We start from the raw sequence: 57,671 nt of genomic DNA on the forward strand, positions 1-57,671 counted from the left end.
CTACGGGATGGTGGGGCTACCGGGGGAAACGGCGGCGGATGTGGAGGCGACGATCGCCATGGCCCAGGCCTTGAAAAAGACTGCCCCGCGCCTGCGGTTCACCCTCGGCTGTAGCACCTTTGTCCCCAAAGCCCACACGCCCTTTCAATGGTACGGGGTGAATCCGGACAGCCAAAAACGCTTAAAGGGGTTGCAAAAGGGGTTGCGATCGCAGGGCTTCGATTTTCGGCCCGAAAGTTATAACTGGTCGGTGATTCAAGCCCTCTTAGCGCGGGGCGATCGCCGCCTCACACCCTTATTGGAACTAACCCGCGATTATGGCGATTCTGTGGGAAGCTATAAACGGGCCTTTAAAACCCTACGCGGCACATTGCCCCCCCTGACGGATACGGTGCATGACACCTGGGAGCGCGATCGTATCCTCCCCTGGCACCACCTCCACGGCCCTCTCCCCCTCGACACCCTTAAAAAACACTGCGCTGCCGCCGAATCTCTCTTCTGAAAACCGACCGCATTGGCGAACGAATGGCGACATGCTAGGTTGAAAGCATCTATACTAAAGTCTGAAAAAATTTAGTGATCCAAGATGTGACGGGAATCAAGACAGTCCCTCCCACAATTTGTCATCGCTCATCATCAACTAATTAAGTGGTAATGGAACTTTCTTTTCCGCAAGAAAAATCGTTAATTTCCGTGTTTCGTCAAGTAGGCGGGGGAGTATTTCCGCCTGTGGTAGAGAGCTTTGAGCGCGGGAAAACGATCTTTTTTCCGGGCGATCCGGCTGAACGGGTCTATTTCCTCCTCAAAGGAGCGGTCAAACTCTCGCGGGTGTATGAAGCGGGCGAAGAAATTACCGTCGCGCTCCTGCGAGAAAATAGCGTCTTTGGTGTGTTGTCGCTCATCACTGGGCAACATTCGGATCGGTTCTACCATTCCGTCGCGTTTACTCCCGTCGAATTACTTTCCGCACCCATTGATCAGGTGCAAAAATCCCTCAAGGAAAACCCTGAACTCTCGATGCTGATGTTGCAGGGCCTCTCGTCGCGCATTCTCCAAACGGAGATGATGATTGAAACCCTCGCCCATCGGGATATGGGGTCGCGGCTCGTTAGCTTTTTGCTGATTCTCTGCCGGGATTTTGGTGTACCCACCCCCGAAGGGATTCGGATTGATCTCAAGCTCTCCCATCAAGCGATCGCAGAAGCCATTGGCTCAACGCGGGTGACAGTGACGCGGCTGTTGGGGGATTTACGCCAAGAGGATATGATTTCGATCCACAAAAAGAAAATTACGGTGCATAATCCAGTGGCTCTCAGTCAACAATTCACCTAATCCGGCGATCGCAATCCCTGAAAATCCGCTAAAACGATGATTGTTTGGTAGGGTATCAGTGCATCCTATCCCTGTTGTGAATCGCATTCAGAATGACCAGTGCTTACGTCCTTATTGTCGCCATTTTGCTGTTGGGAGGGGTTCTGGCAGTATTGGGCGATCGTATCGGTACGAAAGTTGGTAAAGCTCGCCTGCGTCTGTTTAAGCTCCGCCCTCGCAATACAGCCACGGTCATCACCGTGATCACCGGGGTTTCCATTTCAGCCCTGAGCCTGATTATCCTGTTTGTCCTCAGCGAATCGTTGCGGGATGGCGTGTTTCGCCTCGACGCAATCCGGCGGCAACTGCGGATTGCCCAAAGTAACCTCAATGGCCTTAGTGCGGAACGGGCTAGTATTACCGATGAACTGGAAAATGCAAAGCGAGAACGGAATCGCACCGAACGCAGTTTCCGTGAGGTGCAGCGTCGCTATGCGAGTATGAGGGCCCAGGCGAAACGCCTGAGTACGGAAGTGGAGATTCTGCGGACCCAACGAGAACGCCTCCTCGGTCAGATTCCCCGCCTCCAGCAACAGGTGCGCGATCGCGACGATCGCATCGCCAGCCAAGACCAAGTCCTGCGCCAACGGGCGATTCAGTTTCGCGCCCTCCAAGCTCAACAGAGCCGCCTCCAGTCCGAAATTAGCCGCCGCGACGGGATGATTCAGGATCTTGATAGTGAAATTGCCCAACGGGATCAGGTGGTGAGCGATCGCGAAGCCACCCTCGACGACCTGACCCGACAACTCAACTTTCTCCGCGAAGAAGTCGCCACCCTAGAACAGTTCTACCAAGACTACCAAGCCCTGCGCCAGGGCAATGTTGCCCTCGTGCGGGGTGAAGTCCTCAGCTATGCGGTGCTGCGCATTGTAGACCCCAATAGTGCCTATCTCGCCATCGATCAACTCCTCAGCCAAGCGAATCGGCGGGCGATCGAAGCGACCCGCCCGTTTAATAGCGACACGGTGAGCGATCGCGTCGTCCAGATCAGCCAAGCCCAAGTCAACCAACTCGCTGCCCAAATCCAAGACGGACAAGACTATGTGGTGCGCATCCTCTCAGCGGGCAATTTTGTCGAACAAGAAGAAGCCGTCCTCGTCTTTGCCGATGCCGTCCCCAATCAACAAATTTTTGTCGCTAAACAGGTGATCGCCACCGTCTCCGTCGATTCGGATGAGATGACCACCCCCCAAGTCCGCGCCCGACTCGATACCCTCCTCGCTGCTGCCCAATTCCGGGCGAGGCGTTCGGGGGTGATTGGCGATATTCAAATTGGTGACGGCTCTGTGCGCACCTTTGCCAGCTTCGTCGAATGGCTCGAAAATACGCGCCAACCCTTTGAACAGATTCAAGCTGTGGTCAGCACAGACACCTACACCGCCGGGCCGTTGAGCATTGATCTCTTGGTCTTCCGGAATGGGGAATTGGTGTTTCGGACTGCCCCATCTTAGACGATATCCACTTGGAAAATCAGGTCGTTAAAGTCGCGATCGCCGCCCCCAACCAGATCCTCAAACCCAAAGGTATTATTCCCCAGCAAGATTACATGATCCGCCCCATCCGCATTCGCTGACGCATAACTAAAGTAGGCTTGACCCCCACTTCCGGACAGGAAGGCATCCACACTCGAATCCACAATAATAAACGGCGCATACAATGCCCCACCGGTTAAATTGCCGCTTGCGATCGCCGTCGCCCCATTGCCCACCGCCAAATTAATCCCCGACACCCGATTCTCAATCGCCGCCCGCGCATAGCCCGCCGCCCCCGGCAACAAACCATTCACCGCCCCCGACGCATCATCAATCCGATACAGCCCCACCGTATTATTAAACGTCGCCTCCCGGAACAAATTAAACGTCGCCGTGCGATTGCCCCCAACACTTAAGAGATCAATCACCTCTAACCCATTCGCCTGTGTAGTTCCTACCCCACGCGGAATCAATTCATTAACCTGTTCAATCTGAAGCTGCAAGTCAAAATCGTTAAAAACACCGTCACTGTTGCTATCAAAGGTTAGGTTAAAGACACTGTTACTCCTAGAAACCTGAGTCGCATAACTTGCACCATTCACTTCAATCATGAATTGCTCACCGCCGACAAAGCTCGCATTATTCACATTGTCTAAGATAAATGTCTGCAAGCCTGCACTAAAGCCATTGGGTAATTCACCTTGCGTCAGCACCGAAAACAGTTGACTATCCACATTTCCGGCAGCATCTAAATAGGTGATTTTAAGATCATTAATTAAGCTGCCTGCTGGTGCCTTCGCAACCGTCAGTTTAACGTTATTTCCATCCCCAGCACCGGTTGTAAAGACCTTGTTTGTCGAATCAAAACTCAAGAATGACTCAACCACAGGGCCTTCAACCACTTGCGTAATCAAGGTGAAATTAAAAATCCCATCCGATGTTCCTGATTCCAGGCCATTTACGTTTGCTGGATCATTGACTGTAAACGTAATATCGGTAGAGTAGGATTTCCCCACATCAGCCGCTGTAGCACTTCCACTCAGTAAAACACTGTAGTCTTCAAATCCTCCATTCGCTACCGTGTTAGTGCCGGGGAGCGGGTCTAAAAACGCGGGAGTGTCAAGGGTAAATATGAAGTCAGTGTTGTTAGACGAGGTGGGAAGTGTTGTCAGGTCAAGGTCATTTTGTCCACCATTACGAATCCGAAACGCGAAGGGAAGTAGCGTTGCACCGGCTTCTACCGTAATCGTAATCGTGTCACCATCATTAATCCGTGTTGAGCTACTGTTATCGGTGCGATTGACTAACACCGTAGGATTAACCGGATTTTCGGGAATGCCAGGAATGTTAGAACCAGAAGTTGCCGTCGCTGTTGCGGGAATATCATTTCCCACCAAATTGGCTCCGGAGGGAATTGCCGGTGCAACTCCAATCCCACTCGCATGAAATGAGGATTGAATATCTTGACCATTACCGGCGTTATCTTTGATCGTCGAGTTAACAATTTTAGTAATGGTGATGGGAACGTTAGTATCCCCAAAGGCAATCCCTGCCCCAAAATTGGCGCTATTATTGCCTGTAATTGACACCTGCTCCAGGGAGAGTGATCCCCCATCAGCGACCTGAATTCCGCCGCCACTGCCTGTCGTTGCGGTGTTACCAGTAACCGTTACGTTCGTTAATGTTAATGAAGCGGCCTGGCCTCCACTACTGGCGCTGGAATCGCTGGCAATCCCTGCTCCCCCGTCATCAAGGCCATCATTCCCTGACCCTGATCCTGTGACGGTGTTATTCGTGACTTCACTATCTTCAATAGTAAGAATTGCGCCGTTTTGATTAGTGCTGGCGTTGAGGATGCCACCCCCATCATCATCGGCGGTATTGCCTTGAATAGAGGAGTTTTTGATGAGAACATTCCCACCAACATTGAGAATGCCAGCCCCATCATCACTCAAACCAAAATTGGCATCATATACGGCACGTCCCCCCGAAACAATCACATTTTCAAGGGTTAAGGTCGGAGTGGAACTGGATCGCACGACAGCATCGTCATAAACGGTAAAAATCCGAAAATTGGTGCTGCCGGTACGTTGAATCTTGCTGCGGCTACTGCCGGTGCCAGTGCCTCTAATGATTAACCCACCACCAGCATCTGTGATCAGAGGTAAGCCGGTGGGGCCAAAACCAAAGCCATTGAAATCGGTGAAGGCAGCGCTGGTGAGGTCAAAGGTGCTACCGGCGGTCAACTCGATGGTGTCGAGGATGCCTAGGGTGCTGTTTGCGGTGTTGATCGCGGCGATCAGTTGGGCGGCGTTGGAGGCGGTGTAGGTGGCGAGCAGGGCGGGATAGGTGGTTTGGGTGGCGGGGGCGATCGCGATCGCAGATTGAATGGGGGCGGTTTGGGTGGAGAGGTTCCAAGTCCCGCCGAGATGAGATGAACCGGTGTAGGTGGGGTTGGCGGCTGCGATCGCACCTGTCACCATCCCTAACGCATCCACAAACTTTTGCCCAATCGCGCCGTACCCCACTTGGCAGCCGTAGAGGAGCAATTCAAAGCGATCCGAAAATGCCCCGCGCCAAGTGGCCAGCGCATCGCGATAGGTAGGGAGACTGTCACGATCGAGGCGGGTTGAGCCGAGGTAGAGGCGGCCCGGTGCGCCGTGGCTGATCAGGTGGAGACTGCGGAACCCGGAATGGGTGTGGAGATAGTCTGTGATTTGGGCGATGCCGTCGCGATCGCGATCGAGGGTGAGGAGGGTTGCACCGGGCAGCAGCCCGGCTTCGAGGTGCGAGCGATGGGGAACAGCCGCATCTAAGATCACGAGCATCCCTTGACCCGTGCGGTTGCTCAAACTCCGGTTAATTAAGGTTGCGGTGTTCATGCATTCTCTCCGTCACGCTTCGCTTGGGTTAGCCAAAATACAACACTACTATAATCAGTCTGCCCAGCGTTCGGGAGGTACATAACAATATTTGTTTTTTTGAAGGGGATTTTCAGCATATTGGCGGACAGAGTCAACGGACAGGGATTAGATGAGTTGGATCGGGGCGGTGAGTTCAGCGCGGGGCACGACTTGCGCGATCGCACCCGCATCATCATACCCAGCATGACGTAGGGCCGCGAGACAGTCCGAAGCGCGATCGCGAGGGATCGCCACCAACAAGCCCCCCGCCGTTTGGGGATCAAAGAGGAGGGGATAAATCGGAGCCGTCGGTGATCCGGCAATCTGAGCAGCCACCGCGAGGTTTTGACCCTGGAGCGAACTGGTCAGACCTTGGTTGATCGTCTGTTGTGCCCCCTCTAGGCAGGGAATTGCCGCCCCATTCAGCATCACGCCGAGGTCACTGTGCTCTAGCATTTCTAGTAGATGCCCCACCAAGCCGAAGCCGCTGATATCCGTGCAGGCTGTCGCTCCCCATTGGCGCACAATCGGCACAGCGGCCTGATTGGATTGGGTCATCGCGTCCACCATGGCAGCGATCCAGCGGCCGGGTGTTCGGCCCCGTTCACACCCCGCAAACAGGGTTCCCGTGCCGATCGCTTTCGTCAGAATCAACACATCTCCATCTTGCAGTCCCTGTTTGCGGAGAGCGGTATTGGGGGCGATGTAGCCTTGGCTGGTGAGACTGAGGGTGAGGCGATCGCCCTCCGTCGTATGTCCCCCCACCAAGGTCGCCCCGGTGGGTTTGAGGGCCGCTACGACTCCGGCTAGAACTTGATAGAGGGTTTCCGTCGTCACCACAGCCACTCCGTACGGGATCGTCACCCCGGCCAGCACTGTTTGCGGCGTGGCTCCCATCGCCCACAGATCACTGAGGCAATGGTTCACCATAATTTTGCCGAATTGGTAGGGGTCAGCGATCGGGCTGGTGAAGTGGTCGAGGGTTTGGACGAGGTGGGCTTTGGGGGGGAGGCGGCTAATGGCGGCATCATCGGGGCTGTGGAGGCCCACGAGTACCGCTGGATGGGGCGGGATCTTGAGGCGTTGCAGTGCGGTTTGTAGCACCGTTGCGCCCACTTTGGAGCCGCAGCCGGAGCAGTACATGGTGGGGTGTTGTGGGGGGAGCGGTAGGGCGGTTTTCGGGGGGGACAGCATCGGGGGCAGGTCGCGGAATTGAGCCATGAAGGCGCGATCGATGCGGTCTTTCCAACGCCAGAGCCAGGGCGATCGCCCACTGAGCGGCCCCCAAGACGCGATCGCCTGCCGATCTCCCGTGCCAATCAGGGCGAGATAGGTTTTTTGGGGGTTGTAGGGCTTGAGGGGTTCCCCTTGGAGGGCGCGGCGTAAATTTTGCACCAAGGGCAACCCCTGACGGACGGCGAACACCCCGGCTTTGGGGCGGGGATGGCGGGCGATCGCAGCAATGTCTCCGGCGGCGAACACCTGGGGATGGGAGAGGCTTTGCAAGGTGTCGTAAACGAGGATAAAGCCGCGCTCATCGGTGTGCAGTCCCGACGCGCTGATCCAATCCGGGGGGGCGGCTTGGGTGACCCAGATGGTGCGATCGCAGTCCACCGTTAACCCCGATGCACAGCGCACCCGCTGCCGCTCCACCTCCACCACCGTTTCACCACAATGCACCTGAATCCGTCGCTCTTTTAGCACCTGGGTCACCTGTTGCGCGACGCGGGAATGATGGCCGGTCATGATGCGATCGCCCCGATGGATCACCGTAATCTGAAACTGGGTGGTGGGGAGAATGTGCCGCAACCGCGCATCCACATTAATCGCCAATTCCACCCCACCCGCACCGCCCCCCACGATCACCAGTTGCCACTGTTTTTCCGGTTGGCGGCGGATTGCGTCAAGGAGGGCGTGCCAGGCAGTGAGGAATCGGGGGACAGGTTTGGCGGGGATGGCGTGGTCGGCTGCACCGGGAACGGTAGCGGTTTGGGGGGTGCTGCCAATGTCAATGGAGAGCAGATCAAACCGGACAGGGGGACGGTCTGCACAGAGGATCTGGTGATGCGCTAGATCCAGCCCGATCGCTCGCCCGTGATAAAACCGCGCTCCGGCCCGCTGGGCGAGGCTGTAGAGGTCAATATGGGCGGTGTCATGGTCGTAGAAGCCAGCAACATGACCCGGCAGCATCCCGGAATAGGGGGTATCGATGCAGTCGGAAATCAGGGTGATTTGCAGGCCCGCGATCGCATTCATCGCCAGGTATTTGAGGGCGATCGCGTGACTATGGCCCCCACCGAGGAACACCAAATCTTTCACGATCGGATACTGAGCAATTTGCAGCATGGGGGAACGTTCCAGGGACAAGGGCAATCATCACAGCCAGGGAGAGTCTCCCCAACCCGACGCTTTCCAATTCTAAAATGGCCCCATGCACTTATTTTGTTTGCGACTGAGCATGAAATCAATTCTCCTCACTCTTGGTACGGCAGCCTGTTTGTTAATCGGTTCTGAGGCGATCGCGAAACGGTCACCCCAACCCAGCCCCACGGTGAACGCCGCCGCCACTCTCCCCACTGCCCCAATCCAGATCGCCCACTACGACCCGATGATGCTCGAAGCCCTCAACGAGGCGATTCGCAGCAGCCCGAACAATGCCCGCGCTTACCAGAGTCGCGGCATGATCTGGATTCACATGGAAGACTACGCCCAAGCGATCGCCGATTTCGCGGCAGTGCTGCGAATTGAACCGGAAAATGCCACGGCCTATCTGTATCGGGGCACGTCGCATTTTTGGTTACGGCAGTATGAACCGGCGTTAGCGGATTTTGATCGCGCCTTGAGCCTTGCTCCCGATGTGGCAGTGGCGTATTTTAATCGGGGCTATGTACGACGGGCGACGGGAGATTTCAGCGGCGCGATCGCTGATTTTGAACGGGGGTTACAGCTAGCCCTGGCGGATCAGGATTTTGAGGCGGTGCAGTCGGCGCGACAAATTTTAACGGATTTGGAGCAGTTGCCGAATTTAACCCAAGCTGACCTGTTGCAACGGGGCACGACGAAGCAGGCCGCGGGGGATTTTTTGGGGGCGATCGCGGACTTTAACGAAGTCCTGCGCCAAGATCCCCAACAACTCCGCGCCTACCATCAGCGGGGTATGGCCTGGATTGCTCTGGGGAATGTGGAGGTGGCGATGGAGAGTTTTAACGAGGCGTTGCAGCGTGATCCCGATAATGCGATCGCCTATCAAGAACGGGGCAAAGCCTACCTCGAACAAGCCCAATTCACCAAAGCCGTCACCGACTTAAACCGAGCGATCCAACTTGATCCCACCCTCACCGATGCCTACTATCACCGGGGCTTAACCTACACCGAACTAGAACGCTACCGGGATGCCCTCACGGATTTTTCCGTTGCCATTACCCAAGATGACCAATTTGCCCGTGCCTACGGGGGGCGGGGCTTGGCCTATTACCATCTCGGCGAACAACAAAAGGCGATCGCTGATCTCCAAACCGCGATCGACCTCTTCACCGCCACGGGTGATCTGGTCAGCCTTCAACAAACCCTTGGCCTGTTGGAAGTGGTGCGATCGGATTAATCTTCAGGGCGAGATCCGAACGTTGCGATCGCCCAGTGTTGCCAGATCACCCAGTCCGCCCAGGGCCGAGGCGAGTGGCGGCACGGGCGAGCTTGACGCGGTAGAGGAAATAATGTTCATCCCAAATTAAACCGTGGTGAAATTCGGAGAGGGGCGCGATCGCTAACTGCGGACGGGTGGCCGCTAGGGGGGCATTGAGAACGAGGAGTAATTCGGGTTTACCAGCCTTGAGCAGTTGGGTAACGTGATCCAAAATGAGATCAGGGGTTGCCTCGGTACGTTGAGAATTAAAAAGGGTAAAACTGCCCAATTCGCCGCGTTCGGGATAGTACATTTTCCGGTTTAAATAGCCGCAAATGGGGGCCATATTCGCGTCACGACTGCCCACCATAAACAGCGTATTAAGATTTTCCTGTTGGATGTAGGTTGTGGTGGCTTTGCTGGCGGAGAAGGGGGTGATGTAGTCGCGGGTGTAGGCGATCAGTCCTGCCACCAATTGGGCGGTGAGGATGACGGTGAAAACGGGTTTTTGAAGGGATTTAACCCGTTCATAAAGGGTTGTGAGGGGAACGTTAAACGGCAGTTTTGCTAAGGGTCTGGGGGTGCAGTCAGCAGCAATCCAAAGAGCGGCGATTAACACTAAATATAAACTGCCGTAATGGCGGAGGGAACCGAGGAATTTCACATAGGTGAACGTGACGATTTCCAAGGAGGCGAAGAGGTAGAAAAAGAGGGCAACGGGACGTTTGAGGAGGGCGATCGCAAAAAAGCCCAATAGCCCTAGGGAAATAATTCCAAACAAAACCCCGTCCAACACCTTAGGATCGTCCGGAATCAGCACCACAATATAGGCACTCCAAATCCGGGAGAGCGATCGCCCCAAGTGATGCCAATCCCATTGAAAAAACCAGCGGCTCAATCCCCCTTGGAGGGCACTGTCCGCTGGCGGAATCAGCACATAGGCGGCACTGGCGAGACCGAGGATTGCGATCGCCCCACTGCCCACGAGATTCCCGATGCGGCTCTGGGCGCGAATCTTAGGATCACTCAGCCATTCCACCGCCAAGGTCACCAACAGGGCAAAACCGATAAAAAACGCATAGGCGTTGCCATTGGCCATCAACGCAATAAACAGCCCCACCCAGGCATAGGTGCGGCGGCGCGTCGGCCAGGCCACACAAAAACTGAACAGAAAGAGCATCCCGATCGCATAGTTGCGACTGATCAGCAAATATTCATAAAACGGATAATAACCAAACATCAGCAGCAGCTTTTGCCAGGGCGCAAAGGGAGCCGCCCGCCACAGCAACACCATCGACCCAATCCCCAAAGCGAGATGATAAAGCTGCATCACCACGGGGTTATCCGTGAATTGGTTCAACACCGCCAAACTCAAATACCAGAGCAGCGGATGTCCCTCATATTTCACGTTGGCTAAAAAATCCGCCAGTGACCCACTATCCCGCACAATCAACCACACATTCAGTTCATCGCGCCACATTGCATGGTTCAAAATGCCCACCAGTCCCAGGGCCACGAACAGCATCAGGGCGATAAACTGCGATCGCTTCGGGTCGCTCACAACGGATTTCCACAGCGTTAGCATTACGAATTAGGTCACGTCACGACAGGCAGGCAATGATTCTAGCAGGGAACCTTCCCGTTTGGCGCTGGCCATAGTCAACGGGGATGCAGTGTTACACTACATCCCCGTCGCGTAATGGTTGATTGGGAGTGGGTCGCGCTCAGGTTCTAGGCGAGTCTCTCCCACAAACAGGGGGCGCTTACCACAAGCCAGGAATGGGAGCCGCAGCCGGAGCCGGAGCGGGGCTGGTGGGGGGCAACGGTGTCACGGTGGTAGAGGAGCGATCGTTTAAGGATTCTTCCAACTGGGCCCACAACGCAGCGGTACGCTCTTCGAGGGGGGGTAGCATTTCGGGGGCATCGGTGTAGAACACCCCATAGTGGCGCGGATTGCCACAGGTGGGGTCAACATTGTTCATACATTGCATGCTGGTGAGGTCGTCCTTCATGTAGTCCGGCATCGGAATCATGTGATCTTCAGGGACTTCATACATTTCGCCGCCGCAATCCATGCTGGGGTTGTTGTTGCAGATAAACCCGCTGCGGGTCAACCCATCCTCTTCCAGGTCATAGAGTAAATTGAGCGCGGACAAGGGATCATAGTAGCTGGGATCGGTGCTGATGCCGTCCCCGTGATTGTCGGCCAACTCATACACTGCACCGGTCATGGTGTCGGTGCTCACCTGAGCAGCGGCAGAGGGTGCGATCGCTGCCATCCCAGCACTAGCAAGACCCAAGGTTAAAAAGAGAGACTGTAAACGCATTGCCATATACTCCTCAAAATGTTCATCAGTAGGCAAGTCGTACTCATTCTAACCGTAACCACCAAATATCTCGCTCTCCTCCATGAATCGTTAAGAATTTTGGCGGATACTCTGTGGGCCGAATCACCCACACCAGACCCGCTCGGCTGAAGATGTTCCCCACACCCCGCCTCATTTCCCCCTCCATCAAAGCAACCATTAAAATAGTCTAGAACCAACAACGCCGCTCTGGGATCAAGCATCTCACCACAGTTTCAGTCTGTTACTTCGTTTTGGTCACTGTATATTATTTCGATATTGTTTCGTTCTTGCTCCCCAATTCGCCCTATGAGTAGCCTCAAACGCCGTCAGTTTCTTCAATATAGCTCCCTGGTGATCGCCTCCGGTATGATGACATCCTGTGGCCAATCCCCCGACCCCGCGGCTTCCGATGCCCCGGCCACCAAAACCCTCGATCAAGTCACCTACGGTACGAATTGGTACGCCCAAGCCGAACATGGGGGATTTTATCAAGCCGTGGCCACGGGCATTTACGAAGAACACGGCCTTGATGTCACGATCCAGATGGGTGGCCCCCAAACCAACGGTACGCAGTTGCTGATGTCCGGAACCCTGGACTTTTTCATGGGCTATGCCACGGATGTGATCAAAGGCGTAGAAGAAGGGATTCCGAAAATCACCGTCGCCGCCATGTTCCAAAAAGACCCCCAAGTCCTGATCGCCCATCCCGATCAGGGGATTGAGTCCCTGGCCGATTTGCAGGGGCGACCGATCTATGTGTCGGCGGCGGCGAATAATACCTATTGGCCCTTTTTGAAGTCTAAATATGGGTTTACCGATGACCAAAAACGCCCCTATAACTTCACCGTTGGCCCCTTTTTAGCGGATAAAAATGTGGCACAGCAGGGCTATTTATCCTCAGAACCCCTCAAAATTGAGCAAGAAGGAGGTTTTGAGCCGGTGGTGTTGCTCTTGGCGGATTCGGGCTATAACCCCTATGCCACCACGATTGAAACCCGGCGCGAGATTGTCGAGAGTAATCCGGATCTGGTGCAGCGGTTTGTGGATGCCTCGATTAAAGGCTGGTATAGCTATCTGGAGAATCCAGAACCGGGAAATGCACTGATTCAGGAAGCGAATCCGGAGATGTCGAGTGAACAGATTGCCTACGGGATTGCCAAGCTGAAAGAGCATGGTATTTTGCTGTCGGGGGATGCTCTTGAACAAGGTATTGGCGTGATGACCGCCGAACGCTGGCAGAACTTTTTTGAGTTCATGGTCGAGGCGGGGGTGTTTAAAGCCGATACGGACTATACCCAGGCGTTTACCTTGGATTTCATTGGTAAACCGTTGGGTTAGATGAAGCGATCGCCCTCAATCATTGGAGGCGTTTGGGGTTGGATTTCTGTGTTTTTTGAACGAGATAATTTTGAACTCAATAATGTAGTGATGTGATGATTTCAACAACGTCCAACAGGGTGCTGGCATTGCAGCAGGTCGGGAAGGTGTACCGCAATGGCACGATCGCCCTTCAAGATGCGAATTTAGCGATCGCCCCTGGTGAATTTGTCAGCCTTGTGGGCGCGTCGGGCTGCGGCAAGAGTACGATTTTGCGATTGATTGCCGGATTGGGCCAACCCTCGACGGGTAACATTCACTGGGATCGGCCCGAACAAGCCCAGGATTTAGCCTTTGTCTTTCAGGATGCGGCGCTGATGCCTTGGGCGACGGTGCTCGACAATGTGCGCCTGCCCTTGACCCTGAACAAAACCAAACCGAACCAAGCCCGCGCCACCGCCCAGGATGTGATTAATCTCGTGGGGTTGGCGGGGTTTGAGTCGGCCTATCCACGGGAATTATCGGGGGGGATGCGGATGCGGGTGTCAATTGCGCGATCGCTCGTCACAACGCCCCAAGTCCTGCTCATGGATGAACCCTTCGGGGCCCTTGATGAGATGACCCGCAGCAAGCTCAACAGCGATCTGCTTCATCTTTGGCAACAAAAACGCTGGACAGTGGTGTTTGTCACCCACAATATTTACGAAGCGGTGTATCTCTCGCAGCGGGTGGTGGTGATGGCTCCCCGTCCCGGTCGCATCCATGCCGAAATCCCCATCGATGCCCCCTACCCCCGCGATGAAGACTTTCGCACCTCCCCGGAATACATCAACCATTGCCGCGCCGTAGCGGCCCAACTACACACCGCGATGCAGGATGCCGAGATTCTCTAACCATGCCCACTTCTCAAAAAACAGCCCCCCGCCCCACGCCCACCCCGGCCCCCCGATTGATGCAGACTTCAGACCCGACCGCATGGCAACGGCTGCGATCGCCCGAAGTCCTCGCGCCAATCGTCGTCGGGATCTGCATTCTCGTCGCCTGGGAACTCTTCGTCCGCATCACCGGCCTGCCCCCCTACCTCCTGCCCGGCCCCCTCTTGGTACTGCAAACCCTAGGGGAAGAATGGAGCACACTCCTGCCCTCCCTGCTGATTACCTTACAAATTACGATCTGTGCATTCCTAGCGGCGGTCGTGTCGGGTTTGTTCATCGCGGTGGTGTTTTCCCAAAGTAAATGGATTGAACGCAGCTTTTTCCCCTACGCCGTCATTTTACAAACGACCCCGATCGCTGCGATCGCCCCCCTAATCATCATGTGGATGCGCAATAACACCTTCGGCGCATTAGTCGTCTGCGCCTGGATTGTCGCCTTCTTCCCCATCGTCTCCAACACCACCCTCGGCCTCAACAGCGTCGATCACAACCTCGCCAACCTCTTCAAACTCTACAACGCCTCCCGCTGGCAAACCCTCTGGTATCTCCGCCTCCCCAGCGCCCTCCCCTACTTCCTCGGCGGCCTCAAAATCAGCGGCGGCCTCTCCCTGATCGGTGCAGTGGTGGCCGAATTTGTCGCCGGAACCGGCGGCGCAAAAGCGGGCCTCGCCTATCAAATCCTCATGTCCAGCTACAACCTCCAAATCCCCCGCATGTTCGCCGCCCTCTTATTAATCACCCTCGCCGGTGTCGGCATCTTCGTCCTCTTAACAATCCTCTCCAACGCCCTCCTCAAACACTGGCACGAAAGCGCAATTAAGATCGAAAACTAACCCTGCAACAACCATTTCATCTTCTTATACTGGCGATAGCAATCCCATTGGATTCATAAACAGGCAAGGGCATCACCCGGCGTAGGGCATGGGGATACCGATGGGAGCGATCGCGCCCCCACCGGCCAACGTTACGCCAAACTCTCCGGATCAACCCCCAATGCTCTTGACTTACTCCCCCGTTTAGAAAACGGGGGATTCTGGGATCAAACAGCAATAGCAGGCAACGCCTGTCTGACATCACCTAACCCAATGGCTGAAGCCCCAGCCACTTTAATATTCATCGCCGCATTCTCATCCCGGTCATTCTCTGCCGAGCAACTGGGACACCGCCAATGGCGAGTCTCTAAATCCAGATGCTCCAAAATATGACCACAACTTGAAACAGTCTTGCTCGAAGGGAACCAGCGGTCAACATAGATCACCCGCTTCCCCTTCTTCGTCGCCACCCACTCCAGGATTTGCAGAAACTCCCGAAACGCCAAATCACTCACCTTACGCCCCCAAAGCCCCTGCATCGCCTTGAGGTTCAAGGTTTCAAAACACAGCACATCAAACTGATTCGTCAGTTGATGGGCTAACTTCCAAAACCAGTCCCGCCGTCGATGGGCAATATCTTCATGCTTGCGGGCTAAGTTTAATCGGGCACGTTCTCGATGGGCTGAACCCTTTTGCTTACGGGACAACTCTCGACTCGCTTTGCGAACCGAGTTAAGTGACTGCTTGAAGAACAAGGGGGCATCAATCTTGAATCCCTCAGAACAGGTCAGAAACGTCTTAAGTCCAAAATCAAAACCAGCAATGTTACCTGTCTCGGTTTTGACTTGGGGTTCTGACAGGGTATCTACCGTGACAATCATGAACAGTTCTCCCAAGGGAGTTCGTTTAATCGTCACGGTCTTGACCTTGCCCTCAATGGGGCGAGAGTTCCAATATTGATAGACTTTGTTCCCAATCCTGACCCGGTTGCCACCGAGGAATTTGTACCCAGCTTGCTTGAGGGTGAAGGATTTGTATTTTCGGGTTTTCTTGAAGTTGGGCGGTCGAACGCTTCTATCTTTGTGTTTGAAGAACAGTTGATAGGCTTTCTCAATTCGTTGGCAGATATCCTGTACGGCTTGAGAACCCACCTGCAACCACCAGGGGTTCCGTTTCCGAAGCTTGGCGATGTGTTTTTGCAGTCGGGCGCAGTTCAAGTGCTTGCCCCACATTCGGTAGTACCGTTTGTGGAGGGCAACACAATGGTTGTAGATACGCCCTGCGGCATTGATTGTCCGCTTGAGGTATCTATTCCGCTTATGCTGGTAGAGCTTGAACTTGAGCGTTTTCATGGTTGCTATGATACCTCGGTATCACGGCTGAATAAATTCAGCCCTTCGCTTATATCCCCCGTTTGGAAAACGGGGGCTTTACGCTTTACATTCGTAACTTCGCCATCAGTTGCTCATTCTTTTGGCGCTCTTGTTCAGCCTTAGCCTCTGCCTGTTCAGCCTTAGCCTCTGCTTGTTTCGCCTTAGCCTCTGCTTGTTTCGCCTGTTCCTCACCATGGAGCAGCAGGTTACCCGTGGCATCCCACCAGCGCAACCAGGGCAAATCCATATTTTGGTAAATGCCCGGCCAAATGCCCAATTCCACCTCCAATTCTTCAATGGGAAAACGTCCGCTTGGATTGGCTGGCATCAGGCGGTAGCGATTAGATACCAATTGATACACCTCGACCTGAGCCTTTTTGACTTCATAGATCGCGTAATAGGCCGGGCGAATTGCGGTTTCATAGACCCAAAATTTCCCCGTCCAAGGTGTCTTGTCCCGCTCCTCTGCTCCCGTCCCGGACACAAACTCAATCACAATCACCGGCGGCATAATCTCTTGCCACAGCACATAGGAACGACGGGCTTGGCCGTCTAAGGTTGGCGGGACATTCGCCACATAAAACCAGTCGGGGGCTTCGGCTCCCCGCTGGGGTGGGTCTGTGATTCGCCAATAAATGCCGCTGTCTTGACCGATGCAATAGTGACCATCGGGATGGACGCGATCGAGGACAGGACGAATCGATTCCGTTAACAAGATACTTTGGGGATGTTCCTGAAAATTCTTCACGAATGTACCGTCCTCACAGGGCAGTTGCGTGTGATCGGGCAAAGGGGTAAAGGATTCGCTAAAAACCATGATCTAACCTGGATTGCGTGGTTCTATCGTAGCGCGGTATTTCTGGCCAAATTGGGATCGCCATGATCTTGGTCGTGATTGTTAGGACAGTTGGACAAGGCTGAACATTTGTGCTGAATTTATAGCAGAGGTCAACGTGCTTAGGGCCTCCAAACTCTCTCGAAACAAGGGGCTTAAGCTCCTTGCCTGTGCTCACGAATCTGGCTAGGGCTATCATTGCAAACAGTGAAGGCGGCCGGGGGTGAACTCGGCCGCCTTGATGTTTGAAAGGGGATTGCGGGTTAGGTGTGGTGCATCATTTCGCGGTAACACCAGCGGACGAGGCTGAACCCGGCGATGAATTTGATCACTTCTAAACCCCAGTAGCTGAGTTGCATGGTGAGCATCGAGCCGGAGAAGGGGTTGGCGGTGGGGGCGAGCCAATCGAGGTGGATGCCGACGCTGCTAAGGAGGGGGGTGAGACCGTAGGTGTAGAGGAGGGCGATCGCAAACAACACCCCTGCCGTCACCACAAATAACCGTTCTTGATGCTGGGTGAGGCTATGGCTTGACCAGAGAGCTAGGCAAGCAGTGAAGACACAGGCTGCGCAAATCAGTTCCAGATGATTGAAGGCTTCAAAGAGAACATACCCCGCACTGGCGAAATCGCTTTGCATCATCATGCCAGAGACATAAAGACTAGGAATGACAACACCATCGAGGAGTAAGCTGCCGCTCAACCAAAAGCCGAGGGTAAATAAAATGAGGGCGGGCCAATTCAGGCGAGAAAGAGAAGGAATAAGACCTGAGCGCATGATTAAGACCTTGAATGCATATAGGTTCAGCCTAGCTAATTTTAGGGGTCTTAAATGTCAATAATAGTTAAGGGTTGGGGGGATTTTAGGCGGGTTCAGAGTTTGCAGGGGGGCGGTGATCATGGAGTAAATAGGTATTCATTTGGCCTTTTCCTTTGATCGGAATCACACCCCGTGGGCTGAGAATATATTGATTTTTGAGCCGATGATAGATGGTTTCGGTGACTTGAATGTGACCCGGTAAGCCTTGGGATTCCATGCGGCTGGCGATATTGACGGTATCGCCCCACAGATCATAACTAAATTTTGTTGTCCCGATCACTCCCGCCACTACAGACCCGGTATTCATGCCAATGCGGAGGTCAAAATGTTTCGGGGTGGTCTGGTTAATGCGTTTAATAATTGTTTGCATTTCGAGGGCGACGGTGGCGATCACTTCCACATGATCGCCACGGGGGGTGGGGAGTCCGGCCACCATCATGTAGGCATCGCCAATGGTTTTGATTTTTTCGACACCGTATTTGGCACTCAAGGCATCAAATTCTGAAAAAATGACGTTGAGTTGTTCGACGAGTTCAATGGGGGGGAGGTTGGCGGCGAGTTGGGTAAAGCCGACGAGATCGGCAAAGAGGACGGTGACTTCTTCAAAGCTGTCGGCGATGGTGGTGATCTGGGCTTTGAGGCGTTCGGCGATCGCTTGAGGCAAAATGCTCAAGAGTAAATGTTCCGTTTTTTCCTGTTGTTGGTGCAGGGCGATTTCGGCTTCCTTGCGTTTAATGAATTGTCCGAGTTGGTTACCCGTAGCTCCCATCATTTGCAGCAAGTTGTGATCCGGGGGGAGATGTTCCCGCCGAAAAAAGGTCATCACCCCCAACATTTCACTGCCACTCTGTAGCGGAAAGGCTAAGGCGGTATTCAAGCCGGACTGCACGATGAGGGATTGCGCCCCAAAGTCTGGATCGGTTTGCAGGGTTGTGATCCATTGAGGGCGACCGGCGGACCAGACGCGCCCGACAAACCCAATGCCTTCGGCATTGTCCACCAACACCCTGCCCTGTAAAAAGGATTGAAACGAGGTGTTCGGGCTGGACTCTGCCCAAAAATCAACTCGCTGTAGCCGGGGGACGGGGGCAGGGCAGGGGTTCCCATCTTGATCCCAGGTGGTGTGTTCAAGGTCTTGGGCGATGGGTTTGCGTTCGTCTGTGGTGTAGGGAATCCAAAATTCCCCCACATCCCAGTTGAGGTTTTCGCCGATCGCTTGGAGAATGCGGTGGGTGGCGACTTCGAGGGAGATGGATTCGGAGAGGATACGGGCGATCGCATACTGGGCGGCGAGGCGCTGCTGGGTGCGATGGCGTTCGGTAATGTCGCGGCCAATGTAGACAATATCTTGGGTGAGGCGGTGATCCGATTCCCCTTGGGCTTCGGTTTGAATCAAGGAACAGGAAAACGCTACGTTGAGTTTAGCGCCCTGTTTGGTTTGGCATTCCACTTCGATATTGCGCGACAGGACTCCCTCGGTTTGAATAGCGGCGGCAAGTTCGGCAAAGAGGGGATCGGCATTCAAAATTAATCGTGACAGGGGCTGATCAATCAGTTCGGCTTGGGTGTAGCCAAAGAGAATTTCGGTGGCGTGGTTAATGGTTTTAATCGTCTGATCAGGTGTGGTGACAATCAGAGCATCCGCGATCGCCGTCACGATCCGATCAATGTAGTTTTTTGAAGCCGTTAAAGCATTGAGGAGCAAGTTCGACTCATTGGTACTCTGCACTAACACCTGTTCAAGGTGCATTTTTTCCGAGACATTCTCAATAAAAAGAATCAAATAGGGGTCAGCGGCGGCGGTGCTGGGGGTTGCCTGAACATGGAGATCTAAATAGAGATTTTGACCGTCAGCAGTGGTGCGCGTGATCCCGTTGAGGGCGAAATGGGGCATCTCGTTGACAGCGATCGCCATAAACACATCTTCGCACCCATACAGTTCCGGAAAATGATCCCGAATATCCGTGTGCAGCAGCGGCACAGAGATATCCCGCCAATGATCTAAACTCGCCGTCGGAGAATGATTAACAATCTGCCCAGCCCCATCAAACACGACATAGCAAATATGGGGCGGCACAATCAATGTCTGATCAAAAACATTCATAGATGGGTTAGCAGATGGATGACCAAAGCACTGCACAGTTTCGACCATGGGACTTGGCAGCATAGAGGGCTTGGTCAGCGTGCAAAATTAACGCTTGGGAGTCGCTGTAGGGTTTAGGCTGCTCCGTTGCCCCCCCCAGACTGAGGGTAACATGGTCTGTAATGGGAGAACGCACATGGGGAATTTGAAGATTAGAAATGGCCTGTCGAATGTTTTCCATCAGATGCATTAATCCTTCTTTCTGGGTATTCGGCAACAACACAATAAATTCTTCGCCGCCGTAACGCGCCACCACATCCGCCGGTCGTTGAACGGACTTGCGTAGCATGTGGGCAATTTTGACCAGACAGCGATCGCCCTCTGGATGACCGTAATAATCGTTATACGCCTTGAAATAGTCCACATCGGCAAAAATAATCGAGAGCGACGTAGATTCCCGGATCGCCAATTGCCATTCTCGGCGTAAATGCGCCTCAAACGCCCGCCGATTCGCCAACTGCGTCAACGCATCCGAATCCGCCTGAGCTTGCAAGGCCTCATTGGCCTGCTGCAACTGTCGATACAATTCCGCTTGATCAATGGCAATCGACACCTGATCCGCCAATTGCCGCAACAGATACAGTTCCTCTGATGTCCAGGGACTGGACGATCGCTGGATCACCAAACTGCCCCAAAATTGAGATTGGTTAAAGAGGGTAAAAATGAGATCTTGCTCTTCCCAGGGAATTGGAGGCGCGAGGTCATCACAATGCAGGGCTTGAAGGGTGAGATGGGAGTTGTGCCAATGGAGACGATAGCGATGGCCGATGTAATTATCCTGGCAATCGAGGCAGGCCATGTGCAACACTTTGCCCTGAATATGATTCTCCGCTTTCAGGATAAAGACGCGATCGCAATGGAGCAACTGCTGCACCATCTGCACCGTCGTCTGCAACACCTGATCCAACTCCAGCGATTGGCGAATATTGCGCGTGATCTCCCCCAAGAGGCGATCGTGCTGGCTCTGACGCACCATCCGCGCCTCCGTCCGTTTCCGCAATGTCACATCCCGCCCAACGCAGACATATTCCGGTGCCACCGAATGACCCATCCTTAACTGTGTACAGGAAAACGCCACCATTAAACGCTCCCCCCGCCGCGTCACACAGATCACCTCCACATCCCGCCCCAACAACCACGCCGGAAATTCACTGCGGGCCTTCTGACCCGTAATCACCCTCGGAAAATCCGCAAAAAGGATGGTCAACGGTTGATGAAGTAATTCAGCCGCCGTCCAGCCAAACAATTCTTCGGTGGCCTTGTTCACATACTTCATCCGTCCGGCCGTATTCGTCACAATCAGCACATCACTGATCACCTGCATCACTTGATCAATATAGCTTTTGGCCCTCGACAACCGATAGAGAGCAAGCTCAGCCTCTTTCGCCACCTGACCAAGTTCCTGCTTCAGAATCATTTTTTCGGTGGTATCACACACCATCACCAGTAACTGGGGAATTGTGGCCTGGGGATAGGGCATCAGGGACAGGTCAAAATATCGAGAGGCTCGTTGGATACCTTCGATTTCAAAATGGGAGCATTCTCCCTGAATAATCGTGATCATCAATTCTTCTAATCCAATTAATTCGGGTAAAACATTCCGAATATCACCATTGAGACGGGGTTGAATCTCTTCACTGAGTAGATCGTGTAGATCGAGAGAAAGCTCTTGAATTTTCCAGTCAGCATCACAAATCAAGTAGTCCATAAATGGAGATAGGATTGGCTAGAGAAAGAGCATCATGGATCAGCTAAGATTGCAGTGGCTAATTGTTTAAAAATCACATTCACAGCTTGACCGGTTTTCGCAGAGGTGGCGTAGGTGTCAATCACACGCGGATTATGCCGTTGCAGTGCATACTTATCCAGAAGAGTTGCCAGGAGAGTGGGAGTCACCAAATCGGCTTTGTTGAGGGCAATGATGATGGTTCCTTTTGGGTTGATCTTGACGAAAAGATCGACATGGTTTTGGAGATGAACGAGGGTGTCATCGCGCTTGACATCGGCAACGATAATCGCGCCTTTGGCCCCTTGGAGATAGCTTGGGGCGATCGCTTTAAATTGGGTTTGCCCTTCAATGTCCCAAATCAAGAGTTCCACTTGACGGGCAGCATTGTCGGCAGTGGCATCTACTTCGACTAGCTTCCGCGAGAGCTTTACCCCCACGGTGGACAGATATTCATCACTAAATTGATCATCGACAAACCGTCGAATTAGACTCGTTTTTCCAACACTAAAATCTCCGACCAAACAAATTTTTTTTGAAATCGCCATCAAGTTTTCTGATATTTTATGGGTTTTATGACTGGGTATGAGCTAGTTGACTGAAAAAATTAGCCAGATCCCGGAAAGCCCTCACCCTAGCCCTCTCCCTAGGGGAGAGGGAACTGGAAAAATGGATGGGCTCCCCTCGCCCTCTAGGAGAGGGGTTGGGGGTGGGGGCTATCAACTTTTTTCGGTCAATCAGGGGTATGAGACTGATGGTAATGGAAAATACGAGCCATTGCTCACGATTCTGCTTCAGGGGTGATCAGTTCAAAGCGGGCGCAACGACTTAACCAGGCGGCTTCGGTTTTGGTGACTCCGGGGGGGGCTTCGAGGGTTGTGGCTTCTTCGAGTCGATCCGAATCAATGCCTTGGGCTGCGATCGCATCTTTGACCACCGCTGCCCGCTGAAACGATAACTCCCGGTTTTGATTGCGTTCGCCACTTTCATCCACATGCCCCGTAATCCGCACCCGGAGGTCTGGATTATTGCGCAAAAATTCGCTAATCGGGACGATTTTATCCGCAATTTCTGTGGCATTGAGGTCGGCGGAGTCCCGATCAAAATAAATCCGACCCGCTAGGGCTTGGGGTAACAGATCATCGGCATCCACTTTGGGAATACCCGGCAGGGCATTGAAGGCTTCGAGAATGTCTTGGCGATCGCCGCGATCGCGGTAACTCCCCGTCAGCACCACCCCATCCGGATGATAGGACGCTCGAATATCAACACCCGGATAGCGATTGAGCAAAGCCGTCACCGTTTGGATCATCGTCGCCACATTCACCGGATCGGGCGGTACATCCACGATCTGAATCTGATTCTCAACGGTACGATTTGGCGCGAGGTCTTGAGCGATCGCCCCCGCCCGCTCCTTAAACTGCTCCGACGGCACACGCCCGCTCAGACTCACCGCTTTCCCCTCCACATCCGACACCAGAGGCGTATAGGCCACCCCATCCAACTCCGCCGTCATCGCCGCCGTAATTTGGCTGGATAAGCGGTGATTTAAAAAGCCCCGCACTTGGAAATAAAGCCACGGAATCACAATCAACGCTGCGATCGCCCCCACCAACACCAACAGAGTTGTGGGTGATCCTCCCGTCTGCTTTTGCACCGTCGATTGGCCCAGCTTCGCCAGCTTCGCCGACACATCCTCCGGCACCGTATCCGGATCGCCATCAAACTCCTCAATCAACGTGCCATACTGTTGCAGCAATCCCGCCAACGTCTTCCGAATCTTCTTCACAAATGCAGGCGGCGGACTGCCCTTCACCACCACCGCCAAGTAGCAATACCCCGCCACCTCCAAAATAATCCGCGCATCCCCATACTCAATCTCACTCAATTCTGAAATCGTCCCCGTTTGCGCAATGCAATCATTCACAAAACTACGAATCGCCGTCAGCATCCCCGCCACCATATTCGATTCCAAATGGTGCTCATGCTCCGGTTGCAATTCCGCAATCACCAGCCCCGATGCCTTATGAATTAAAAAAATCGCCTGCACCGTCACCGGGATCGACTCTTTCAAAATTAACTCCGCTTCGCTCACCCCCTGCATCCGCGCCCGGACTTTCCGGGTCAACCCATCCACACTAAACGCCGTTTCCACCTTGGCATTAATCGCATTAATTGCCTCACCCATATAACGCGCCACCGTACTCCCAATCACGGGATAGAGCGCATCAACCATCGAATCGCGTTCCAATTCAATTTGATTTTTCATCGCACGACCAATCGTCGGGCCCAGGGATGTCGCAATGGCATCCCGTTCGAGGCGCACCTGTTCTTGAATCGCTGAGGCCACCTCCGGGCCGATCGCTTTCGCAATTCGTTTAGGATTGTGCTGGATTTGCTGCTCAATGGCCAAGGGCACAAGATCTCCCAACGCCTTCGCCATCGCATCACGATTCTCATGGGCACGCTCCGTGATCATCTCATCCAAAATCGGCGTGGCCATGGCTCGCACCATGTCCTGAGACGTACCCACCTTCATCTTGAGCAACTGCACCATCAACGGCACGAGGGGATTAATCATGTCCGTCGGCTCGTAGACCTGTTTTTCGAGGGCCGCCACTTTGTCTTCAAGCCGGGCAAGAGCACCTTCTTCGATGGCGATCGCTTCATCCAGGGGTGGGTTTAAGGCGGCTAGTGGTGCAGGTTCATCTAGGGGTGGGTTCGATGCCGCCGCCGGAGAATCCTCTAGCGGGGGTTCGATTTCGGTGGGTTGGGGGTCGGGGGTTGCCTCTGACTCGCTAGGCGGCGGGGATTCGGAACCCACTAACCCTAACGAGGCCAGCAGTTCATCCGGATCGGGCCAGACGATGGGGTCAGCATCAGCCTCTTGGCTTTCGGGTTCTGGCTTGGCGGTTTTGGGGGTGGGAAGAGGGTTATTGTCGAGGAGAAACTGCCGAATGTCTTTGAGGGGGTCTTGAATGGTATCGGATGGGGCGCGAAAGAGTTCCGCGAGGGAGGCTTCTGCGGATGGTTGGGATGGGGTTGGGGAGGCTTTGGGGGAGGATTGGGGGCGACGGGGCGGTGGCGGTGGCGGTTTGCGTAAGACGCGCTTGCGGACGGGGGGGGCAGCGGCTGGGGGTGTGGTGGGGGGCGCGGGGTTCATTAACTCGCGTAATTGCTGCTCTAGTTCGGCTTCGAGAGATTGCACGCGGGAAACTGAAGCGCGATCGCGCGGCTGAGACTGGCCATTTTCTAGGGGCGGCGCATCGACTTCATTGGGCAAAATCATCGCCGCAAAGTCTTGGAGGGCGTATTCGATTTCCTCCTCAAAGCTTTTGGGCGTGGCGGGGGGGATCTCGTTGGCCTCGAATCCGTCCGCTTCCCCAGGATCTGACGGCGCGATCGCCTCTGGAGTGGGGTCAGGAGTCTCAGACGCGATCGCCTCTGGAGTGGGATCGTCAAGGTGGGCAAGATCGGGTTCGGGCGGTGCGTCCGATACCGGGCGATCGCGCTCCTCGGCGGCTGTGCTGTCCTCTAATGCGATGGGTGCGAGGGTTTCCGGTTCTGGGGGGGATTCCTGTGCTGGTTCGGGGGGAGGGGTTGAAGTCGTGCGATCGCGCTCCTCCACTGCCGTGGGTTCCGGCGGGGGGTCTGGCTCTATCACGTCCTGGACAACATCCGACAGTTCCCCAGGATGGCCATTCTCATCACCTTGCCCCTGGGCTTGATCGAACACTAGGCCGTCGATCCCCAACATGGCATTAATCTCAGCCGCCGACACCGTCGGAATCCCTGTGAAATCATCCGCATCCAAGGATGCGATCGTCGTTTCCGATGACTCCATCGCCGCTGGTGGGATCAACGTATCGTAGTCCGCCGCCAACAGATCCAACTCCGTGGCATCATCATGACCTTCCTCCTGAGGCGATCGCCCGATATTGAAGGTATCCACCAACAAATCCATCACATCATTAATCTCCTGATCCGAGGCCTCCGCTGCCTCCACGGGAGACGGATCATCAGCCGGGGCAGATTCAGAGGCCGGCGTTACCACGGGGGGCGGTGGCGGGGATGCTTCGGTGTGGGGAGTGGCATCATCCTGCATTGCCACCGGTGCTGGGGACGGTTGGGCAGAGGAATCAATGGGCTGAAACTTGCTAATCCGTTGGGTTAGCGTCGCGGCGGCATTTTCGTCAATGGTTTCAACATCGTCAGGGTCACGGCCCAGCGATCGCGAATCATGGTGGGTCAGCAGTTCATCCAAATCGATCAGCAGTCCTTTAAAGAGATCCTCTGTAACCTCCAAATCATCCGATGGCGGGTCTTGGGCATCTGGGATCGGCTGGCTCACCGGCTCCACCGGGGGGCGAGCAGCCTCAGGGGACGATGGCGGCACGGACAATGGCTGCTCCGTCTCAGTGGAGTCTTCCCACGGATCAGGAATTGGAGCAAAGTCGTGAGGGGAGTGATCCGAGTTGGAATATTGTTCAGAACTCATACCCACCATAGTGTTTGGCAAAAACAATAGCGTCGTGACATCGCCAAAGGCTCAACATCATGAAGCTACGTTCATGGTAGTGGAGAAGTTTCACTAGCGACAAGCAAAATATTTAGAGGTACAGCGGCGTGAAGCTGGCATCTACGGGGATCGGGCACTGGCATTGATTCCATGGGTTGAAACATTCAATCAACTCGCGTGGCTTAACTCAACCACCACACACTACCGAGGATCACCATGATCAGCACGAACGCCACCCCCACAAATTGATTGTCTTGGGTATTGACTTGGCTGAGGTCGATCTCTTCAATGACGGGTTTTTGGGCCCGTTTGCGGTCATTCTCGGTTTTGGGGGGGACGTAGCGATCGCGCCGCTCACTATCGGATAAATTCGCCAAATCCGGAATCTCCGTCATCCATTCTTTGGGACGTTGCAACACCGGAGCCCGCAAAATATAGAGCAAGTTTTTCGCCTGCTGTTTAATCAAGGGCGAAGGATGGAGCAGGAGCTTTTCACACCGCACGATCGCTGCTTGATTTTCCCCCATCAACTGATACGCATTCACCAGCCAGAGTTGAATCTCGCCCCCCTTCCGCGCCGTAGGATAACTTCGCGCCAAGGCCTGCTCAAACCATTCAATACTCTCGGCATACCGACCCCGCTCAAAGGCCCGTTCTCCCGCCGTCATCACCTGATCAATGGTCAATTTAGTTTGTGTGCGATCGCTCATCCTCAACCCCTCGCTTATCTCCCTGAATTGTGATGATTTCCATAATCTTGCTAGATACCATAACAGATTTGCCCGGAGGGACAGGTCGCACGGATTCTAGCCGACAATGGGTGGAAGAAGACCATAACCCCTCTGTTTTGCTGCACTTCCATGGCTTACCCCGCATTGCTCACCCTCCTATCCCGCACCCTGCGCCGGATTTTGAGTGCCCTAGAACAGCGATCGCTCGCCCCCGATCACACCTATGAGCAATGGCAATACAGCTTTTTTCGGCGGCGGCTGTTTCTGGTGTTCGCCATTTCCCTGACCATTCTGTTTTGCATGACCACGCCCCGATTGGTGCAGAACATGATTACCAGTCAGCCCCTCCCCGGCTGGTGGTTTACGGATCTTTGGGTTGAAATCAGCTTAATTACAAACCTCATTCTGCTGCGCTTGAGCCACCAAAATTGGCAGATTAATCTCATTTTTCTGGGCTATTCTGGCTCGATTAACCTAGTGGAACAACTGGCCGAAGCGGCCATGGGGGGGCGGCAATTTGATATTTTAGATGACTTTTTTAACTGGGTGCTGGTCTTCTTTTTGCAATCCACCTTAATTCCGGTGCGATGGCAGTTGCATGGTTTATGTCATCTCCTCACCTATGGCCTGTATTTTGCGATTAAATGTGCGTTTGCGATCGCCACCGGACGCATGGTGATGTGGTATCCGGAAGAGTGGACTTCGCCGCCGAGTTGGATTTTTACGCTGAGTATGGTGTCCTTTGTGGCGACGCTGTCGGTGTATTTATTTGAACGCACGGCCAAAGCGGAATTTGCGGCCCAAACGGAAATTCGCCGCGCTTATCAAAAACTCACCATTGAACAGGAGCGATCGGAAGGATTACTGCGCAATATTTTGCCCGATCGCATCGCTTGCCGCCTCAAAAATGACCACCAAACGATCGCCGATACCTTTTCTGATACGACGGTTCTATTTGCGGATATTGTGGGGTTTACGGAGCTATCGAGTCAGATTTCCGCCCATGATCTCGTTGAACTTTTGAACAGTATTTTTTCGCGATTTGATCAGCTTGCAGCCCACCATAATCTAGAAAAAATCAAAACCATTGGGGATGCCTATTTAGTCGTAGCCGGTTTACCCAATCCCCGCGAGGATCATAGTGACGTGATGGCAGAAATGGCCCTAGATATGCAGCGGGTTTTAGTGGAGTTGAATGGGGAAACGGGACGGGATTTAAGCCTGCGGATTGGGATTCATTCCGGGACGGTGGTGGCGGGGGTGATTGGCTTAACGAAGTTTGCCTATGATATTTGGGGGGATACGGTGAACACGGCGAGTCGGATGGAATCCCATGGTGTGCCGGGAAAAATTCAAGTTTCGGAGGTGGTTTATCATCAGTTAGCGGCGCGTTACGATCTTGAGGCACGGGGGATGATCGCGATTAAAGGGAAAGGCGAGATGATGACGTATTTTTTACGATCGCGCCGCTACGAGTTGCCCCCCGCCGCCGCTCCCCAAATTGCCCCGCCCCAATCCCTACATCACGATTGAATCATGAATTCTCTCTTGCAATTTCAACCGCCGGGCTTTGGCCCCCGCACGATCGTCACCTCCCTCGGTGCGATGACCTACTACACCCAAACCGGGGCCCCCTGGCCGCGAGACGGCCAGCGATCGCCCCTCCTGTTTCTCCATAGTTTCGGCGGGGGTGCGTCGGCCTATGAATGGTCGCAGGTATATAGCGCCCTGGCGATGGACTATGAAATCATCGCGCCGGATCTGATCGGCTGGGGGGCATCGAGTCGCCCGGAACGGTGCTACAGTCCGGCGGATTATGAGGGGATGATCCTCGCATTGATCGCGGCGGTGACGACCGAACCGATCGCGATCGCCGCCTCTTCGATCACCGGAGCTTTGGCGGTGCGGGTGGCAAATCAAGCCCCGGCACAGGTGCGATCGCTGTTCCTTGTCTGCCCGTCGGGGTTTCGGGATTTTGCCGAGGCCAGCCCGCGCCGCCTGCCCGTGGAGGTGATCAACCTCCCCGGTCTTGACCAAGTGCTTTACACCCTCGGCGCGACGACGGAATGGGCGGTGCGCAATGCGTTGGAAAATTTTCTCTTTGCCGATCGCGATCGCATCACCCCGGAAATGGTGGCCGCCTACCTCACCGCTGCGACTCAACCCCGCGCCGCTGTGGCCGCCCTCGCTTTTTTACGCGGCGATCTTTACTTCGATTTAGCCGCCGATATCCCCGCCCTCACCGTCCCTACTACCTTTGTTTGGGGGGCGCGATCGCGCTTCAGCCCCGTCGCGATTGGTCGTCGTTTGGCCGCCTTGAATCCGGGGGCGATCGCCGCCCTGCACACCATCCCCAAGACTGGCGTGCTGCCCCACCTCGAACAGCCCAGCCTCGTCGCTGCCCTCCTCCGCTCCTGGCTCACCGCCTGATCTTTCGATGATCCCCGCGTCGCTGAGGGGGGCGATCGTCCAAAACAACGACGACCGCCCCAAAGAGCGATCGCCAGAGTCACAAAAAAGCAAAGGATGAATCTTAAACGGGGGGGATATCGCCTTAGCGATCGCAACCCGCACCGACGGCCTGACGAGATTTCAGGGTTTGCAACTGCTGGATGAGCATTTCCACTTCGGCTTCGAGATGGAGATACTTTAACTGTTGATCAGGATTGTAGGCTCGGACATTAGCCTTCACGGCATCACTATCAAGCTGGGGTAAAGAGGCAGGTTGCATCATGTTTTAAAGTTAGTTATATATACTTACTCACACCATCATGGAATTGTAGCCTGAACTGTCTCATTCGTTGTAACAAATGTGGCGTTTTTAAAATTGGTTCTGAGGAACAGGCGTACAGGACGAAGTGCGATCGCGCCCTCTCCCCATCCCATCGAGATTTGAATTCCTGATCAAACACCCAACGAAAAAAAATCACCCAGGCTGAAAGACAACGCGAGTCTTGTGGTATCTTCAGCACAGGCTACATCAGGTTACGATCGTTATCACCCTACTCTCCAAAACCGCCCTGAAACGCCGACCAACCGGGTGCAAACAGTTGGTGTTAGATTAATTTAAGCAAATTACCCACTGACATTGAACGCGAGGAGAAGCGATCCTTAAATGCTGCCATTGATGTATCCTGTTTTGCTCGCTCAAGCGCCCGCTGCCTTCGTATCCCCTGCACCGCCCGCACAACGATACATAGTTGAACAGCAGGATGTTCGGCCCCTGCCGGGACAACTCGATAATATTCCGGTCTTCAATAGTAATAGCCCAGAAGTCATCGAAGGGGCGGGTATCCTCCTCTCCACCTTTCCCCGCAGCGGCACAACCCACCCCCACGCCCACCTCAATCAAACCTTAGAGGGTCGTTTCGACTTTTTCTCCCACCACATTTCTCGGCCCGCAGGGGAAAAGCTCACCCTTTACCAAGGGGTGCTGGTTTACAATGCTTCGTCTCGTCCGGTCACGCTCCAGGTGCATCAAGCGGTGAGTTATCTTAACTCCCACGATGCCCCATTCATTGACTTGCCCGCCCAACTCGAAGACCCCTATGGCTCGATTTATTCTGGGCCCGGATCTCGCCTCGCGGGGGATGTGATTCGTGGTGTTAATCAACCCTATTTTCCTAGTCAACTGGTGCTCCGGCCCCGGGAACTGCGGATGTTAGCGGTGATGCCGATTCCGGTGAGTAGTGCGCGATCGACCTTGATGCGGCTTGAAAGTAGTGGGCCGGTGTATATGGCAAATTTGGCACTCTACGAAATGCCCGAATATACGTCCGTGCTCGATCTAAACGATCCCACCAATGAAGAACCCGTCACGAAAGTCACCTATAACCCACCCACAATGCGGGATTGGCAAAATCTCTTAACCCAGGGACGATTGGCTACACCGCGCGATCGCGCCCCGTCCAATTCGACGGAACGCTATATCTATGGCCGTGTTGCCGGGATTTCTGTGGGATCAGAATGGAACGCCACCCTGACCGATCAACCCAATGGCAACACCTTAACCATCCCCCAACCGGGCGAATCCTTTTCCTACCCCCTCAGTACCACCGACACCGGAACCCACGGCACGGATCAAATTCAAAGTGCGCCGATGCTCGTGCGCTACTCCGATACGGCCTTGCGGGCCCATGGCAATTATGCGGTGCATTACAACCTCAAATTGCCCCTTCATAACGATACGAACCGGACGCAAACGGTCTTTGTTACCGTCCAAACCCCATTAAAGAAAAGCCACCTCGACGATCGCCTTGTGTTTCTCAATCCCCCTGAAGATCGGATCTTTTTCCGGGGTTCCGTCCGTCTCCGGTATCGGGATGATTTCGGTCGGGATCAAGAACGCTATTTTCATTTGGTGCAGAGGCAGGGACAACGGGCGGAACCGTTGATTGAGGTGCGTTTACGGCCGGGCGATCGCCGCGATGTCCAAGTGGATTTCCTCTATCCTCCCGATGCTACGCCCCCCCAAGTGCTCACCGTCAGCACCCTAGGGCGACGAAATTTAGCCATCGAATCGCCCTCCCCTAACCCGCCGCAATAGCCGCGCCCTTTTCTCCCTCAATCTTGGCCGCTTGTTCTGCCCATGCGACAGATTCACCTCTGGGTTCCGAATATTTTTGAGTTTCGGGGTGGGATTCAGGCCTATTCTGGGTTTTTGCTCCAGGGTCTCCAAACGCAGTATCCCACCCTCACGATCCGGGTGTTTTTGAAGCACGATCGCACTCCCCCCGCTGCGGCCGCCAAGACCCATTTTCAAGGTGCAGGATGGTGGCCCCTCTGGATGCGGACTTGGGTCTATGGGCTGCAATTGCTGTGGGGTTGTGTGCGGCATCGTCCCGATCTGATTATTGCGACCCATACGAATTTTGCGCCGCTGGGGGCGATGGTTCAGCGGTGGTTGGGGGTGCGGTTTTGGGCGGTGGCCCATGGGATTGAGGTGTGGGGCTTGGGGGAGGGGGTGCTGTTGCGGAGTTTGGCCCAAACGGAGCGGATTTTGGCGGTGAGTCACTATACCCGCGATCGCTTCCTCGCCGAACAACCCCACCTCGACCCGACGCGGATCACGGTGCTGCCGAACACATTCGACAGCGATCGCTTTTATCCCGCCCCCAAACCGCCCGCATTGCTGCACCAATATCGCCTGAAGCCAGAGCAGCCCGTGATCCTAACGGTGGCGCGATTGGATGCAACCCAGGCCTATAAAGGCTATGACCAGATTTTGCGGGCATTGCCTCAGGTGCGTTCAGTGATTCCGGCGGTGCGCTATGTGCTGGTGGGGAAGGGGAGCGATCGCGCCCGTGTGGAGGCGTTGATCGCACGGTTGGGGCTGGAGGAGGTGGTGATCTTGGCGGGGTTTGTGCCCGATTCGGCCTTGGTGGCCCATTATCACCTGTGCGATTTGTTTGCGATGCCCAGTCGGGGGGAGGGGTTTGGCATTGTCTATCTGGAGGCGATCGCCTGCGGAAAACCCACCCTAGGGGGCAATCAGGACGGGGCGATCGATGCGCTGAACGGGGGCGAGTTGGGGGTTTTGGTGAATCCCGATGATGTGGATGCGATCGCCCAAGCCATGATCCGCATCCTCACCCAGACCGAACCCCATCCCCTACTCTACAATTCCGCCGCCCTCCGCCAAGCCGTGATCAAAACCTACGGCTTTACAGCCTTTACCCACACGTTGACGGATCTGATCGAGGGGGCAGGGAGCGGATGACGGTTAAACATTCAATCCAGTCTTGAGCGGATTCCAGGCAGGGTAACGCCTGCCAGTTTCAGACTCGCAGCGAGCTAGAAGGTTGCAGCGAGCTAGAAGGTTGCAGCGAGCTAGAAGCTCGCACTACAGAGGATTTTAGGTAGTAGTAGTGTGAGCCTCTGGCTCACTGCGGCCAAATCTAGAGCAGCGAGCGAGAAGCTCGCACTACAGAGGATTTTAGGTAGTAGTAGTGTGAGCCTCTGGCTCACTGCGGCCAAATCTAGAGCAGCGAGCGAGAAGCTCGCACTACAGAGGATTTTAGGTAGTAGTAGTGTGAGCCTCTGGCTCACTGCGGCCAAATCTAGAGCAGCGAGCTAGAAGGTTGCACTACAGAGGATTTTAGGTAGTAGTGTGAGCCTCTGGCTCACTGCGGCCAAATCTAGAGCAGCGAGCTAGAGGCTCACTGCGGTCAAATCTAGAGCAGCAAGCGAGAGGCTCACTGCGGCCAAATCTAGAGCAACGAGCGAGAGGCTCACTGCGGCCAAATCTAGAGCAGCCAGTTCCAGAGGGCGGGGCTATTCGCGGCTGACCCCATCTTCGCGGGCGGCTTGTTTGACCGAGGCGGCGACGGCAGGGGCAACCCGGTCATCAAAGACGGAGGGGATAATCTGTTCTGGGTTGAGGTCTTGGGGGGGAACGAGGGATGCGATCGCCGCCGCCGCCTCTAGACACATCCGGCTCGTAATTTCTCGCGCTCGGCAATCCAACGCCCCGCGAAAAATCCCCGGAAACGCCAAAACATTATTAATTTGGTTCGCGTAGTCGCTGCGCCCCGTCGCCATCACCGTCACCAGATCCCGCACCAACTCCGGCTGAATCTCCGGAATTGGGTTCGCCATCGCAAACACAATCGGGTCAGGATTCATTGTCTTCACCATTTCCGGCGTGAGCACCCCCGGCACACTCAAGCCAATAAACACATCCGCCCCCTGCATGGCATCGGCTAAGGTTCCCTTGGCCTCAACAGCGAATTCTTTTTTTTCTGGGGTGAGGTCGCGATCGCGCGACAAAATGCCCTGTGAATCGCACATCCAGAGGGTTTTCGCCCCCGCTTGGCGAATCAGACGCGCCACCGCAACCCCGGCCGCTCCCGCCCCATTGAAAATAATTTTCACCTGATCGATGGATTTATTCACCACCTTGAGGGCATTGTAGAGAGCCGCGAGGGTGACGATCGCCGTGCCATGTTGGTCATCGTGGAACACGGGAATATCTAGTTCCGCCCGCAGCCGTCGTTCAATCTCAAAGCAGCGCGGCGAGCTAATATCTTCTAAATTGATCCCACCAAAGACCGGGGAAATGTGTTTCACCGTGGTGATAATTTCTTCCGTGTCTTGGGTCGCCAAACAGATCGGAAACGCATCCACGCCGCCAAATTCTTTAAAGAGCAGGGCTTTGCCTTCCATGACGGGTAACGCCCCTTCCGGGCCCAGATTTCCCAAACCCAACACGGCACTGCCATCACTGACGATCGCCACCATGTTACTTTTCACCGTCAGGTTAAACACTTGGGACGGGTCATCGGCGATCGCTTTCGACACACGCCCCACACCAGGGGTATAAGCCATCGCCAAGGTCGCTTGTTCCTTCAGCCCGATCCGGCTTTCAACGCAAATTTTGCCCCCTTGGTGGAGTTCAAAGGTGCGATCGGATACCTTGAGCACCGTCACATCGGGCAGGGCTTTAATCGCTGCCACTAAACAATCCGCATGATCCGTACTCGACGCATCCACAATAAATTCGCGCACCGATTGCGTCCGGCTTTGGGTGATGAGGCGAATATGGCCAATATTGCCCCCACTGGTGGCGATCGCATTGGTCACGGCCGCCAGTTGGCCGGGTTGATTGAAGAGTTCCACCTGAATTGTCAGACTAAAACTGGGATTGGGGGTCAGTTGAGTCATAAATGTACCTGTCAGACAAAGGAAAGTAAGATTATCCCCCATCCCACCAGATTCCAGCCGATCACCATAGACTTTTTTCACCTTCTCCAGCGGTCAGGCGATACTGCCGCGTTTGCGGGCTTCTTTGTAGGACGTGCCAACATTTTTTAAACCAGCCCGGAGCATTTGCTGTTCCAAGAGGGCGAAAAAGCGAGCGCGATCGCCCCCTCGCACCACCGCCATATTATGGGACTCCGCCAAGGCCACCGGGTAGCCGTAGCCCTTATGCACCTGCGCCAACATCATCCCCAAAGCTTGGTCAAAGAGGGCGCGATCGTCCGCCACCCAGCGCGGCACTTCCACCCGCGCCACCTCTGCCCCCACATGGACATAGCAAAAATAAATTTGCAAATGTTCCGGGTATTGGTCGAGGATTTTCGCCGAACTGCGCCAGAGGGTGCTACGCTGTCCCGGTTCGAGGAGCGTCGTCCAGAGGGTAGTATCGCGGATCGGGTCGATCACCTGACAGGGGAGGCGATCGCTCTCCTGGCTGCACTGCTTCACACAGTCCTGAGTATCAAACGGGCACGCCGCCAACCGCAGCAAATTCGTCGCCTCCCCGCTTCGGGACGAACTGAGATACCCCATCAACGGAATCCGCGCCTGATAGAGGGTATCCCACGCCGCCAGCAGCGGCGGTAACAGTTGCTCCCGCGCCTCACTGGGCATCGCCTCCAAAAACCAATAGATCAACGACCCATCCACCATCGCCAAATTGGGGTCATGGTGCGCCCCCGGCGGGTTCACCCAGCGGCAGGCCATTTCCGCTAAGCGTTCCGCTTCGGCCACGGTGCGGCGATGGCCCATCCATTCTTCGGTGCGGATGCCCCATTGTCGCGACACATAGAGATCTTCGGCCTTGTAATACACTTCGGGGCTGTTGTCGAGGAGGGGGTGGAGGCTTTGGCCGTAGTGGAGCATGACGCGGCCAATGTTAACGAGGTAGCAGTAGGCGATCTCGTGGTGAGACGGGGCGATTTGGGAGCCGTCGGTGGCGAATACAGTGTGGCGGGGCGGCGGTGGGGGAATCAGTTGCGCGGTGCTGAGGGGTTCGAGGGGGGTGGCGGTGGCGAAGAGGAGGCGATCGCGCCATTGCTCCTGACGGCGCAACCAATCCGCCTGCGCCCCCTCCACCCGTTGAAAGAGTTCAAGGGCCCGCGTCAGGCGAATTTGACTCGCCTTCGCCTCTTGGTTGAGGTGTTGACTAATCGCGGGCATTTTTCCCGCCAACTTCGTGAGATCCAGCATGGGCACATCCTCAAGGAGCCAACCGCCCCTATTGTAAGCACCGATGGAGTGAGCTTGCGTTGGACTGAGCAAAGCCAACGTCTCAGCCTCCACTCTTCCTCTAGGAGGACTCCCAACACATAATGATCCAAAGCGGGCAGGATGCCCGCGCTACGGGAGTTAGAGGTAGTACAGGCATCTTGCCTGTCCCTCACATTCAACGTGGATGATTTTTTTGCTTGCAACACTCTAGTGTCGTGACACGTTTTAATGAGTTTGTTACGGTGGATTGTTAAATCACAGTTATAGCCTATATTTTAGCCACTTAACGCCCCCTAGATAAAGCCTCATTTTAGCTTTGTCTGAGCACTAGTGCCGCGACATGGCTTAATTAGTGATCATCTTGTAATCGATGAAACCCTGATTCGGTGGGCAGTACCTACCCTAGGCGAGATTTTTCTGACCTCCTTTTTAGCCCTGTCAGTCTACTAGGATCTGGACTGGGTGTTATTGATAACTCTCCGTCTTAACGGAGTGGGGATTCTCGTTTCTAGAACCCGTGGGCAATCCAGGGGCAGTGGTGTGGGCGGTGTCATTCCCATTCATTACCACGGGAACAGTGAGTTCAAAGTAAAATTGGTGGCTCTGTCCGGCGGTGGTGATCTGGAGTTGGCTGTCCATCAAGATCAGCAGTTGGCGGCTGATGATGAGACCAAGATCATTAGCGAGGAGGTCGGGGAGGCGATCGCGCATCGGCTCCGCTGAAACAACCATCGTTGGGTAGTGCTGCGGTTCCAGTTCAATCCCCCGATCATCCAGGTGAAACCGGAGGGTAATCTGAGGGGTGGAATCTTGGGACTGTTCTCCACGCTGTCGCCAGTCTCGGCCCTCCAACCCCAGCACCTCCGTCACCGAAAAATAGACAGTGCCACGGGTAATCACCTTCACCGCACTACTCACCACATTAACCAATACTTGCTGAAGTCGCCGTTCATCCACGGAAATGGCAATGGGCAAGGTGGCGGGCCCATAGGACACAAACTCTAACCCCTTGTGAGCCGTGTGCATCTGCAAGAGGGCGGAGAGTTCGCTTAAAAAAGAGGCTAGGTTTGTGGTGCGGGGTTCTAAGTCGAGTTGATGGGCGGTAATTTGAGCGAGATCCAGGGTGGTATTGATTAAGCCCAGGAGGTTAACGCCACAGTTGTAAATGGTTTGGAGGGTGTGTTGCTGTTGGGGCGAGAGGGTGGCATCCTGTTGCAAGGTTTGGGTATGGCTGAGGATAGCGTTGAGGGGAGTGCAAAAGTCATGGGTCATGCTGGCGAAAAATTCGCTTTTGGCCTGGCTGGCCTGTTCGGCGATTTCTTTGGCGGCGGCGAGTTCGGCGGTGCGCTCCGCCACCCGTTTTTCCAAGTTGAGGAACGAAATGCGCAATTGTTTCGCCATTTGGTTAAAGCTGGCGGCGAGGGTGCGAACTTCGCGGGTGGGGTAGTGGGGTGAAACGGTGGGGGTGAAATCGCCGCTGGCGAGGCGTTGGGCGGCGAGGTTGAGGTGAGCAATGGGGGCGGCAATGGTGCGAGCGGTGAGAATGCCGAGGAGGGCAGCGATCGCTAATGCAATTCCACAAAGCACAATGGTATTACGGGTGTTGGCATTGATTTGGGCCATAAAATCCGATTCCGGCATCACCACCACAATCAGCCAATCGAGACTATCCCCCACAGCAATCGGCACAACCTGGACAAACTGCCGTTCGCCCGCCAAGTCATAGGTAAAGCGCAGCGGCGCGTTGAGGGTCAAGGTACTACCCACCTGTCTGATTAATTCGTCGGTGGTCTTTTGAATACTGGGCTGGCTGCTGCGACGTGCCGCCAGTCGTTGCGATTCATCCTCTGGAGTTTGGGCCTCAATTAACGGTTTTTCCTCCGTTGATGAACCGATCAATGATCCGGACGATTGCTCCAGGATGAAGGTGGTGCCATGGGATGAACCGGGCACAGAGCGCAGAAAATCACTAATGCCCTTGAGCATATAGTCCACCCCCAGCACCCCTAAGGGACGACCTGCATTATCAAAAATGGGATGGGTGGCCGAGATTCCGAGCTTGCCATCAACGAAAAGATAAACCTCTTGCCAATCCGGTTGACGACGGGCGATCGCATCTTGATACCAATCCCGCTGCCGGGGATCATAATTAGGCTCACTTTTGAGAAACTCTGTCCGTTGCCCTTGACTATTCGTTTTCCAAATTTGAAAACTTCCCGGTTGGAAATTCGCGGTCATTTCTAACGTCAAGCCGTCCTGTTCTCGCCCTGCCCCCACATATCCCCCTTGCTCACTGCCGAAATAGATATATTGCACCGATTCATAAACCCTGATTTGTTGCCAAAAACGGCGGGCGAGTTCTTGAGGATTATCGGCTGTTAAGACATCTAATCGAAATGATTCGGCATTGAAGGCATTAATTTCAACGGGCTTTTCTAAATAGTTTTCAAGGTGTTGTTGGATGCGATCGCTCACTTCACCCTGAAGTTGTTCCGCTAGCTCATGAACTGCTTTTTCACCATTTCTTAAGGAAAACCATCCCGTCAAACCAACAGCGATTAAAATCTCGATTAAAAATGGAACAATCAATGAAAATCGGAGCGATAATCCTCGTGAGGGTAGTAGCTGGGGCATGGTTTTAATCGTTAAATATCCGCAATTTAGGCATCAATCTATCCCTCATCCTGAATGATTAAATTCAGTTGCACTGAAAACGTCTGCTGTTGGGGCTATTTTAGGATTATATTGTAGTGATTTTAGGACTATTCTGCGGTATGTTCAGAGTGAACAGAATCAATCTAACGGGAAGAATAGAACGATCCGCAAAAATACTTGCAGTTTACGGATAATGCTGATCCCCGGTGAACTGACAAAATTAGCCAGATCCCGGCAAGCCCTCACCCTAGGGGAGAGGGAACTGGAAAAATGGATCGGCTCCCCTTGCCCTCTGGGAGGTTGGGGGTGAGGGCGATCAACTTTTGTCAATCAACCAGTGCTGATCCATCACGTGCAAATGTTGACCTAGTGGACAGTCAAATGTTTATTGACGGATAGCCAAAGTCCACAATTCTTGCCTGGAGGCTTTTGCAGAAATAATTTACCCGTCACTGTCTTTTTGACTCAGCACTAGCCTGCATTGGCTTTCCCGGATCAGGGCAGCGAGCTAGAAGCTCGCACTACAGAGGATGACAGCAATGGGAGGGTGAGCCTCTGGCTCACTCCTGCTATCGAGAATGCATAGGTGTGCTATCGTTTGGCTCCCCCGGATCAGGGCAGCGAGCTAGAAGCTCGCACGACACAAGCTCAACGCAATGGTAGTGTGAGCCTCCCGCTCACTGATCCAACATTTGACCCCAATCCTCTCATGTAGGGGATACACGATGGATTGAGGATCAGGAGTGCGATCGCGCCTTAATGTTCCGTTAAGTCATCCGGGGCCAACTGCAAAATCTTATGGGTCAGCAGCATACTCTCGTTGTAAAGCACCTCTTGCCCCCAGCGTTGCAACTGTTGGCCCAAAAGCTGCTCTGTCTTTTGATCGGTGAGAGACGACACTTGATTAATCCGCAGGGATTGCGCACCGCCCCCAGCTTCCATCCGCATACAGCCCGTCGTTTCCGAACAAAGCACCGTCCCACAATCCGCCTTCGGGTTACTCGAAGCTAATTTGAGACTAATTAAATCCCCCGGAATCTCGCCCCAGTCCGCCGTTGGAATGCCGGCGAGTTCCACTTCAACGGTGCGGTTATGTTTCCCCGTCAGTTGAATCCGGCGAATATCATAATCACCGCCCTCGTAGTGGTAGCTCACCGGAGTCCATTGCAAGCGACTGGCCAACCACCCCAAAAACATTAACGCCTGGGAAGGATTGCCTTTTTCGTAGTCGATCACCACTTGATCCACTTCCCAAATATGGTTACGGCGTTCCGGGGGATCAAAGGCCTCGGCACTCAACTCTTGCCAAGGGGCTAACCGCCGCCAGTTCAGATCCGCAATCACCAAACGTTGATCAATGAGTTGCCCCAAGTTTTCTAAGTCCGCTTCCGGGTGACTGAAGCTGCTTGAATCCACAATTAAGCTGTCGCAGTCTTGGGTGAGACGTTCAAAGAGGTCAAAGTCTAGGTGTGGGGTCGCTTTCCACCAGATAAATTTCGGGAGGTCTTGGATCATCAACGCGGAGATCACACCGCCGATCCGTTCGAGGGCGTTGGCTGTACCGCGCAGGGTGATGTATTCGCAACAGACGAGGGTGCTGCCGCTGCGTTTTTGAATCGGGCAATAGGCGGAAACTTGGGCGGTGACCCCTTCATCCTCACCGACGGTGGGACAGAGGGTAATGATCCGGCAGGGGTTGGAGGCAGCGATCGCATCCGCAATCCCCACCCCCTCCAAATCCGGCGCATATTGGGCCGCCGTGCGCAAATTTTCCGGCGTTTGCTTATCACGAGCGATCAACTGACTAAACTCCGCCTGGAGTCGCTTGACCAAGGCCTGATCTGCTTGGCCCGTCACCTCAAACCCATAGGACTTTTGCGCCGCTTTAATCGCCGCTTTCGTCCGCGCCCCATTAATCCCGTCAATGGGCCCCGTATAAAACCCCAATGCCGACAAATAATGCTGCGTCCCGTCCGGCTCATAGACCAGAAAACTAAACGTCGTCGCCCGTGTGGCCGCGACACCGTCCTCACCTGTGGCATAACTTTGCCAGATTTCCCGTAAGGATGCCTCAATTTCATCAATCGAGACATCTTTCGGAGCCTGAAGCGGAACTAACGGAGGGGAAGAGGTCTGCATAATCATGATCCCTATCGGTTTTCAAACAGTGAATAGTGAACAAACAAGACAAAACAGAATTGGGTCGGGTGAACATTACCCACGAGAGCACAGGCCAAGAAATAACAGAAGGCGGGCCATTACCCACCAGAGTGATTTACAACCTGCGCCAATGACGGCCATCCCGGTTCATCAACAATTCCGCTTCCGGCGGCTGCCAGGTTCCCGCCTCATATTGAGGAATCGTACTCGGATCGGCCGGTGCTTCCCACGCACTCAAGGCAGGCGTAACCACACGCCATGCTTCCTCGACTTCATCAGCGCGGGTAAACAGGGTTTGATCCCCCAACATCGCATCCAATAACAGGCGGTGATAGGCATCAGCGGTTTGCATCCCAAAGGACGAGCCATAGCTGAAATCCATATCCACCGTCCGCGTCCGCAAGTCCGGCCCCGGCATCTTCGCTTCAAACCGCAGCGCGATCCCCTCATTGGGTTGAATCCGCATCGCTAAGATATTTTGGTTCGCCTGTTGAGCAGCGGATTTAAAAATGAGCAACGGCACTTCTTTAAATTGGATCGCAATTTCCGTCACCTTCTTCGGCAATCGCTTCCCGGTGCGGAGGTAGAACGGCACCCCCTTCCACCGCCAATTGTCGATCATCAACTTCATGGCCACAAAGGTGGGATTCAGGGATTCGGGGTTGACGTTGGCTTCTTCGCGATAGCCCGGAATCGGTTGGCCCTTCATCCAACCGGCACTATATTGCCCGCGAATCGCCGATCGCTCCAAATTATGCACATCCGCCAAATGCATCGCCTGCAACACCTTCACCTTCTCGTTGCGGATTGCGTCCGCTTCGAGGGAGTTGGGCGGCTCCATGGCGGTAATCGCCAAAATTTGCATCAGGTGGTTTTGCACCATATCCCGCAACGCCCCGGAGGTTTCGTAATAGCCGGCCCGGTCTTCTACGCCCACGGTTTCCGCTACGGTGATTTGCACATGATCGACAAATTGCCGATTCCAGAGCGGCTCAAAAATGGCGTTGGCAAAGCGAAATACGAGGATATTCTGTACGGTTTCTTTGCCGAGGTAATGGTCAATCCGGTAGACCTGTTCTTCGCGGCAGACTTCTTGGACGACACGGTTAAGGGATTTGGCAGTGCCGAGATCTTTCCCAAAGGGTTTTTCAATCACGACGCGGGTTTTCACGGGGTCGCTAATCATCCCGGCGGCTCCGAGGTTGCGGAGACCGGGTTTAAAAAAGCCCGGTGAGACGGCAAGGTAAAAGACGCGATTGCCCCGTGTTTTCCGGGTTTCGTCGAGTTCAGCGAGGAAGGTTTTCAGTTTTTGGTAGCTGTCTTGCTGATCCATGTTGCCGGAGCAGTAGAAGAGGCCCTTGGCGAAGTCTTCCCAGGCTTCTTCACTGCCGATCCCAGTGCCGAATTGCTCAACGCCTTCGCGCATCTGTTCCCGAAAATAGTCATGGCTCCATTCCCGGCGGGCAACGCCGACAATGGTCACTTCTGGGGGTAGTCGGCGTTCCTGCTTGAGTTGATAGAGGGCGGGAACGAGTTTGCGCTGGGTGAGATCGCCCGAAGCTCCGAAGATCGTGATGATTAAGGGTTCGGGGGTGCGTTCTTGTTGCAGTCCGATGCGCAGGGGATTGTCAAGTAATGTAACCATGCTGATTGGGATGGATGGGACGGGGGAGGGTGGGCGGGAGGAGACGAATCTCCCGCCGCGCCGGGTTAGGGGACGGGGGCAAGCTGATCAACTTTGGCAGCGAGGGAATCCATCAGGGATTCAAAGGGTTTGACGAATTTGTCGATGCCTTCGGCTAAGAGTTCGTCCATGACGGCATCAAGGTCGATCGCCACGTCGGGATCGGCAAGGGTCGCGATCGCACCTTCGGCCGTGCTTAAGTCCGTTTCGATCCGGTTCGCCGGGTCGCAGTGGTCGGCGCAGGCTTCGATGGTGTTGGGGGGCAGGGTGTTGACGGTGTTGGGCCCGACGAGTTCATCCACGTACATCACATCGCTGTAGGTGGGGTTTTTGGTGCTGGTGCTGGCCCAAAGCAGGCGTTGCACAGTCGCGCCTTGCGCTACGAGGGCTTGCCAGCGATCGCTACTGAAAATCTCTTTGTATTTTTGATAGGCGATCTTGGCATTGGCGATCGCAATTTTGCCCTTCAATCCCTGCAATTTCGCTGCGGTGGCCTCATCCACCCCAGCGGCAAGTTTGGCATCAAGGCGATCGTCAATATTGCTATCGATCCGGCTGAGGAAGAAACTCGCCACAGACTTAATCGAGCCAATCTCGTGGCCCGCTGCGGCCCGCTGTTCAAGACCCGCAATATAAGCCCACGCCGTCTCAATGTAGCTCTGCACCGAAAAGAGCAGCGTCACATTGACACTGATCCCCGCTGCGATCGTCGCCGTCACGGCGGGCAACCCTTCCGGCGTGCCAGGGATTTTGATCATCACATTCTCGCGGCCGATCGCCTCGGCATAGCGCCGGGCCTCGCGGATGGTGGTGTCGGTATCTTTGGCGATCGTCGGCGGGACTTCAATACTCACATAGCCGTCTTGACCCTCCGTGGCATCATAGACCGGCTTGAAAATATCGCAGGCGGCTCGAATATCGTCAAACACAAGGGATTCATAAATCTCCGTGATTGATTTTCCGGCTTTGATCCCCGCCGCAATATCCGCGTCGTAGATTTTGTTGCCCGCGATCGCTTTTTCAAAAATAGCCGGATTAGAGGTAATCCCACAGATGCCCCGTGAGGCAATCAACTCCTTAAGCTGCCCGGATGCGATTAAATCTCGGCTGAGATTATCCATCCAGATACTTTGGCCATAGTCTTTAGCGATCGCCAAAATAGGGTTAGTAATGGTCATTGGGTCAATACTCCTGGTCATAACAATGCGACATCGATAGTTAAGATCTCTGCGATGGTGTCGAACAGAGAATCGTTAAACTCTGAAATTACGGGCGATCGCGGTTCGCCCGATCTTGAATAAAAGATTCCACTAACTGCACATCCTCCTGGGAACCGATGATCAGCGGTGTGCGTTGATGTAATTCACTGGGAACCACATCCATCAATGGGCCGAGTCCAGTGCTGGCTCGTCCCCCTGCCTGCTCAATCAAGTAGGCCAAGGGAGCCGATTCATACAGCAAGCGTAACTTACCATCCGGTTTGCTCCGTGTTCCCGGATACAGAAATACCCCCCCTTGCATTAAGATTCGGTGAATATCTCCCACCAACGCGCCACTGTAGCGAGCCGTGTATCCTTCATGGCGATGGACGTAGCGAATGTAATCCCGGAGGGAATCTTCCCAGGCCCAGAAATTCCCTTCATTGACGCTGTACACCGGGCCATGTTCGGGAATCTTGACATATTCCTCCGCGAGAATAAATTCGCCTAAACTGGGGTCGAGGAAGAACGAATGCACCCCATCGCCGACGGAATACACCAGCACCGTTGCCGGGCCGTAGAGCATATAGCCCGCTGCAATTTGCTTGTGGCCGTTTTGAAGTAGATCCGTGGCTTTGCCATCGAGGTCATCACCTTCCTGCTGCCGGATTGAGAAAATTGACCCAACATTGAGGTTAATGTCTACATTGGAGGAGCCATCAATGGGGTCGTAAAGTAGGGTGTAGCGACCAATGGGGCAGTTTTCCGGAATGTAGTAGGGGTCTTCCATTTCTTCCGAGGCGAGGCGACAGATCAGGCCACTCTGCTTGAACACGGAGATAAACACCTCATTGGCATACCAATCCATCCGCTTGACGGATTCACCTTGGACATTCACATCACCGGTAAACCCCAAAGCATTAGCCATGAGTCCGGCCTGACTAAGCCGCCGGGAAATTAATTTCGCGGCGAGGCCGAGGCGATTCATGATGGCACTGATGTCTTGGGCTTCGGGGGCCAGTAATGACGAGGCCTTGCCGGTTTTCATCAGTTGCTGAAGCACATGGCGAGATAGGGTGGTACAGTCTCGATCGAGAGTCTGATGGGGGGATGTGGAACTTTCTGTTGCGACCATGGATGGCCCTCCGTTACAGCCTGAGGATAGAAACAGTCCATCGGCCCGCCCTCAACTTAATGGGGGAGAGTTATGGCCTTCTACCTCATGTCCCATGATAGGAAGTCCCTCGGCGAACCCCCACAAGCTTCATACTCTTTCAAGAAAATTGATGAAGCGATCGCCGTTGTTTAAGGGTTGTCGTAAGAGTCGTGACCGTGTGGAAATCTGGGGATCAAGACGGGGGCCAGCCCGGTGCAGCGCATTATGCAGCAGGGATGGCGGTGTATTTTTTGGGGGATCTATCTCTGCGATCGCATCTCCTCATCCCGACGATCCATGAAATACCCAGCGTCCCAAGGGGTTCAGGTTTCAAAAAAAAGGCCGCGATCGTGGCCTTTTTTTGAAATTAAATTGAATTAACTTGCCATGGGATCACATTCGATCATTATGGTATTGATGCTTAATGCAGAGATACATTACCACTTCTTATCTATGCAATGGAGTGATCCCAGCATTACAACGCTTTAATCTTCATCCCAGGCTTCCACGAGGAGAATTTCACTGACGGGATCTTGCATCGAAAAGCCAAACTCAAGGAGTTCATGCTTCCAGAAGCTCCAATCGTCGCCGTAGAGGAACGCAATTTTCCAAATATTATCGCCCGGCTTGAGGATATTGGAATCCACCAATGAGCGCACTTTGCGTTGTAACTTCACCATCGGGTGAGCAACTTGTTGAGTCATACGCTTTCTTTCAGTTTTATTGAGGTAGTGGTTTTAAATGTTGTCCTGTTGTCTCCCATGCTGACAATTTTCACGAGGGGGAGACCCTAAAGAAGTGAGGTTCACTGCATATTTATCTATCTTAAAGTGGTGCCAATGTGCAAGACCTGGGGGTGAAATGACGTAAATGTTTAGATTGTCTTAAGATTTGGGCGATCGCTCCCAGAGCAACATGACACGTTTTAATTAGTGGATTACGGCGGATTACTAGAGTGCAGTAATAGCGGGAGTTCAAGCCGCCTAACCTACCCTATCATTAAACATTATTTTAGCTGTGCCGTAGCCCTACGATCAAGCCAAGCCCCACGTAGTAACTAGCGATCGCATCTCTAGACGTTCGATCAACCACCGGATGCGAGCTTAGGCCTCATCCTCCGTCATTACCTTTTCAATCGCTTGATCCAACACGCTTTGAAGAACGGGAGACAGGTTGCGATTGAGGCGACCGGCGCGAATATATTCGGCGTAGGTGTCTGCTTCGATGTCCACGAGTTCTTCGCGGAGTTGCTCCATGGTGATGGCGAGGAGTTGGGGGTTTTGGGTTTGCAGTTTGGTGATCCCGTCTTCCACGTCCCGCAGTTGGCCGCGCACCAGTTGCTGTTGATAGCGGTAGAAGTCGGGGTCAATGTCGGGGGATTGTTCCACCTCAGCGAGGAAATTGAGAACGCGATTGAGGGCGGTACGGCGGGCGATCGCTTCGGAATAGGCCTGGCGTTGGGGTTGATCTCCCACTAGATCCAACCGTTTGAGAAAAACCTGTGTGGTCAGTCCCTGCACGAGGAGTGTGAACAGCACCACCCCAAAGACGGCATCGATAATTTCTTGGCGACCGTCGAGGATCGTGGGGACACTGAGGGCCAAGGCAATGGATACGCCGCCCCGCAGGCCGCCCCACCAGAGCACGGTAAATTCGCGCCAGTTGAAGGTGCTGCCCTTGAGGGCGTTGCTGAGGTAGCCGAGACCGAAAATGACCACGAAGCGCGTGCCGACGACGGTGAGGATGGCGATCGCAATCAGATCCAGATTCTTACTCAAACTGCCAAAGTTAATCTGATCGCCAATCAGCAAAAACACGATGGAATTGACAAAAAAGGCGAGAAACTCCCAAAATTCCGAGACAATCAAGCGCGTCCGGGGGTTCATGCCAATTCGAGAGCCAAAATTCCCCAAAATTAGCCCCACCGTTACCACCCCAATCACCCCCGATCCCCCCAATTCCTCCACGAGGAGATAGGTTCCGTAGGCAGAAACGAGGGTTAAGGATTGTTCGACAAGGGGAAAGTCAAACCGCTGCGTCAGGTAGGAAATGCCATAACCAATTAAACAGCCCAACCCCGCCCCAATCCCCACGAATGTGCCAAACCGGGCCACCGTGACGGGAATCGAAAATTCTTCCACACCCAAGGGAATCCCCACCAACAGCAGGAATGCCACCACCGCCACGCCATCATTAAAAAGGCTTTCCCCTTCCATCACTGTGGTGAGGCGTTTCCCGGCTCCCAGTTCCCGAAAGAGGGCGACGACGGAGACGGGATCGGTGGCGGCGAGGCTCGCCCCCAGCAGCAGGGCGATGGGGAGGGAGAGGCCGGTAAATTGGCTAACGGGGAGGGCAACACCGAGGATTGAGATAATCACACCGGCGATCGCAAACAACCCCACCGGAACCAAACTTTCTTGTAGATCCCGCCAGCGAATATTCCACGCCGCCTCAAACAACAGGGGCGGCAGAAATATTTCTAAAATCAATTCCGGCGACAGGTTCACCAAGCGCACATTTACAAACGCCAACCCCAAGCCCACAATCACCAAGAGCAGGGTATAGGGAATGCGGCGAAACCAGCTAAAAATTCGAGACACCGTCGCCACACTGAGGGACACGGTGAGCACCACTAAAAATTGTTCTAGATTTTGCTTGATGACGGCATCGGCAGATGTGGCAGCCTCAAATTCCATAGGTTTTTCTAGGGGTGGGTGTTCTTGGGCGATCTTAACGGGTTTGGAGAAAGGCTGTTAAGCGATGAGGAGGGCGGGTAGTACCTCCGGAGCCAAGCGGGGGCCGTATTGGGTCACGACCTTGGCGGCGGCTTGGGAGGCGAGATGACCCGCAGCGGCGTAGTCCATGCCGTGGGTGATGCCGTAGAGGAAGGCCCCGGCGTAGGTGTCGCCCGCGCCGACGGTGTCGATCGCATCCACAACCACCGCCGGGATTTCGTGGAGGGTGTCGCCATCGAAAACAAGGGAGCCTTGGGGGCCTTGGGTGAGGGCGAAGGTTTGGGAAATGGTTTTGAGGTAAGCGATCGCATCCTCCAGACTCTCAGTTTGGGCCAGTTCCAACGCCTCGGATTCATTGGCAAACAAAAGATCCACCCCAGAACCGATAATCTCCAACAGCCCCGGCCGGAAAAACTTCGCCATGTTCGGATCAGAGAGGGAAAAACTCGTTTTCGCCCCCGCCGTTTTCCCCAAAATCAACGCCGCCACCGCTGCCTCTTTACCCGTGGGAGAGGTGACTAAATAGCCTTCGGTGTAGATATATTTCGACTGATTCAAGGCCCGCTGATCAATTTCGGTGGTGGAAATCGCCCCGGAAATACCGAGAAACGTATTCATGGTGCGATCGGCATCGGGCGTAACCAACACCAAACATTTCCCCGTGATCCCATCACCCCGGTGTTGATGTTGCAAATTCGTATCTAGGCCACATTCGAGCAGATCCGCCATAAAAAAACCGCCCGTTTCATCGTTGGCCACCTTACAGGAATAAAACCCCTTCCCCCCCAATTGCGCCACGGTCACGAGGGTATTCGCCGACGATCCCCCGCTGGTTTTTTTCGGCTCTAAATTCTTGAGGGCGGCGGTAATTTCCCCCTGGCGTAATTCATCCACCAGGGTCATCACGCCTTTGTCTATGTTCAGGTCGGCGAGTTGCTCCGGTGTGACCTCATATTCCATATCCACCAGCGCATTCCCAATCCCATACACGTCATACATAATGCTGTCTTGCCATAATTATTTAACCGTTCTTCAGTTAATCATATTGATGGCGGTTTACAGCTTGTTCACCCATTGCCCTCACCCCAAACCCTTCTCCCACGGGGCTATTATCCATAACCCAAGCAGTGGTTTCCCCCAGTCGGGGAGATGAAATCCCCGCCTCAGAGCGAAAACCCGTTTTAACGGTTTCCAGAGTAGGCTTCAGCCTACTTTCGCTCTGAGCCAAGACCTTCAGTTCTTGGCGGATCGGGGTTCGGCAGACTCATGCTCACTGATGGATCAGATCAGCAGTCGCACGGGGCGAGGGGCTTTTGATCTGTCTGTGATGATGTCTGAACAAGCTGTCAATTTAAACTCTCATGGCCTGGCTCTGCTGGGTCATGTTCACCAGGGAGGCTCTGCTTGCCTAACGAGCATGGGGTTTTTCGCTTGGAGCGCGTTAGGCGTTAGCGATCGCACTATTCGAGTTTTGCACCGCGCTTTGGCTGGGTTGCCAATCTTCGTTGTGCCACACTTGGCCATCAAGGGCCATCTTTTCGATCGCACTCGCTAAACGTAACGCTTTTAAAGCTTGTTCACCCCCCACCGAGGGTTTTTCGCCACCGCGCACACAGTTCACAAAATGTTCTAGCTCGGCGTGGAGGGGTTCAATATTGCTGGTGTAGACTTTTTCGATTAGGCCGTCCTGACGGTAGAGGACTTGGCCGTAGTCCGTCATGCAGTTGGCGGTAGTTTGGCGGTGGATGAGGATTTCGTTATTGAGAAAATCTGCTTCGGTGAGGGAATGTTTACAATGGGCGGCAATGCGGCGGATTTTGCGGTGGGTGACTTTGCTAGAGGTGAGGGTGGCGACGATGCCATTGGCAAAGCCGAGGGTGGCGGTGACGTAGTCGAGATAGCCGGAATCGGAGGCCCGGCTACCGCTGGCGGTGACTTTGACCACGGACGATTTCGCCAATTCCAGCATTAAATCAATGTCATGGATCATCAGATCCAAGACGACGGACACATCATTGGCGCGATCGGAATAGGGACTCATGCGATGGGCCTCGATCGCTAGTAATTCCTCTGTGGCCAGGACTTTGCTCAATTCTTGGAAGGCGGGGTTAAAGCGTTCAATGTGGCCGACTTGGAGAATGCAATGGGATTCGGCGGCGGCATTGACGAGGGATTCGGCTTCGGTAATACTGGCGGCGATCGGTTTTTCGATCAGGACGTGAACCCCAGCGCGGAGGCAATCCATACCGACCCGATGGTGCAGCCGGGTGGGGACGGCAACACAGACGGCATCCACGTGGGGAAAGAGGTCGTGATAGTTTTCAAAAAAACGGATGCGGTATTTGCTGGCAGTGTCGAGACCGCGCTCGACGTTGAGGTCAGAGATGCCCATCAGTTCCACGTCTTTGAGCAAACTAAGGACGCGGGTATGATGTTGACCCATGTTGCCTACGCCAATAACGCCGATGCGGATGGGTCGATGCAGAGGGCGCTGAGGGGTCACGGTGTGTTGTGCGTTGCTCATGCTGGTTGTGCTCCTCTATGACTCTCTATCATGCGTCTGATCAGCGTTTTGACGGTTGCTTGGTTTCACCCAAATCGTATCACAGTCTTAAGGAGTGCAAAGAATCTTCACGGTTTTTGCTCGTATTCTTGACGCTTGGGGCGACCTTTGCCAGTCTGATTGGCTAAATCATCGCTGCATTATCAAAGGGGGAGGGGCGATCGCAGGTGTCAACCTGTGTCACTTTTTGAGTTGTCCCCTCCCGGTGGGCTACTCCGTCAGGGCAGCGAGCGAGAAGCTCGCACGACAGAAGCTCAACGCAATGGGAGTGCGAGCCTCTGGCTCGCTGCTTTCTCTCATGAACTGGCCAATCCATAGCGAGCGAGAAGCTCGCACGACAGAGGATTGACCGTAACTGAGATGTATTCCTTTAGGATGCTGGGGGCTGGGGGCTTAACTCAGCTTGGAATGCCTGTAAGTTGCGGGGTCTATACTGCTCCAAATTTCGCCAACGGGTGATCACACTGCTATGCAGTGCAGCCTGCGATCGCTTCACGGTTCGATAGTGGGGTGGAAAAAGTGACCAAAATCCCTGTGGTTTAAAGTCCCGATCGAGGGTTGGATTGACCTTTAGCTCGCCAATGCAGGTGAGATCAAAGTCTAATCCGAGGGCTTTCGCTTGTTCGATCATCCACAGGAGGGCGGCATTGGATAAGGGGGCATTGGCTTGGGTGCCGCCGCCAACGCAGCCATGATCGCCGGGGAACAAGACTTGATGGAGGGGGCGTGGATCTCCCTGCTGACGTTCCATGAGGGTGGCATCAAAGGTGGTGCGGTATTCATCGATGGCGATCGCATGGGCTGCATTTTCAATCTGTGCCCCTAGTTTTGTATCGTGAAAGCGATACTGCTCCCGATTCAAGAACCGATCGAGGGGCACACCATTGATTAAGTTGGGAACCCCCAACGCGCCGACGGTATCCCAACAGCCCAGTAAGGTGATGGGGGTAGTCTGACTGTATTGGGTGCGAAATGCTTCGATGGCGGCATTGTGGCGGTGTGCTGAACTGTCGTGGCGATCGCGACTCCGTTGGCGGTAAAGCTCGTAGGCCTGGGGCGCACGGCGAATGTTGTCGCGGGTGACGAGTCCCAAGAGGCTGATCATGCCCGCCAAACTCCGGACGGTGTAAGCACCACGACTAAACCCGAACAGATAAATTTCATCGCCGGGCACATAATTAAGGCTCAAAAACCGATAGCCATCCTGAATATTGCAGTCAATCCCCTTGCCGGCAATGCCCCCAGTCCACTTTCGCACCTTGCTTTCTGTGCCAACGCCTTCGTCATAGAAAACAATTTGGGGAATGCCTTGGCTATCTAGGGGGGTAATGCCTTGGGCTATTTTGACAACGTTGGTGGGATAGGGGCTTTCGAGGCGTTGCCAGGTTCCATCACAACAGACAATGAGCCGTTTTTTAAACTGTGGGGTTGCGTCCATGGGTCTAAATTTTTTGATCGTGTGTCTGGTACTACAGCCATATTCGTGCTTTTACTGTATCCGAGAATTTATGCGGTTTTTGGGAATCCCGGCGGCGATCGCACCTTCCACCGCCCGGCTATACTGGTGAAGATCTTGCCCCCTCCCTATCCCTATGGAATTGTCCACGGTATCAAGTCCTTTGGTGAGCCGCGATCGCCTCTTGGCGGCCTTCGGGGATTTTCTCAATCTGGATGTGGGAGCCGGGGATGCAGCCTTGGATACGGTGCAGACCTACCGCCGTCAGGTGCAGCAGTTTTTAGGATGGTGCGATCGCCACAACCTCGATCCGGGGCAACTGGTACAGGACGATATTAAACGCTATCGCTATTGGCTGGTGCAAGATCAGCAATTCAAACCGGCCACAGTGGCGCTCAAACTCTCAGTGGTGCGGCGTTTTTACCAAGCAGCGGTGAATCGGGGCCTGGTTCCGTTTAACCCAGCCTTAGGAGTCCGTCCCCCCCGCGAAAAACGTGACCCCGCTGAACGGATTACCTTTCTTGAAACATCAGAAGTGGAGCGACTTTTGGCCGCTGTGCCCTGGCCCGATGCCGGGATTACCCCAACGGCGGAATTACAACGGTTGCGCGATCGCGCCCTGCTGGCGATCATGGCCCTCGAAGGCCCCCGCACCGTCGAACTGCACCGCGCCAATGTGGTGAACGTCCTCCAACAGGGCCAAAACTACGGCATCCGCGTCGAAGGCAAACGCAATATTCGCATCGTCCCCCTCACCCCCGCTATTGCCCAGGTCTTAATGACGTATCTCGATATGCGGCGCGATCGCGGCGAACGCTTCACCACCCAAACCCCCCTCTTTATCGCCGTCGGCAATCGAGCCAAAGGAAAACGCCTCTCTCGGCGCGGTATCCGGCTGATCGTCGATCGCCACCTCACCGCCACCCACCTCAAGCACGCCGCCGGGCGCACCATTTCCGCCCACAGTCTCCGCCACACCGCCGGAACCCTCGCCCTCCGCGCCGGGGCGGAACTGCGCCAAGTCCAAGACCTCCTCGGCCATGCCGATCCCCGCACCACTTGTATTTATGCCCATGTGGCCGATCGCTGGGAGAATAACCCAGCCCTGAAGTTGGGGATTGAGCTTTAACTCAGGGGCGATTCGTCCCAGAGGCTCCTAAAATGAAAAGAGTTTTTGGGTGAGGGCCAAGATGATGGAATGGTCGATTGCGGATGTGCAGGGGTTAGCCATTGTGGATCGTGAGATCGGCTCGCACCGCTTTCGCCCCGCTGAATATGAACTCGTCCGGCGGGTGGTCTATCATACGGGGGATCTCGATTATGCCGGGCTATCGGGCTTTGCCGAAGGTGCGATCGCATCGGGAGCCGCCGCCCTCGCTGCCCGCAGCGCCATTATTGTTGATGTGCCCATGGTCATGACCGGCATTCTCCCCACCATCCAAAGCACCTTTTGTAATCCCGTTTTCTGTGCCAGCGCCGTCCCCCCCGATGCCCAAGACCCGCGATCCCTCGTTGCCCAAGGCATGGTTTCCCTCGCCAACCAATACCCTGAAGCTATTTTCGTCGTCGGCCAAGACATTACCGCCCTCAATGTCTTAATTGAATTAATCGAAGCTGAAGACATTCAGCCCGCCCTCGTGGTGGGGGCGGCAGCGGGTTTCATGGATGCTGATGTGTCCAAAGAACGCCTCCAGGATTCCATGGTTGCCAATATTCGCGTTAGTAGCCGCAAGGGTGGCCCTGGGGTGGCGGTGGCGTTGGTGAATGGTTTGGTGGCGTTGGCGGCTCATGCGTATCTGCAAGAGTGAACGCTTGGCAGCTTGGGCCACGGCAGGATAACCACCACACCCGCATTCAGGCCCCAGTGTCCACCAGCATTGATTTATGGCGATCCTAAATCAATCGGAGATTCTGATCTCCTCATCAACAAGGAGCTTCAGCCCCTTGCCTGTTCATGAATCAAATAGGATTGCCATAGATCAATAGAATTGTGATGGATCGATGATGATGCCCAGTTGCTCTTCCATGAGTTGGGCCATCATTTCTGGGGTGAGGGGGCCGTCCGCTGCTCTCGGCCCTTGGAGAAATCGTTTGATGGTTATTTTGCGATCGCGAAAATCCCGGACAAAATCCCGAACTATTGTTAAACCGTCGATCTCCGCCTCCGCCTCCTCGATCATCTGCTCAAACATATCAATGTGTTGCCGCTTCGCCTGACGGTAGACCGTCACCATTTCGCCTTCGTGGGTATGATTGCGCAAATGCCGCAATTCCGCCTTAATCCCCTCGTATTGGTTCCGCAGGTTTTGATTTTCCTGGCGCAATTTTTCACAGGTGCGCTCCACATCATCCCCCTGTTCCACCGCTGTCACAGTGTCCTCAAAACTCTGCTGCTCCAATTCGAGCAGCCGCGCAAAATCTCCGTCCTGATAGGCGCGGTTGATTTCCTTCATGATTTCGGTGTTTTGGCTGTGGGTGTCTTGATCGGTGGCGCGATCGGGGTGATATTTGGCGGCGAGGCGGAGAAAGGTTTGGCGCATTTCGCGCTGATTTTCGGGGGCGGCATCCCGTGCGGAGGGCGATCGCGCCCCGGTTTCGGCTCCCGATGGGTCAAACCCCTGGGAATCGTCGTCATCGTCAAACATTCCCTCAAAGTCCGCAAACGGATTACCAAATGGATCTGCATCGTCGTCCCCTTGGCCGGGAATCGCTCGCTCACTCAGCACCCCTTGCCATTGCAGCGATCGGTAGAGGCGTTGAATCTTAGTTAAGCTCTGTTTGCCAAATTTGCGCGTGGTGAACAGCTCCGTAAACAGGCTGTGAATCTCCTCGTCGAGGGCTTCCAGTTTTGCCCTCGGTTCGGCGGATCGCTCAAACATTTCGGTGATCAGCGATCGCATCTCGTTAATAAAATTATCCAGTTCGGTGCGCTTGCGGCGAATCTGCTTCAACAGCCAAGCGCGATCGGCATTGAGGGCAGCCAACTGCTCATGAAACGACGACAGCGCAAGGGCTGGCCCGGAAGAAGATGATGTGGGGACTGATCTCTTGGTTTTCGCCTTGCGTCGTGCCATGGCTCACGCTCCCTAAACTATTTTGCATTAATCCACAGCCTAGCGAATTTTGACACCCTGCAAAATCCCCCTCACGCTCTGGTTGGCTCACCCCTTGACCCCGTTATTCCTGAGACCGCCCTGAACGCCTTGGGACTCCAGCTACGGCAGAAACGCTGAAGCATAGAACCTGTTTGAATCTGAATATTGCTTTACAAAAATTAATTTTTTGCCCCTGAAACTGTTACAAACTTTCGGGTTCCATCCCTTGTGCGATCGCACCCCAAGTCGCTCCGAAAATCCAGCAAACCCAAGCAGGGTCATACACCCCAATCCCACACCCTGCCGCATTTTGTAAGAATTAATAAGATTTTTCGACGCTCCGTTCCCCCCTCCTTTATGATAGGGGTTAAACTTTGTAAAAAATTGTAAGAAAACGGAGGTTTTACATTGGCTATTCCTCTCCTAAACTATGCGCCGAACAGTCAAAACAGCCGCGTAGCTGGATACGAAGTGGGCACCGACGAACAACCCGTGATTTTCTCCACGGATCGTGTGATGTCTAGCGAAGATATGGGCAACGTCATTGAGGCGGCCTATCGGCAACTGTACTTCCATGCCTTCAAGGCAGATCGCGAAGCGGTGCTGGAATCCCAACTGCGCAACGGCAACATCAGCGTGCGTCAGTTTGTGCGGGGCCTGGTGCTGTCTGATCGGTACAAACGGAGCTTCTACGACCTCAACAACAACTATCGGTTCGTTGAGCAAACCGTCCAACGGGTTTTAGGTCGTGATGTCTACAGTGAGCGGGAAAAAATCGCCTGGTCGATTACCGTTGCCACCAAAGGGATCGAAGGCTTCATTGATGAATTAATCAATTCCGATGAATATCTCGAAAACTTCGGCGATACCATCGTTCCCTACCAACGTCGCCGCTCCTTGCCGAGCCGTGACCAAGGGGAAATGCCCTTTAACCTCAAGTCGCCGCGTTACGACGCTTACTACCGCTCGATCTTTGGGTTCCCTCAAATCGTGTGGCAAAATTCCGTGCGTCGCTTTGTGCCCCAAGAGAAGCAAGCCAAGGCGGGCGATCCGTCCAACTTCTTGGCTGCGGCTCGGAGCCTCAGTAGTGCCAAAGGGGTCAACACCCCCCGCGTGTCCACCTCAACGGTGAGCATGAGTTCTGTGCCCTATCGGAAGCTGAATGTTTCCATTGGCCCGGAATCCTAGTGCTTCAGTGAACTGATTTAACGTGGATTTCACGCACAGGAAGTCCTAAGGTAACAAGGGTGTTGGGCGATCGCTCACAAATTTTGTTAGCTTGGGGCTTCCTTTTTAATGTCTAGATCTCACGATCGGTCAAGGAACGTCAAACCATGCCCCTGATGCGCTATTGGACTGTATTACGACTGTTTTGGAGCACAGCGATCGCGGCGGAATTGGAATACCGGATCAATTTTGCGATCGCCTTCCTCAGCAGTTCCCTCAACCTCACCGGCAGCCTCTTCGGCCTCTTCCTCTTCTATCGCACCGGCTACGAATTCGAGGGCTGGACCTGGCCCGAAGCGATGATCGTCCTCGGCGTGTTCACCCTCCTCCAAGGCTTTGCCGCCACCTGCCTCGTGCCCAACCTGAATCGCATTGTCGATCAGGTGCAAGAAGGAACCCTCGATTTTGTCTTGCTCAAACCGATTAGCAGTCAATTTTGGCTCTCAACCCGGACGGTGTCCCCCTGGGGCGTGCCGGATCTCATTTTCGGCGGTGCGATTATTCTCTACGGCGGCTCACAACTGCACCTGCATTGGTTCGACTATGGCGCGGGCGTGCTCCCCCTGCTCTGTGGGGCGATGATTCTCTATAGTTTGTGGTTCATGCTCGGTGCGATGAGCATTTGGTTTGTGAAAATCTACAACGTCACAGAGGTGCTGCGGGGTCTGCTCGAAGCGGGGCGGTTTCCGATGGTGGCCTATCCCGCGACCTATCGCCTGCTCTTTACCTTTGTGATCCCGGTGGCGTTTTTAACGACGATTCCTGCTGAGGTGATTTTAGGACGGGGTGAACCGATCTGGCTCTGGGGATCGGCGGGGTTAGCGATCGCCCTCCTCGCCATTGCCCACCAATTTTGGCAATTCGCCCTCCGCTTCTACACCAGCGCCTCCAGCTAAACCCATTGCTCACCCTGGTTGACTGACAAAATTAACCAGATCCCGGAAAGCCCTCACCCTCAGATGTTGGCGACAGGGGCGATTGATCTCGCTTTGAGAAGCATGGCAGATGGCTTATATTAAGTAATAATACTCATGCAAGTCACGAGTCTTAAATCATTCGGTAGTGCGTCAAAATGATGTGGGTTTGGTAAAGTAGAGGAATCGTTACCACTGCACTAAAACTATGGAATGTCGGCTCTGCGGTCATCCCAAAACCCACAAACACGGCAAAATGCCCAATGGTCATCAACGCTACTTCTGCCCTCACTGCCAGCAAACCTTTGCCGAGAGTTTTGACACCCTCTACTACTATCGCCATGTTACTCCGGAGCAGATTGAGCAAGTACTTCAAGCCCACAGTGAAGGCACTAGCTTGCGAGGAGTCAGCCGCATCAGCGGATTAGCCTATAACACCGTGGTCAGTATTATTCGTGCCGCCAGTGCTAAAGCTTTGCTGGTTCATAACGACCAAGTGCAGGGCGTGGAAACGGAGGACGTGAGTGCTGATGAGATGTGGTCATTCGTGAAAAAAAAACAAACAATGCTTGCCCGAAGAAGTTGAAGTAGGCGATTGCTGGATTGCGATGAGTTTGGCAGATTCGAGCGGGTTAATCTTGACAGCACGAGTGGGGAAACACACCGATGAACTGATTGAAGAACTGGTGGTGAGCACGGAGGGAAAGACCCATTGCCAGCAATGGAATAGTGACAACTGGGGAGGATATGAGCGGGTACTGCCGCTGGAAATTGAGCACTACATTGGCAAAGACCAAACGCAACGGTTGGAGCGTACCAATGGAATTATCAGGCAGCAGACGGGTAGGTGGCATCGACGACAGAACAAGTTTGGCAAACTGTGGCAGCAGACAAAGGTGACGGTGCGTTTAGTGGTGAGTTATTTCAACTGG

Annotated in this window: 42 protein-coding genes and 2 pseudogenes (2 of these 44 only partly in view); 17 read left to right on the plus strand and 27 right to left on the minus strand. The window is 54.2% G+C overall.

Annotation, left to right across the window (positions count from 1 at the left end; all coding sequences use genetic code 11):
* The 3 genes from SPI6313_RS17030 to SPI6313_RS17040 all read left to right on the plus strand — a co-directional run.
* A protein-coding gene (locus SPI6313_RS17030) for a radical SAM protein (RefSeq protein WP_072623200.1) crosses the window boundary here: on the plus strand, positions 1-502 show its end. 1,103 nt of this gene lie to the left of the window's left edge; 502 of the gene's 1,605 nt are visible here — the last part of the coding sequence; its start codon lies beyond the left edge, outside the window; it ends in the stop codon at positions 500-502.
* 152 nt (positions 503-654) lie between these two features.
* Complete coding sequence (gene ntcA / locus SPI6313_RS17035; RefSeq protein WP_072622067.1) at positions 655-1,332, plus strand: global nitrogen regulator NtcA; 678 nt, start codon at positions 655-657, stop codon at positions 1,330-1,332.
* 92 nt (positions 1,333-1,424) lie between these two features.
* Positions 1,425-2,822 carry a DUF3084 domain-containing protein gene (locus tag SPI6313_RS17040; RefSeq protein WP_072622068.1) on the plus strand — a complete coding sequence of 466 codons (1,398 nt, stop codon included), beginning with the start codon at positions 1,425-1,427 and terminating at the stop codon, positions 2,820-2,822.
* Here the strand turns inward: SPI6313_RS17040 and SPI6313_RS17045 are convergent.
* Entirely contained in the window at positions 2,819-5,725 is a 2,907-nt protein-coding gene (locus SPI6313_RS17045; protein ID WP_072622069.1) for a DUF4347 domain-containing protein, read from the minus strand. The genes SPI6313_RS17040 and SPI6313_RS17045 overlap by 4 nt on opposite strands.
* Positions 5,726-5,872: 147 nt before the next feature.
* Entirely contained in the window at positions 5,873-8,092 is a 2,220-nt protein-coding gene (gene selD, locus SPI6313_RS17050; protein ID WP_072622070.1) for a selenide, water dikinase SelD, read from the minus strand.
* An 85-nt stretch (positions 8,093-8,177) separates the two neighbouring features.
* Here selD and SPI6313_RS17055 point away from each other — a divergent pair, with 85 nt between their 5' ends.
* Positions 8,178-9,347: a tetratricopeptide repeat protein gene (locus SPI6313_RS17055; RefSeq protein ID WP_084669084.1), complete on the plus strand. Its 1,170-nt coding sequence runs from the start codon at positions 8,178-8,180 to the stop codon at positions 9,345-9,347.
* Between the two features lie 46 nt (positions 9,348-9,393).
* On the opposite strand, the gene SPI6313_RS17060 is transcribed toward SPI6313_RS17055, so the two are convergent.
* On the minus strand, positions 9,394-10,953 hold the full coding sequence (locus SPI6313_RS17060; protein ID WP_072622072.1) for a hypothetical protein: 1,560 nt from the start codon (positions 10,951-10,953) through the stop codon (positions 9,394-9,396).
* A 178-nt stretch (positions 10,954-11,131) separates the two neighbouring features.
* Positions 11,132-11,695 carry a hypothetical protein gene (locus SPI6313_RS17065; RefSeq protein WP_072622073.1) on the minus strand — a complete coding sequence of 188 codons (564 nt, stop codon included), beginning with the start codon at positions 11,693-11,695 and terminating at the stop codon, positions 11,132-11,134.
* 327 nt (positions 11,696-12,022) lie between these two features.
* Here SPI6313_RS17065 and SPI6313_RS17070 point away from each other — a divergent pair, with 327 nt between their 5' ends.
* The 3 genes from SPI6313_RS17070 to SPI6313_RS17080 all read left to right on the plus strand — a co-directional run bounded on the left by SPI6313_RS17070 (position 12,023) and on the right by SPI6313_RS17080 (position 14,801).
* Positions 12,023-13,054, plus strand: coding sequence for an ABC transporter substrate-binding protein (locus tag SPI6313_RS17070; protein ID WP_072622074.1), 1,032 nt, complete (start codon positions 12,023-12,025; stop codon positions 13,052-13,054).
* Positions 13,055-13,149: 95 nt separating this feature from the next.
* Positions 13,150-13,926 (plus strand): ABC transporter ATP-binding protein, encoded by a 777-nt coding sequence (locus tag SPI6313_RS17075; RefSeq protein ID WP_072622075.1) that lies wholly within the window; start codon positions 13,150-13,152, stop codon positions 13,924-13,926.
* A gap of 59 nt (positions 13,927-13,985) precedes the next feature.
* Positions 13,986-14,801, plus strand: a complete 816-nt coding sequence (locus tag SPI6313_RS17080) for an ABC transporter permease subunit (RefSeq protein WP_072623201.1) — start codon at positions 13,986-13,988, stop codon at positions 14,799-14,801.
* A gap of 206 nt (positions 14,802-15,007) precedes the next feature.
* On the opposite strand, the gene SPI6313_RS17085 is transcribed toward SPI6313_RS17080, so the two are convergent.
* The 9 genes and pseudogenes from SPI6313_RS17085 to SPI6313_RS17120 form a co-directional block, all read right to left on the minus strand.
* Positions 15,008-16,132 (minus strand): RNA-guided endonuclease InsQ/TnpB family protein, encoded by a 1,125-nt coding sequence (locus tag SPI6313_RS17085; RefSeq protein ID WP_072622076.1) that lies wholly within the window; start codon positions 16,130-16,132, stop codon positions 15,008-15,010.
* A gap of 85 nt (positions 16,133-16,217) precedes the next feature.
* The gene (locus tag SPI6313_RS17090; RefSeq protein ID WP_072622077.1) at positions 16,218-16,970 is read right to left on the minus strand and encodes a Uma2 family endonuclease; all 753 of its coding nucleotides are present in this window, start codon (positions 16,968-16,970) and stop codon (positions 16,218-16,220) included.
* A 281-nt stretch (positions 16,971-17,251) separates the two neighbouring features.
* A complete protein-coding gene (locus tag SPI6313_RS17095; RefSeq protein ID WP_072622078.1) occupies positions 17,252-17,764 on the minus strand; it encodes a hypothetical protein in 513 nt (170 codons plus the stop codon).
* 85 nt (positions 17,765-17,849) lie between these two features.
* Positions 17,850-18,536 (minus strand): annotated as a pseudogene (locus SPI6313_RS25420) (adenylate/guanylate cyclase domain-containing protein); the annotation flags it as partial.
* A 15-nt stretch (positions 18,537-18,551) separates the two neighbouring features.
* Positions 18,552-19,973: pseudogene (locus SPI6313_RS25425) on the minus strand (PAS domain S-box protein); the annotation flags it as partial.
* Complete coding sequence (locus SPI6313_RS17105) at positions 19,918-21,657, minus strand: diguanylate cyclase domain-containing protein (RefSeq protein ID WP_072622080.1); 1,740 nt, start codon at positions 21,655-21,657, stop codon at positions 19,918-19,920. The pseudogene SPI6313_RS25425 and the gene SPI6313_RS17105, both read right to left, overlap by 56 nt.
* Positions 21,658-21,689: 32 nt before the next feature.
* On the minus strand, positions 21,690-22,223 hold the full coding sequence (locus SPI6313_RS17110) for a Rab family GTPase (RefSeq protein ID WP_072622081.1): 534 nt from the start codon (positions 22,221-22,223) through the stop codon (positions 21,690-21,692).
* Positions 22,224-22,456: 233 nt separating this feature from the next.
* Positions 22,457-26,173 (minus strand): OmpA family protein, encoded by a 3,717-nt coding sequence (locus tag SPI6313_RS22475; RefSeq protein ID WP_139276686.1) that lies wholly within the window; start codon positions 26,171-26,173, stop codon positions 22,457-22,459.
* A 203-nt stretch (positions 26,174-26,376) separates the two neighbouring features.
* Positions 26,377-26,904, minus strand: a complete 528-nt coding sequence (locus tag SPI6313_RS17120; RefSeq protein ID WP_072622082.1) for a tol-pal system YbgF family protein — start codon at positions 26,902-26,904, stop codon at positions 26,377-26,379.
* A gap of 150 nt (positions 26,905-27,054) precedes the next feature.
* On the opposite strand from SPI6313_RS17120, the gene SPI6313_RS17125 reads away from it, so the two are divergent.
* A complete protein-coding gene (locus tag SPI6313_RS17125) occupies positions 27,055-28,458 on the plus strand; it encodes an adenylate/guanylate cyclase domain-containing protein (protein WP_072622083.1) in 1,404 nt (467 codons plus the stop codon).
* Positions 28,459-28,461: 3 nt separating this feature from the next.
* A complete protein-coding gene (locus SPI6313_RS17130) occupies positions 28,462-29,355 on the plus strand; it encodes an alpha/beta fold hydrolase (RefSeq protein WP_072622084.1) in 894 nt (297 codons plus the stop codon).
* A 124-nt stretch (positions 29,356-29,479) separates the two neighbouring features.
* On the opposite strand, the gene SPI6313_RS17135 is transcribed toward SPI6313_RS17130, so the two are convergent.
* Positions 29,480-29,659: a hypothetical protein gene (locus tag SPI6313_RS17135; RefSeq protein ID WP_072622085.1), complete on the minus strand. Its 180-nt coding sequence runs from the start codon at positions 29,657-29,659 to the stop codon at positions 29,480-29,482.
* A gap of 381 nt (positions 29,660-30,040) precedes the next feature.
* Here SPI6313_RS17135 and SPI6313_RS17140 point away from each other — a divergent pair, with 381 nt between their 5' ends.
* Together SPI6313_RS17140 and SPI6313_RS17145 are read left to right on the plus strand one after the other, a co-directional pair.
* Positions 30,041-31,471 (plus strand): DUF3370 domain-containing protein, encoded by a 1,431-nt coding sequence (locus tag SPI6313_RS17140; protein ID WP_072622086.1) that lies wholly within the window; start codon positions 30,041-30,043, stop codon positions 31,469-31,471.
* Between the two features lie 42 nt (positions 31,472-31,513).
* The gene (locus SPI6313_RS17145; protein WP_139276687.1) at positions 31,514-32,644 is read left to right on the plus strand and encodes a glycosyltransferase; all 1,131 of its coding nucleotides are present in this window, start codon (positions 31,514-31,516) and stop codon (positions 32,642-32,644) included.
* A gap of 554 nt (positions 32,645-33,198) precedes the next feature.
* On the opposite strand, the gene SPI6313_RS17150 is transcribed toward SPI6313_RS17145, so the two are convergent.
* The 7 genes from SPI6313_RS17150 to fbp form a co-directional block, all read right to left on the minus strand.
* A complete protein-coding gene (locus tag SPI6313_RS17150) occupies positions 33,199-34,587 on the minus strand; it encodes an NAD-dependent malic enzyme (protein ID WP_072622088.1) in 1,389 nt (462 codons plus the stop codon).
* Between the two features lie 93 nt (positions 34,588-34,680).
* A complete protein-coding gene (locus SPI6313_RS17155) occupies positions 34,681-35,874 on the minus strand; it encodes a DNA double-strand break repair nuclease NurA (protein WP_072622089.1) in 1,194 nt (397 codons plus the stop codon).
* Positions 35,875-36,360: 486 nt separating this feature from the next.
* The gene (locus SPI6313_RS17160; RefSeq protein WP_084669087.1) at positions 36,361-38,529 is read right to left on the minus strand and encodes a cache domain-containing protein; all 2,169 of its coding nucleotides are present in this window, start codon (positions 38,527-38,529) and stop codon (positions 36,361-36,363) included.
* A gap of 777 nt (positions 38,530-39,306) precedes the next feature.
* Positions 39,307-40,689: a glucose-6-phosphate dehydrogenase assembly protein OpcA gene (gene opcA, locus SPI6313_RS17165; RefSeq protein WP_072623203.1), complete on the minus strand. Its 1,383-nt coding sequence runs from the start codon at positions 40,687-40,689 to the stop codon at positions 39,307-39,309.
* A gap of 136 nt (positions 40,690-40,825) precedes the next feature.
* Positions 40,826-42,355 carry a glucose-6-phosphate dehydrogenase gene (zwf, locus tag SPI6313_RS17170; protein WP_072622091.1) on the minus strand — a complete coding sequence of 510 codons (1,530 nt, stop codon included), beginning with the start codon at positions 42,353-42,355 and terminating at the stop codon, positions 40,826-40,828.
* A gap of 65 nt (positions 42,356-42,420) precedes the next feature.
* On the minus strand, positions 42,421-43,572 hold the full coding sequence (tal, locus tag SPI6313_RS17175) for a transaldolase (RefSeq protein ID WP_072622092.1): 1,152 nt from the start codon (positions 43,570-43,572) through the stop codon (positions 42,421-42,423).
* Positions 43,573-43,660: 88 nt separating this feature from the next.
* Complete coding sequence (gene fbp / locus SPI6313_RS17180) at positions 43,661-44,728, minus strand: class 1 fructose-bisphosphatase (RefSeq protein WP_072622093.1); 1,068 nt, start codon at positions 44,726-44,728, stop codon at positions 43,661-43,663.
* Between the two features lie 191 nt (positions 44,729-44,919).
* Between fbp and SPI6313_RS17185 the strand changes: the two genes are divergently transcribed.
* A complete protein-coding gene (locus tag SPI6313_RS17185) occupies positions 44,920-45,114 on the plus strand; it encodes a hypothetical protein (RefSeq protein ID WP_072622094.1) in 195 nt (64 codons plus the stop codon).
* A gap of 120 nt (positions 45,115-45,234) precedes the next feature.
* Here the strand turns inward: SPI6313_RS17185 and SPI6313_RS17190 are convergent, their stop codons facing one another.
* The 5 genes from SPI6313_RS17190 to SPI6313_RS17210 form a co-directional block, all read right to left on the minus strand.
* Positions 45,235-45,453 carry a DUF4327 family protein gene (locus SPI6313_RS17190; RefSeq protein ID WP_072622095.1) on the minus strand — a complete coding sequence of 73 codons (219 nt, stop codon included), beginning with the start codon at positions 45,451-45,453 and terminating at the stop codon, positions 45,235-45,237.
* A gap of 399 nt (positions 45,454-45,852) precedes the next feature.
* Positions 45,853-47,445, minus strand: a complete 1,593-nt coding sequence (locus SPI6313_RS17195) for a cation:proton antiporter (protein WP_072622096.1) — start codon at positions 47,443-47,445, stop codon at positions 45,853-45,855.
* A gap of 57 nt (positions 47,446-47,502) precedes the next feature.
* Complete coding sequence (locus SPI6313_RS17200; RefSeq protein WP_072622097.1) at positions 47,503-48,483, minus strand: adenosine kinase; 981 nt, start codon at positions 48,481-48,483, stop codon at positions 47,503-47,505.
* A gap of 442 nt (positions 48,484-48,925) precedes the next feature.
* Entirely contained in the window at positions 48,926-50,008 is a 1,083-nt protein-coding gene (locus tag SPI6313_RS17205; protein WP_072622098.1) for a Gfo/Idh/MocA family protein, read from the minus strand.
* Positions 50,009-50,417: 409 nt separating this feature from the next.
* Positions 50,418-51,485 (minus strand): DUF2235 domain-containing protein, encoded by a 1,068-nt coding sequence (locus tag SPI6313_RS17210; RefSeq protein ID WP_072622099.1) that lies wholly within the window; start codon positions 51,483-51,485, stop codon positions 50,418-50,420.
* Between the two features lie 154 nt (positions 51,486-51,639).
* On the opposite strand from SPI6313_RS17210, the gene SPI6313_RS17215 reads away from it, so the two are divergent.
* Both SPI6313_RS17215 and SPI6313_RS17220 read left to right on the plus strand, forming a co-directional pair.
* Complete coding sequence (locus SPI6313_RS17215) at positions 51,640-52,632, plus strand: tyrosine-type recombinase/integrase (RefSeq protein ID WP_072622100.1); 993 nt, start codon at positions 51,640-51,642, stop codon at positions 52,630-52,632.
* A gap of 64 nt (positions 52,633-52,696) precedes the next feature.
* A complete protein-coding gene (locus SPI6313_RS17220; protein ID WP_072622101.1) occupies positions 52,697-53,311 on the plus strand; it encodes a precorrin-8X methylmutase in 615 nt (204 codons plus the stop codon).
* Between the two features lie 171 nt (positions 53,312-53,482).
* Here the strand turns inward: SPI6313_RS17220 and SPI6313_RS17225 are convergent, their stop codons facing one another.
* Positions 53,483-54,577, minus strand: a complete 1,095-nt coding sequence (locus SPI6313_RS17225) for a J domain-containing protein (protein WP_072622102.1) — start codon at positions 54,575-54,577, stop codon at positions 53,483-53,485.
* 429 nt (positions 54,578-55,006) lie between these two features.
* Between SPI6313_RS17225 and SPI6313_RS17230 the strand changes: the two genes are divergently transcribed.
* The 3 genes from SPI6313_RS17230 to SPI6313_RS22480 all read left to right on the plus strand — a co-directional run.
* Complete coding sequence (locus tag SPI6313_RS17230) at positions 55,007-55,786, plus strand: phycobilisome rod-core linker polypeptide (protein WP_072622103.1); 780 nt, start codon at positions 55,007-55,009, stop codon at positions 55,784-55,786.
* Between the two features lie 155 nt (positions 55,787-55,941).
* Positions 55,942-56,721 (plus strand): ABC transporter permease, encoded by a 780-nt coding sequence (locus tag SPI6313_RS17235; RefSeq protein ID WP_084669218.1) that lies wholly within the window; start codon positions 55,942-55,944, stop codon positions 56,719-56,721.
* A gap of 226 nt (positions 56,722-56,947) precedes the next feature.
* A protein-coding gene (locus tag SPI6313_RS22480) for an IS1 family transposase (RefSeq protein ID WP_139276489.1) occupies positions 56,948-57,671 on the plus strand; the annotation gives its coding sequence in 2 pieces (ribosomal slippage) (positions 56,948-57,298 and positions 57,300-57,671; 828 coding nt in all); it runs 105 nt beyond the window's last position.

It is taken from the genome of Spirulina major PCC 6313 (genome assembly GCF_001890765.1).
Lineage (GTDB): Bacteria > Cyanobacteriota > Cyanobacteriia > Cyanobacteriales > Spirulinaceae > Spirulina > Spirulina major.

Excerpts from the sequence above, each read along its gene's own strand:
- ntcA (WP_072622067.1), top strand. The coding sequence starts at position 655 with ATGGAACTTTCTTTTCCGCAAGAAAAATCGTTAATTTCCGTGTTTCGT.
- SPI6313_RS17040 (WP_072622068.1), top strand. The coding sequence starts at position 1,425 with ATGACCAGTGCTTACGTCCTTATTGTCGCCATTTTGCTGTTGGGAGGG.
- SPI6313_RS17045 (WP_072622069.1), bottom strand. The coding sequence starts at position 5,725 with ATGAACACCGCAACCTTAATTAACCGGAGTTTGAGCAACCGCACGGGT.
- selD (WP_072622070.1), bottom strand. The coding sequence starts at position 8,092 with ATGCTGCAAATTGCTCAGTATCCGATCGTGAAAGATTTGGTGTTCCTC.
- SPI6313_RS17055 (WP_084669084.1), top strand. The coding sequence starts at position 8,178 with ATGCACTTATTTTGTTTGCGACTGAGCATGAAATCAATTCTCCTCACT.
- SPI6313_RS17060 (WP_072622072.1), bottom strand. The coding sequence starts at position 10,953 with ATGCTAACGCTGTGGAAATCCGTTGTGAGCGACCCGAAGCGATCGCAG.
- SPI6313_RS17065 (WP_072622073.1), bottom strand. The coding sequence starts at position 11,695 with ATGCGTTTACAGTCTCTCTTTTTAACCTTGGGTCTTGCTAGTGCTGGG.
- SPI6313_RS17070 (WP_072622074.1), top strand. The coding sequence starts at position 12,023 with ATGAGTAGCCTCAAACGCCGTCAGTTTCTTCAATATAGCTCCCTGGTG.
- SPI6313_RS17075 (WP_072622075.1), top strand. The coding sequence starts at position 13,150 with ATGATTTCAACAACGTCCAACAGGGTGCTGGCATTGCAGCAGGTCGGG.
- SPI6313_RS17080 (WP_072623201.1), top strand. The coding sequence starts at position 13,986 with ATGCAGACTTCAGACCCGACCGCATGGCAACGGCTGCGATCGCCCGAA.
- SPI6313_RS17085 (WP_072622076.1), bottom strand. The coding sequence starts at position 16,132 with ATGAAAACGCTCAAGTTCAAGCTCTACCAGCATAAGCGGAATAGATAC.
- SPI6313_RS17090 (WP_072622077.1), bottom strand. The coding sequence starts at position 16,970 with ATGGTTTTTAGCGAATCCTTTACCCCTTTGCCCGATCACACGCAACTG.
- SPI6313_RS17095 (WP_072622078.1), bottom strand. The coding sequence starts at position 17,764 with ATGCGCTCAGGTCTTATTCCTTCTCTTTCTCGCCTGAATTGGCCCGCC.
- SPI6313_RS17105 (WP_072622080.1), bottom strand. The coding sequence starts at position 21,657 with ATGGACTACTTGATTTGTGATGCTGACTGGAAAATTCAAGAGCTTTCT.
- SPI6313_RS17110 (WP_072622081.1), bottom strand. The coding sequence starts at position 22,223 with ATGGCGATTTCAAAAAAAATTTGTTTGGTCGGAGATTTTAGTGTTGGA.
- SPI6313_RS22475 (WP_139276686.1), bottom strand. The coding sequence starts at position 26,173 with ATGAGTTCTGAACAATATTCCAACTCGGATCACTCCCCTCACGACTTT.
- SPI6313_RS17120 (WP_072622082.1), bottom strand. The coding sequence starts at position 26,904 with ATGAGCGATCGCACACAAACTAAATTGACCATTGATCAGGTGATGACG.
- SPI6313_RS17125 (WP_072622083.1), top strand. The coding sequence starts at position 27,055 with ATGGCTTACCCCGCATTGCTCACCCTCCTATCCCGCACCCTGCGCCGG.
- SPI6313_RS17130 (WP_072622084.1), top strand. The coding sequence starts at position 28,462 with ATGAATTCTCTCTTGCAATTTCAACCGCCGGGCTTTGGCCCCCGCACG.
- SPI6313_RS17135 (WP_072622085.1), bottom strand. The coding sequence starts at position 29,659 with ATGATGCAACCTGCCTCTTTACCCCAGCTTGATAGTGATGCCGTGAAG.
- SPI6313_RS17140 (WP_072622086.1), top strand. The coding sequence starts at position 30,041 with ATGCTGCCATTGATGTATCCTGTTTTGCTCGCTCAAGCGCCCGCTGCC.
- SPI6313_RS17145 (WP_139276687.1), top strand. The coding sequence starts at position 31,514 with ATGCGACAGATTCACCTCTGGGTTCCGAATATTTTTGAGTTTCGGGGT.
- SPI6313_RS17150 (WP_072622088.1), bottom strand. The coding sequence starts at position 34,587 with ATGACTCAACTGACCCCCAATCCCAGTTTTAGTCTGACAATTCAGGTG.
- SPI6313_RS17155 (WP_072622089.1), bottom strand. The coding sequence starts at position 35,874 with ATGCTGGATCTCACGAAGTTGGCGGGAAAAATGCCCGCGATTAGTCAA.
- SPI6313_RS17160 (WP_084669087.1), bottom strand. The coding sequence starts at position 38,529 with ATGCCCCAGCTACTACCCTCACGAGGATTATCGCTCCGATTTTCATTG.
- opcA (WP_072623203.1), bottom strand. The coding sequence starts at position 40,689 with ATGCAGACCTCTTCCCCTCCGTTAGTTCCGCTTCAGGCTCCGAAAGAT.
- zwf (WP_072622091.1), bottom strand. The coding sequence starts at position 42,355 with ATGGTTACATTACTTGACAATCCCCTGCGCATCGGACTGCAACAAGAA.
- tal (WP_072622092.1), bottom strand. The coding sequence starts at position 43,572 with ATGACCATTACTAACCCTATTTTGGCGATCGCTAAAGACTATGGCCAA.
- fbp (WP_072622093.1), bottom strand. The coding sequence starts at position 44,728 with ATGGTCGCAACAGAAAGTTCCACATCCCCCCATCAGACTCTCGATCGA.
- SPI6313_RS17190 (WP_072622095.1), bottom strand. The coding sequence starts at position 45,453 with ATGACTCAACAAGTTGCTCACCCGATGGTGAAGTTACAACGCAAAGTG.
- SPI6313_RS17195 (WP_072622096.1), bottom strand. The coding sequence starts at position 47,445 with ATGGAATTTGAGGCTGCCACATCTGCCGATGCCGTCATCAAGCAAAAT.
- SPI6313_RS17200 (WP_072622097.1), bottom strand. The coding sequence starts at position 48,483 with ATGTATGACGTGTATGGGATTGGGAATGCGCTGGTGGATATGGAATAT.
- SPI6313_RS17205 (WP_072622098.1), bottom strand. The coding sequence starts at position 50,008 with ATGAGCAACGCACAACACACCGTGACCCCTCAGCGCCCTCTGCATCGA.
- SPI6313_RS17210 (WP_072622099.1), bottom strand. The coding sequence starts at position 51,485 with ATGGACGCAACCCCACAGTTTAAAAAACGGCTCATTGTCTGTTGTGAT.
- SPI6313_RS17215 (WP_072622100.1), top strand. The coding sequence starts at position 51,640 with ATGGAATTGTCCACGGTATCAAGTCCTTTGGTGAGCCGCGATCGCCTC.
- SPI6313_RS17220 (WP_072622101.1), top strand. The coding sequence starts at position 52,697 with ATGGAATGGTCGATTGCGGATGTGCAGGGGTTAGCCATTGTGGATCGT.
- SPI6313_RS17225 (WP_072622102.1), bottom strand. The coding sequence starts at position 54,577 with ATGGCACGACGCAAGGCGAAAACCAAGAGATCAGTCCCCACATCATCT.
- SPI6313_RS17235 (WP_084669218.1), top strand. The coding sequence starts at position 55,942 with ATGCGCTATTGGACTGTATTACGACTGTTTTGGAGCACAGCGATCGCG.